A 55,056-nucleotide genomic window follows, 5' to 3' on the forward strand; every position below is an offset into this window, starting at 1 on the left:
CGCAACTTCGGCGCGGCGATACACAAGTTCGGCGCCATCCTCGGCGGCGCGTTCAACTTCGTCGACCAGAACCTGTTTGGCGGCAAGATCCCGCTGACCCTGCACGACAACAAGCCGGACCATGCCTGCCTGAAGCCCGCCGCCCAGTCGACCAAGATCGACTACCCCAAGCCGGACGGCAAGCTGAGCTTCGACAAGCTGTCCTCGGTGTTCCTCTCCAACACCAACCACGAGGAAGACCAGCCCTGCCACCTGAAGCTGGCCGATGCCTCGATCCCGCTGGCGAAGAACCTGCCGCTCTTTGATGAGCCGGCGCAGCGCTACTGCCCGGCCGGGGTGTACGAGATCGTCACCCAGGAAAGCGGCGAGAAGAAGTTCCAGATCAACGCGCAGAACTGCGTGCACTGCAAGACCTGCGACATCAAGGATCCGGCGCAGAACATCACCTGGGTGGCCCCGGAAGGCACCGGCGGGCCGAACTACCCCAACATGTAAGCGCTCACAGAAAAGGCCCTGCGGGGCCTTTTTTGTTGTCCTTATTCGGGCTGCGGCGCGATGGGGAACAGCACGCCGTCGCTCCATACCCCCAGCCAGGCCTCGCCGTTGCGTTCGCAGGGTACCGCCAGCTCCACCAGGCGATAGAACACGTTGCGGTGGATCAGCGCCTCGAGGTTGGCGCGCACGTGCACGTAGGGCGACGGCTCGCCACTTTCCACATCGAGGACGAAGCGCAGCGGATGCTCGGCGCCGGCCGCCACCTCGTCGTCGACGTTGGTGCGAAAGCGCAGGCGCTGCGCCTCACCCTCGCCTTCCACGTCCATCGCCACCGCCACGAAAGGCGCATCGTCGACGCGGATGCCGACCTTCTCCACCGGGGTCACCAAGAAGTAGTCTTCGCCGTCGCGGCGCAGGATGGTGGAGAACAGCCGCACCATCGCCGGCCGGCCGATCGGCGTGCCCAGGTAATGCCAGCTGCCGTCGCGGGCGATGCGCATGTCGATGTCGCCGCAGAACGGCGGATTCCACAGATGCACCGGCGGCAGCCCGCCCTTGCTCGCCGGGATCTGCTGCAGCAGATCCCCCGCCTTGCTTCCCTCCGTCATCGCCATCTCCCCGTGCCTGCTGATGAACCGCCGGGACGACCTGCCGCCCGGACCGCCATGTATCATGCCGCAAACCGCCCATCAGCAGGAGCAGCGACGATGAATCCGTGGCACGACGAATTTCCCCAGGAAGCCGGCCTGCGTTACCTCAACCATGCCGCCGTGGCGCCCTGGCCGCACCGGGCCAGCGCCGCGGTATGCGCCTTCGCCGAGCAGAACCTGCGCGTCGGCGCCCGCGACTACCCGCAGTGGCTGCAACTGGAGCAGCGCCTGCGCCAGCGCCTGGCGCGCCTGCTCAACGCGCCGTCGACGGCGGACGTGGCGCTGGTGAAGAACACCTCGGAGGCGCTGTCGTTCGTCGCCTTCGGCCTCGACTGGCGCCCCGGCGACCAGGTGGTGATCAGCGACCAGGAGTTCCCCTCCAACCGCGTGGTCTGGGAGGCGCTGCGCCCGCAGGGCGTCGAGGTGATCGAGGTGGACATCGCCGGCAGCGACCCGGAAGCCGCCCTGATCGAAGCCTGCACCCCGCGCACCCGCCTGCTGGCGATCAGCGCGGTGCAGTACGCCAGCGGCCTGCGCCTGGACATGCCGCGACTCGGCGCCGGCTGCACCGAGCGCGGCGTACTGCTGTGCATCGACGCCATCCAGCAGCTCGGCGCCCAGCCGTTCGATGTGCAGGCCAGCGGCTGCGCCTTCGCCATGGCCGACGGCCACAAGTGGCTGCTCGGCCCGGAGGGGCTCGGGGTGTTCTACTGCCGCCGCGACCTGCGCGAGCAGCTCAGGCTGCACGAGTACGGCTGGCACATGCTCGAGGACGCCGGCAACTACGACAGGCGCGACTGGCAGCCGGCGAAGACCGCGCGGCGCTTCGAGTGCGGCAGCCCGAACATGCTCGGCGCGGTGGCGCTGGAGGCCAGCCTGGCGCTGCTCGAGGAAGTGGGAATGGCGCAGGTGGCGACGCTGATCGAGCAGCGCATCGCCCGCCTGCACGCGGGGATCGCCGCTCTGCCCGGCGCCCGCCTGCTGAGCCCACAGGAGCCCGGGCGGCGCGCCGGCATCCTCACCTTCGCCCTGGCCGGTCGGGACAATGGCGAGCTGTTCGAGGCACTGAAGAAGGAACAGGTGGTGTGTGCCCAGCGCGGCGGCGGCATCCGTCTGTCGCCGCACTTCTACACGACGGAGACGGTGATCGAGGATACCCTGGCCCTGCTGCATCGGCTGGCCTGAACGGCGCAGCGGCTGCCGCATGGAGCCGCAGGGTCATCATCTGGCCAGCCTGATTCGGCGACGCACTCAGCAAGCGGGGAACTATTTCAAATCCGTTTTAAAACTGGGGGATTCCTGCCGGTAAAGTATCGAAGACTGGTCAATACTCACATTACTGATGTGCGGCACCTCCCCCCAAGTGCCCGTCAGGCGGAACGGCGTGGGAACGCCTGTTCCGGTTTCACTCCTAATGGTCTTGACCCGGATTCCCCCAGAACCCGGGTTTTTTTTGTCCGCCGTTTCAGCAGGACCGCGCCAGCGGGAACAGCCGCTCGAAGTTGGCGGTGGTCTGCGCGGCCAGAACCTCGCAGGAAACCCCGCGCAGGGTGGCGAGGAACTCGGCGACGTCGCGCACGTATTCCGGGAGGTTCGGCTTGCCGCGATGGGGAACCGGCGCCAGGTAGGGTGCGTCGGTTTCCACCAGCAGGCGATCGGCCGGCACCTGGCGGGCCACCTCGCGCAGCGCCTCGGCGTTGCGGAAGGTGACGATGCCGGACAGCGAGATGTAGTAGCCCATGTCCAGCGCTGCCCGGGCCATCGCCCAGTCCTCGGTGAAACAGTGCAGTACGCCGGCCTGCGCCAGGTCGGCCTCGCGCAGCATGGCCAGAGTGTCGGCGCGCGCCTCGCGGGTATGCACAATCACCGGCTTGCCGGTCTGCCGCGCCGCCTCCAGGTGCAGGGCGAAACCCTCGCGCTGCAGCGCCGCAGCCTCCGGCTGGTAGTGGTAGTCGAGGCCGGTCTCGCCGATGGCCACCACTCGCGGATGGGCCAGCTCGTGCAGCAGCCAGTCCAGCGCCGGCTGGCTGCCGGGCTCGAGATCCAGCGGATGCACGCCGATCGAGCAGTACACGTCCGGGTAGGTTTCCGCCAGCTGGCGCACGGCGCTGGCGTTGTCGGCGCTGACGCCGATGCACAGGAAGCTGCCGACGCCACGCGAACGGGCGGCCGCCAGCGCGGCGTCGAGCGAGCCGCCGTGGGCCTTGAGGTCCAGGCGGTCGAGATGACAGTGGGAGTCTACGAGCATGGTCACATGGTCAGGGTCGGGCGCTCGGACTTGAGCGCACCAGCGAGGTAGGTTTCGATCTTGTTGCGGGTGCTGCGGTCGCCGTCGTTGAACTGCACACCGATGCCGGCGGTGCGGTTGCCCTGGGCCCCCTTGGGAGTGATCCAGACCACCTTGCCGGCGACCGGGATCTTCTCCGGCTCGTCCATCAGGGTCAGCAGCACGAACACCTCGTCGCCCAGGCGATAGGTCTTGCTGGTGGAGATGAACAGGCCGCCGTTGCGCACGAAGGGCATGTAGGCCGCGTACAGCTGGGCCTTGTCCTTGAGAGTCAGGGTGAGGATGGCGTTGCGACCGCCGAGGGGTGGCATGCTCATGGGCAGGCTCCGTGGCCGATGCGGACTGCGATTCTAGCCTGCCGACGGCAGGCTTGCCCACCGTACCAGCAGGGCTTCGAGAAGCAGTGCGCGATTGAGATTGGCCTTGCCGAGCACCTTCTGCCGCTCGGCGAGCAGCCAGTCCTGCAGCGCCAGCACGGCGTTCGGCGGCGTGCGCCCGGCCAGCCAGCGCACCACCTTGTCCATCGGCTCCTCGGCCTCGCCCTCGGCGCCGGCCAGCTGGCAGCGCAGCACCTGCAGCAGCCAGGCGCAGAACCAGTCGAGCAGCAGCGCCAGCGGAATGTGCTTCCACGCCTCGGCCAGCTCGGAAGGCGCGGCCTGCTGCTTGAGCAGCTTCCTGATGCCCTCCTCGACCAGCGCACGCTGATCCAGCACCCCATCGCGGTGCAGCTGCAGGGCACGCAGTGGCGAACCGGTCGCCAGCGCGAGCAGGCGCCGATGCAGCGCCGGCTCCAGCTCCGGCAGCTGCGCAGCCAGCCAGGCACCGGCCAGCACCGGCGTCGGCAACGGGCAGGCCTGCTGCAGACAGCGGCTCCGGATGGTCGGCAGCAGGCGACTGGGCTGGTGGCTGACCAGCAGCAGCACGGTGTCGCCGGAGGGCTCCTCCAGGCTTTTCAGCAGGGCGTTGGCGGCGTTGAGGTTCATCGCCTCGGCCGGCTCGAGCAGGACCAGCTTGCGCCCGCCGAGCTGGGCCGTCTGGGCGACGAAATCCACCAGCTCGCGCACCTGGTCGACCTTGATCGGCTTGTCCGGCTCCTCCGGCTGCAGGTCGAAGAAGTCCGGATGGGTGCCGGCGCGCAGCAGCAGGCAGGCCTTGCAGCCACCGCAGGCGCCCTCCGCTGTCGGCGCCGCACACAGCAGCAGCGCCGCCAGGCGCTCGGCCAGGGCGCGCTTGCCGATGCCGGCGGGGCCGTGCAGCAGGTAGGCGTGGGCATGCTGCTGGCGGCGCGCCAGCTGCTGCCACAGCGCCTGCTGCCAGGGATAGGCCTCAGCCACGCGCGCGCTCCAGCAGCTCGGGCAGCAGGGCGTCGAGCTGGGCCTGCACCGCAGCGAGCGGCTGCGCGGCATCCAGCAGGCGGTAGCGCGCCGGCGCCAGGCGCGCACGCGCCAGGTAGGTCTGGCGCACCGCCTCGAAGAAGTCCTGCGCCTCCTGCTCGAAACGATCCAGGCGACCACGGGCGGCGGCGCGGGCCAGGCCGACTTCCACCGGCAGGTCGAACACCAGGGTCAGGTCCGGGCGCAGCTCGCCCTGCACGAAGCTCTCCAGCTGGGCGATGCGCTCCAGCGACAGGCCGCGCCCGCCGCCCTGGTAGGCGTAGGTGGCGTCGGTGAAGCGGTCGCACAGCACGACCTTGCCGGCCGCCAGCGCCGGGCGGATGACCCGGGCCAGGTGCTGGGCGCGCGCGGCGAACACCAGCAGCAGCTCGGTGTCGGCCGCCATCGGCTCGTCGCTGGGCGCCAGCAGCAGCTCGCGGATGCGCTCGGCCAAGGGCGTGCCGCCCGGCTCGCGGGTCAGCAGCACATCGCAGCCTTGGCTGCGCAGGCGCTCGGCCAGGTAGTCGCGATTGGTGCTCTTGCCCGCGCCTTCGGGGCCTTCGAGGGTGATGAACAGACCGCTCACTGACTGTTTCCTTGTGGCGTGGCGGCCGGACTGGAACGGTAGTCCTCGCGCCGCTTGAGCTGGAATTCGCGCACCGCCCGGTTGTGCTCGTCGAGCGAGCGCGAGAAGACATGGGTGCCGTCGCCGCGAGCGACGAAGTACAGACTGTCGCCGCCGGCCGGATTGAGCGCGGCGCGGATCGCCTCGCGGCCGACCATGGCGATCGGTGTCGGCGGCAGCCCGGGATTGGTGTAGGTGTTGTAGGGCGTCGCCTCGCGCAGGTGCGCGCGAGTCAGGTTGCCGGCATAGCGCTCGCCGAGACCGTAGATCACCGTCGGATCGGTCTGCAGCAGCATGCCCTGACGCAGTCGACGGACGAACACCCCGGCGATCTCGGGCCGCTCGTGGGCAGCCCCGGTTTCCTTCTCCACCAGGGACGCCATGATCAGCGCCTGGTAGGCATCCTTGTAGGGCAGGCCCTCGGCGCGCTGGCGCCACTCCTCGTCGAGCACCTGATCCAGCCGCTCGTGAGCCTGGCGCAGCAGATCGATGTCGCGCATGCCGCGCACGTAGCGGTAGGTATCGGGAAAGAAACGCCCCTCGGGATGCTGGCCGGCGAAGCCGAGGCGCTGCATCACGGCGGCATCGTCGAGGCCGGCCAGGCTCTGCTCCAGACGCTCCTGGCTCGCCAGCGCCGCGCGCAACTGGCGGAAGCTCCAGCCCTCGACCAGGGTCAGGCTGTAACTGACTACCTCGCCACGCTGCCACTGGGCCAGCAGGTCGCGCGCGGTCTGCCCGGGGGCGAGGCGATACTCGCCACTGTGCAGGCCCTTGCCGTCGAGATTGAAGCGCCAGTACAGGCGCAGCCACAGCGCGCCGTCCAGCACGCCCTCGTCCTCGAGCCTGGCGAGCAGGCCGCCGGGCGTGGCACCGGCCGGTACCTCGAGCAGGCGCTCCTCGCTCAGCGCCAGCGGCTGCTCGAGGGCCACATGCTGCTGCCAGCCGGCGAAAACCAGCAGCAGGCCTGCCAGCATCAGCCCGCCTTCCAGCAGGTACAGCAGAAAACGTTTCACGATCAGGCATCCACCAGGTCGGACAGCAGACCCTGCAGTTTACGGGTCAGCCCGCCCAGCGGCCAGCCGTGCCCCTCCAGCGCCACCACCGGCCAGATGCCGTACTGGCTGTTGCAGAGGAACACCTCGTCAGCAGCCAGCAGGGCCGGATAGTCGATATCCTCGATGCGCGTGGCGATGCCCGCCTGCGCGGCACGGGAGAGGATCTCCGCACGCATCACGCCGGCCACGCCACAGCGTGTCAGCGCGGGCGTCAGCAGCTCGCCGTCGCGCACCATGAGCAGGTTGCTGAACACCCCCTCGACCACCCGGCCGCTGGCGTCGCGCATCAGCCCCTCGGCACAGGCCGGGTCCTGCCATTCGGCGCGGGCGAGGACCTGCTCGAGGCGATTGAGGTGCTTGAGCCCCGCCAGCAGCGGCTGCTCGGCCAGGCGGGTGGCACAGGGAAACAGGCGGATGCCCTGTTCGCGGTGGCGCGCCGGATAGGCGGGCGGCGGACCGCCGGAGAGGATGCGCCGGCAGCGGGCGTCGGCCGGCGGCGCGTAGCCGCGCAGGCCGTCGCCGCGGGTGACGATCAGCTTGGCCACGCCGCTGCCGAGCTCGCCGGCGAAGGCCAGCAGCTCGGCGCGCACCAGCGCCAGGTCCAGCGGCAGGGCGAGGCGCCGGGCACCCTCGCCGAGGCGCTGCAGATGGCGCTCGAGCAGGAGCAGGCGGCCGCGGCGCACGGCGATGGTCTCGAACAGGCCATCGCCGTAGGCCAGACCGCGGTCGCTCAGCGGCAGGGCGTCCGCCGGGCGACCGTCGATCCAGGTCAGCCCCATCAGCCGGCGAAGCGGCGGAACACCAGGGTGCCGTTGGTGCCGCCGAAGCCGAAGGAGTTGGACACCGCCACGTCGATCGGCATCGCCTGCGCCTGGTGGGCGACGAAGTTGAGGTCGCAGCCCTCGTCCGGCTCGTCGAGGTTGATGGTCGGCGGCGCCACCTGGTCGCGCAGGGCGAGGATGCTGAAGATCGCCTCCACCGCACCGGCGGCGCCCAGCAGGTGGCCGGTCATCGACTTGGTCGAGCTGACCGCCAGGCTGTGGGCGTACTCGCCGAACACGCGCTTGACCGCCGCGCACTCGGCCAGGTCGCCGGCCGGGGTCGAGGTGCCGTGGGCGTTGATGTACTGCACCTGCTCCGGGTTCAGGCCGGCGTCACGCAGGGCATTCTGCATGCAGCGCGCGGCGCCGTCGCCGGTCTCCGGCGGCGCGGTCATGTGGTAGGCGTCACCGCTCATGCCGAAGCCGACCAGCTCGGCATAGATGCGCACGCCGCGGGCCTTGGCGTGCTCCAGCTCTTCCAGCACCAGGGCGCCGGCGCCGTCGGCCAGCACGAAGCCGTCACGGCCGCGGTCCCAGGGGCGGCTGGCACGGGTCGGCTCGTCGTTGCGGGTGGACAGGGCCCGGGCTGCGCCGAAGCCGCCGAGACCCAGGCCGCAGGTGGCCATCTCGGAGCCGCCGGCGATCATCACGTCGGCCTCGCCGTAGGCGATGTTGCGCGCCGCCATGCCGATGCTGTGGGTGCCGGTGGTGCACGCGGTGGTGATCGCGTAGTTGGGACCCTGTGCGCCCAGATGGATCGACAGGAACCCGGAAATCATGTTGATGATCGAGCCCGGCACGAAGAACGGCGAGATGCGCCGCGGCCCCTGCTCGTGCAGCGACCTGGCGTTGTTCTCGATGTTGGTCAGGCCGCCGATGCCCGAGCCCATGGCCACGCCCACGCGCTCGCGGTTGGCGTCGGTGACCTCCAGGCCGGCGTCGCGCACCGCCTGCAGGCTGGCGGCCATGCCGTACTGGATGAAGAGGTCCATCTTGCGAGCTTCCTTGGCCGGCAGGTAGTCCTCGACATTGAAGCCCTTGACCGAACCACCGAAGCGGGTGGCGAAAGCCGAGACATCCATATGCCCGATCGGACCGATGCCACTCTGCCCGGCCAGCACGCCCTGCCAACTGCTGGCCACATCCGGGCCGAGGGGTGACAGCATGCCAAGACCGGTGACCACGACGCGTCTACGCGACACAGCGCTCTCCTCTTGTTGATCCACTACAGCGACGAAGCGTGGCCAGACCAGCGCCACCACTTCCTTTTACCCAAAGAAAAACCGCACGTCTTTTCAGGGACGTGCGGCTTTTTCCGGTCGGAACCGACGATTACTTACTGCTGGCCGTGAGCATTGATGTAATCGATGGCTTCCTGAACGGTGGTGATCTTCTCAGCCTGCTCGTCCGGGATTTCGGTCTCGAATTCTTCCTCGAGAGCCATGACCAGCTCCACGGTGTCCAGGGAATCAGCGCCCAGGTCTTCCACGAAGGAAGCGCTGTTGGTCACTTCTTCTTCTTTAACGCCAAGCTGCTCGGCAACGATTTTCTTGACGCGTTCTTCGATGGTGCTCATATCTCGTTCTCACTCCTATGGAGAGTTCCATGTAGCTGGTGGCGGCTAGTGTATAGAAAGGGTTTTCAGCTTTTCAAGCAAAACCCTTGCCGGCCTGCCGAAGCGCATTTTTTCGCCCGCCAGGAAAACTGCCTTGCAAAACAACCACATGGCGCTTTTTCGGGGATGCCGCCATTGCCGCCGGCACGGGGCCAGCGGCACTTTTTTACATGTACATGCCACCGTTGACCGGGATGGTCGCGCCGGTGACGTAGGCGCCACCCTCGCCGGCGAGGAAGCCTACCACGCTGGCGATCTCCTCCGCCTGCCCCAGACGCCCCAGCGGAATCTGGGTCAGCAGGTTCTGGCGATGCGCTTCCGGCAGGTCGCGGGTCATGTCGGTATCGATGAAGCCCGGCGCAACCGCATTGACGGTGATGTTGCGCGAGCCGACCTCACGAGCCAGGGCGCGGCTGAAGCCTTCCACGCCGGCCTTGGCCGCCGCGTAGTTGGCCTGACCGGCATTGCCCATCGAGCCGACCACCGAACTGATGTTGATGATCCGGCCCCAGCGCGCCTTGGTCATGCCCTTGAGCACGGCCTTGGACAGGCGGTAGATGCTGGTCAGGTTGGTGTTGATGACGTCGCTCCACTCCTCGTCCTTCATGCGCAGCATCAGGTTGTCGCGGGTGATGCCGGCGTTGTTCACCAGGATGGCCGGCTGGCCGAGGTGCTGCTGGATGTGCTCGAGGGTCTGGGCCACCGACTCGTCGCTGGCGACGTCGAGGACCAGGCCGGCACCTTCGATGCCAGCCGCCTTGAGGTACTCGGCGATGCGCTCGGCGCCGGCGGCGCTGGTGGCGGTGCCGATGACGATGGCGCCCTGGCGGCCCAGCTCCAGGGCGATGGCCTGGCCGATGCCGCGGGTAGCGCCGGTGACCAGGGCCACCTTACCTTGCAGACTCATGGGGTGTTTCTCCTGATGTTCAGGCCAGGGCCGCACGGGCGGCGGCGAAGGCCTCGGGGGTATCCAGATTGTGGGTGTTGACGCCCTTGGCGCAGCGCTTGTTGAGGCCGGACAGCACCTTGCCCGGACCGCACTCGACCAGCTCGGTCACACCGCGTTCGGCCAGGGTCACGATGCTCTCCACCCAGCGCACCGGGCTGTACAGCTGCTCGAGCAGGTCGCGCTTGAGCGCGGCGAGATCCGCCGGCACCTGGGCACTGGTGTTCTGCACGATGGCGATCTGCGGCGCCTGCCAGTCGATGGCATCCACTGCTGCCGCGAACTTCTCGGCCGCCGGACGCATCAGCGCGCAGTGCGACGGCACGCTCACCGGCAGGGCCATGGCGCGCTTGGCGCCCCGGGCCTTGCACGCCTCGATGGCGCGCTCGACCGCTGCCGCGGCGCCGGCGATCACCACCTGGCCCGGCGCGTTGAAGTTGACTGCACTGACCACCTCGCCCTGCGCCGCCTCGGCACACGCGGCGCGCACGGCGTCGTCGTCCAGGCCGAGGATCGCCGCCATGCCGCCCTGACCGGCCGGCACCGCCTGCTGCATCAGCTGGCCACGCAGCTCGACCAGCTTGACCGCATCGGCGAAGGGCAGGCAGCCTGCAGCCACCAGCGCCGAGTACTCGCCCAGGCTGTGACCGGCGACGAAGGCCGGCTGCGCGCCGCCCTCGGCCTGCCACAGGCGCCACAGGGCGACGGAGGCGGCGAGAATGGCCGGCTGGGTCTTGTCGGTCTGGTTGAGCTGCTCGGCAGGGCCTTCCTGGATCAGCGCCCAGAGGTCGTAGCCCAGGGCTGCCGAGGCTTCGGCGAAGGTCTCGCCGATCACGGCGTGCTGCGCACCCAGCTCGGCGAGCATGCCGACAGTCTGGGAACCCTGACCGGGGAAAACGAAAGCGAGGGAAGAAGACATGGAGCAAGTCCCTTGTGTACTTGTTCGTCAGGAGGACTGCGCCACCCGAGGCAGCGCAGCGGACTGACAGTTGGATGACAGGCGTTGACCTGCGGTCACACCCGGGCAATTAAAGCAGCAGATGCTCGAGGCGCCCATGCAGGCGCTGCGGCAGGTTCTCGTCGACTTCCGCCAGCGCCCGCCGGATGGCGGCGCGGAAACCTTCCGGCCCGGCGCCGCCGTGGCTTTTTACCACAATGCCCTGCAATCCGAGAAAGCTCGCGCCGTTATGCCGCGCCGGACGCAGCTCGCCCTGCAGCTCGCGCAGCAGCGGCAGCGCCAGCAGGCCGGCCAGGCGGGCGAACGGCCCAGCGCGAAAGCGCGCGGCGATACGCGCAGCGATCATCGCCGCAAGCCCCTCGCTGGCCTTGAGCACGACATTGCCGACGAAGCCATCGCAGACCACCACGTCGGCGTCGCCGCGATACAGGCCGTCGCCCTCGACGAAACCGACATAGTTGAGCGCGCGCGCCTGCTGCAGCAGGCTGGCCGCCAGCTTGACCGTCTGACTGCCCTTGATCTCCTCGGTGCCGACATTGAGCAGCGCCACCCGCGGATTCGCCACACCCTGCGCCTCGGCGGCGACCGCCCCCATGACGGCGAACTGGTAGAGGTTCTCCGCACTGCAGTCGACGTTGGCGCCGAGATCCAGCAGCAGGCAGCTGCCGCGCAGGGTGGGAATGGCGCTGACCATCGCCGGCCGGTCGATACCCGGCAGGGTCTTCAGCACATGCCGCGACAGCGCCATCAGCGCACCGGTATTGCCGGCACTGACGCACGCCTGGGCCGCGCCACTGCGCACCAGTTCGAGGGTCTGACGCATCGAGGAGTCGAGCTTGCCACGCAGCACCTGCGCCGGACGTTCGTCCATCGCAATCACTTGGCTGGCGGGATGCACGAGCAGGCGGGAGCGATCGACAGAGGCGTGCTCTGCAATCAACTGCTCTATGAGGGCGGGTTGGCCGACGAGGATCAACCGCAGGGAGGAGTGCTCGGCCAGGCTGGAAATGCAGGCCGGAACAATGCAGTGGGGACCGAAGTCCCCACCCATTGCATCGATCGCGAGGACCGGAGCGACCAAGATTACTCGGTGGCGCCCTTGTCGATCACCTTGCGACCACGGTAGACACCTTCCGGGCTGACGTGGTGGCGCAGGTGAACTTCACCGGTGCTCTTCTCGACGGACAGTGCATTGGCCTCGAGCGCATCGTGGGAACGACGCATGTCGCGAGCGGAACGAGACTTTTTGTTCTGTTGAACAGCCATTTGAGTTAACTCCTAAACGTTTGGGTCACGTTTCAACTGCGCCAGTACATCGAACGGGTTGGACCGCGAAACCTCGTTGACGCTCGGTTCTGGTGCTGCTGCAAAGCCTGCTGGATGCCGGCATGCATCGGGTTCGTGGGCCGGGACGATGGGGAGCGCGAGCAGCAGCTCGTCCTCGACCAGTTCGATCAGGTCGAGCGGTTCCTCGCCCACTTCCAGCGCGTCGTAGCTTTTCGGCAGGGAGTCCGCCGAAGCACCTTCCCGCAGCACGGCATAGACGAACTCGCTGTGCACCGGAAGGGTCGCCGGCTCCAGACAACGCTGGCACACCATCTGCACCTCGACCTCCAGTTCGCCGCGCATGACGATCAGCCCCTGCTCGTCACGACCGAACTCGAGACGAACATGGACGCTGCCGGCATCGCTGACCAACTGCTCGCACAACCGCGAAAACTGCTTGATCGGCAACTCACCCTCGAGGGTGGCGCCACGATCGGCCAGCTTTCGCGGATCGACGTGAGGTGGAATCGGCCCTTTCAACATAAGCGCGCCATTCTAGGGATACCCCTTTTAACTGTCAAAGAAATTTCCTTGCGTGCAGCAGGCCACCCGGACGCCTAGAATCGCCGGCAAATCCCGTGGAGATCGCCATGCTGCCCCTGGTACTCGCATCCAGCTCGCCCTACCGCCGCACCCTGCTCGAGCGCCTGCACCTGCCGTTCGACTGCCAGTCGCCGGACATCGACGAAAGCGCCCTGCCCGGCGAACATCCCGAGCAGTTGGTCCGCCGCCTGGCCGAATGCAAGGCCCGCGCCCTGACCGACCGATACCCCCGACACCTGATCATCGGCTCCGACCAGGTCGCCGCCCTGCCCGACGGCCGCATCCTCGGCAAGCCGCACGACTTCGCCCGCGCCCGCGAGCAGCTGCACGCCGCCAGCGGTAGCAGCGTGACCTTCCATACCGGCCTGTGCCTGCTCAACTCGCAGAACGGACAGGCCCAGGTCGACTGCATTCCATTCACCGTGCACTTCCGCGAGCTGGACGAGGCGCGCATCGAGCGCTATCTGCACCTCGAGCAGCCCTACGACTGCGCCGGCAGCTTCAAGTCCGAGAGCCTCGGCATCAGCCTGTTCCGCGAAACCTGCGGCAGCGATGCCACCAGCCTGGTCGGACTGCCACTGATCCGCCTGGTCGACATGCTGCTCGCCGAAGGCGTGCAGATCCCCTAGCAGATCGACCCCGGCCGCTCAGTGCAGCGCCGGGGCACGCCAGCCCACCCACAGCGAGACCTGCTCGGCGACGCCTGCGCCGAGCTTCTTGGCGAAGCGGTCGATCGGCGACTCCTTCTCGGTGAAGTCGACCAGATTCTTCTCGCCGACCACCTCGCGCGCCACGTAGCCGGCACTGCCCAGACCGTCGATCAGCCCCAGCTCGAGAGCCTGCTCGCCGGACCAGACCAGGCCGGAGAACAGCTCCGGATGCTCCCGATCCTTCAGACGCTCGCCACGCCCCTGCTTGACGCTGGCGATGAACTGCTTGTGGGTGGTATCCAGCACCGTACCCCAGAAACGGGTTTCCTCCTCCTTCTGCGGCACGAACGGATCGAGGAAGGTCTTGTGCTCCCCAGAGGTATAGGTGCGCCGCTCCACGCCCAGCTTCTGCATCGCCTCGACGAAGCCGAAGCCCGAGGCGGTCACCCCGATGGAGCCGACCAGACTGGCCTTGTCGGCATAGATGGCATCGGCCGCACTGGCGATGTAGTAGGCGCCGGAGGCACCGAGATCGGTGATCACCGCATACAGCTTGATGTCCGGGTGCTCGCCGCGCAGGCGACGGATTTCGTCGTAGATGTAGCCCGACTGCACCGGGCTGCCGCCCGGACTGTTGATGCGCAGGACCACGGCCCGGGTGTTCTTGTCCTTGAAGGCCGCACGCAGGCTGCCGACGATATTGTCGGCACTGGCCCGCTCCTCGTCGGCGATCACCCCACGCACATCGATCAGCCCCGTGTGCGACTTGAGCGCCGCCGCCCTGTCCAGACTCGCCCAGGGCGAGAACAGGAACAGCGCCCCGAACACGTAGAGAAAGCCGAGACTCTTGAAGAAGATGCCCCAGCGCCGCGCCCGGCGCTGCTCGACCACTCCGGCCAGCACCGCCTTCTCCAGCAGCTTCCAGGTCTTTTCGTCACCCGAAGCCGCCACCGCTTTCCATTCATCCGACTGCATGCTCGCCAACCTCCCTTCTCTCGCGATTGCACTCCTGCCCCAGCCACTGCCCGAGGCCGGCAAAGCGCTCGATGGCCAGGTGCGGACGATACTCCTGCAGCACCGTCAACGGCTGCGCACCGTATCCCACCGCCACCGCGGTCATGCCGGCATTGTGCGCCATCAGCAGATCGAAGGGCGAATCGCCGACCATCAGCGCCTGCGCCGGCGCCACCCCGCAGTGCGCGAGGATCTCGTGCAGCATGCGCGGATCGGGCTTGCTCGCCGTCTCGTCGGCGCAGCGGGTGATATCGAAGAAGTCCAGCCAGCCATGCCCGGCCAGCACCCGGTCCAGACCGCGCCGACTCTTGCCGGTGGCCACCGCCAGGCGATAGCCCTGCGCACGGAACGCCAGCAACGACTCCAGCACGCCGTCGAACAGCGGCGACGGCGTGCTTTCCAGGCACAGATAATGGTCGCTGTAGACCTGACGGAATACGGCGATGTCCGCCTCGCTCTCCAGCGCGGGATACAAGGCACGGATCGCCTCCGGCAGACCGAGACCGATGATGCCGCGAATGGCCACCTCGTCCAACTGCGGCAGGCCGCAGGCATCGGCCGCTGCGCGCATCGACTCGACGATCCGCGCCACGGAGTCGACCAGCGTACCGTCCCAGTCGAACACCAGCAGCTGGTAGTCAGGCATCCAGGCGCTCCAGGGTCTGCGCCCACACCTCGTCCACCGGCGCCTCCAGCGCCAGCACCTCGCCGTCGGGCAGGGTCACACGCAGCGCATGGGCATGCAGGAACAGGCGCTTGCCGCCCAGCTCGCGGATCTCGCGGGTGAAGTCGTCGTCGCCGTACTTGCTGTCGCCGGCGATCGAATGACCGGCATGCTTGGCGTGCACGCGGATCTGGTGCGTGCGCCCGGTGATCGGACTGGCCTCGACCAGGGTGGCGAAGTCGCCGAAGCGGCGCACCACGCGGAACTCGGTCAGCGCGTCCTTGCCCTCGGGATTGACCTCGACCATACGCTCGCCCGAGCGCAGGTTGTTCTTCAGCAGCGGCGCGCTGACCTTTTTCTTCGAGGTCGGCCAACTGCCGCGCACCAGCGCCAGATAGCGCTTGTCGACGCCATCGCCGCGCAGCGCCTCGTGCAGGTGGCGCAGCATGCTGCGCTTCTTGGCGATCATCAAAAGCCCCGAGGTGTCGCGATCCAGACGATGCACCAGCTCGATGTCCTTGACCTCCGGGCGCAGCTGGCGGAACGCCTCGATCACCCCGTAGTTCAGCCCGCTGCCGCCGTGCACGGCGATGCCGGCCGGCTTGTTCAGCACGATCAGCGCCTTGTCCTCGTAGACGATGGCCGCCTCGAGGCGCTGCAGCAGCCCCTGGGCCAGCGGCTCGGGCTCGTCGCGCTCGGCCACGCGCAGCGGCGGCACGCGCACCACATCGCCAGCCTGCAGCTTGTACTCGGGCTTGATCCGCCCCTTGTTCACCCGCACCTCGCCCTTGCGCAGGATGCGGTAGATCAGGGTCTTGGGAACACCTTTCAACTGGGCCCGGAGGAAGTTGTCGATGCGTTGTCCGGCGAGTTCCGGCTGCACTTCGAGCAGCTGGACGCCGGTGGAGATTTGCGAGGGAGTTGTCATGCGCGAATCATAGCAATTTTTCCCTGAATTGAAGCATTTAATGATTGCTGCTATATTCCGGCAGCCGTCAAAAGCGGCACTCCGCGCGAACGCAAGGCAGACTGCCTGCCGCCGGACACACAATCACTGGACGCCAGGCCGTCCGACGGGTCGCCCGCGCAAGCATTCATGGCGACTCGGAAAACCAGGCCTTGAGACACATGAGGTGCGAAACGCCCGGCGTTTCGCGCAAATGCTAACCCGCTACGGATTCAGCGAGCGGCACCCCGATTCTCAGGGAATACGTGCAGGGCGGAGATGCACAAACGACGGACTGCGTAGCACTCGACTTTCCAGACGCCTTGATCGTCCGCAGCGTTGTTTGATTCCTCCTCCTGAATGAGTGCTTCTGTACCCACAGTTAGCAGGAGCCGCCAGTCGCGCGCAGGCCCAATCGCCTGCGAGGCTTGACAAGGGCAACGGCCAGACCGTTCCCGGCGCACCTGACACCGACCACGAGAGTCGTGCGTGCCAACCGCCGTTTCCGGCAGCCCGGAAACCATTGGTACTACATGAAAAGAATGCTGATCAACGCAACTCAGCCCGAAGAGTTGCGTGTTGCCCTGGTCGACGGCCAACGCCTGTTCGACCTCGACATCGAGTCGGGCGCTCGCCAGCAGAAGAAGGCCAACATCTACAAGGGCCGCATTACCCGCGTCGAACCCAGCCTCGAGGCCGCCTTCGTCGATTTCGGCGCCGAGCGCCACGGCTTCCTGCCGCTCAAGGAAATCTCCCGCGAATACTTCATCAAGGCCCCCGAGGGTCGCGTCAACATCAAGGACGTGCTCAAGGAAGGCCAGGAAGTCATCGTCCAGGTCGAGAAGGAAGAGCGCGGCAACAAGGGCGCGGCACTGACCACCTTCATCAGCCTGGCCGGCCGCTACCTGGTGCTGATGCCCAACAACCCGCGCGCCGGCGGCATTTCCCGCCGCATCGAGGGCGAGGAGCGCAACGAACTGCGCGAGGCGCTCAACGGCCTCAACGCCCCGGGCGACATGGGCCTGATCGTGCGCACCGCAGGCCTCGGCCGTTCCAGCGAGGAACTGCAGTGGGACCTCGACTACCTGGTGCAGCTGTGGACCGCGATCAAGGAAGCCTCGCAGGGTCGTGCCGCGCCCTTCCTGATCTATCAGGAAAGCAACGTCATCATCCGCGCCATCCGCGACTACCTGCGCCAGGACATCGGCGAAGTGCTGGTCGACAGCATCGAGGCCCAGGAAGAGGCGCTGAACTTCATCCAGCAGGTGATGCCGCAGTACGCCAGCAAGATCAAGCTGTACCAGGACAGCGTGCCGCTGTTCAACCGCTTCCAGATCGAGAGCCAGATCGAGACCGCCTTCCAGCGTGAAGTGAAGCTGCCGTCGGGCGGCTCCATCGTCATCGACCCGACCGAGGCGCTGGTGTCCATCGACATCAACTCGGCGCGCGCCACCAAGGGCAGCGACATCGAGGAAACCGCGCTGCAGACCAACCTGGAAGCGGCCGAGGAAATCGCCCGCCAGCTGCGCCTGCGCGACATCGGCGGCCTGATCGTCATCGACTTCATCGACATGACCCCGGCGAAGAACCAGCGCGCCGTCGAGGACCGCGTGCGCGAATGCCTCGAGGCCGACCGCGCCCGCGTCCAGGTCGGCCGCATCTCGCGCTTCGGCCTGCTGGAGATGTCCCGTCAGCGCCTGCGCCCGTCGCTCGGCGAGACCAGCGGCGTGGTCTGCCCGCGCTGCAACGGCCAGGGCATCATCCGTGACGTCGAGTCGCTGTCGCTGGCCATCCTGCGCCTGATCGAGGAAGAAGCGCTCAAGGACCGCACCGCCGAGGTCCGCGCCCAGGTGCCGATCCCGGTGGCCGCCTTCCTGCTCAACGAGAAGCGCAACGCCATCACCAAGATCGAGCTGCGCACCCGTGCACGCATCGTCATCCTGCCCAACGACCATCTGGAAACCCCGCATTTCGAAGTGCAGCGCCTGCGCGACGACAGCCCGGAAGCGCTGGTCGGCCAGTCCAGCTACGAGATGACCCCGACCGAGGTCGAGGAAGTCCAGCCGGTCGCCGCCACCCGCACCCTGGTGCGCCAGGAGGCAGCGGTGAAGACCGTCACCCACGAGCGTCCGGCACCGCAGGCGGTGGAAGCGCCTGCCGCCCCGGCACCGACCCCGGCACCGCAGGCGGCCCACCCCACTCCCGAGCCGAGCCTGTTCAAGGGCCTGATCCGCTCGCTGGTCGGTCTGTTCGCCGGCAAGGAAGAGCCCAAGCCGGCGGCCGAAGCTCCTGCCCAGCCGAGCGCCGGCGAGCGCCCGGCGCGTAGCGAGGAGCGCCGTGGCGGCCGCCAGCAGAGCCGTCGCCGCGATGGCGAGCGCGCCGAGCGCCAGCCGCGCGAGGAGCGCAAGCCGCGTGAAGAGCGCCAGCCCCGCGAGGAGCGTCAGCCGCGTGAAGAGCGCAAGCCGCGTGAGGAACGCCAGCCCCGCGAGGAACGTCAGCCGCGTGAAGAGCGCCAGCCCCGCGAGGAGCGTCAGCCGCGTGAAGAGCGCCAGCCCCGCGAGGAGCGTCAGCCGCGTGAGGAGCGCCAGCCCCGCGAGGAACGTCAGCCGCGTGAAGAACGCCAGCCCCGCGAGGAGCGTCAGCCGCGCGAAGAACGCCAGCCGCGTGAAGAGCGTCAGCCGCGTGAGGAGCGCAAACCTCGCGAGGAGCGCGAAGAACGCCCGGTAAGCGAGGAGACCGTTGCCCGCGAGGAGACCGGCGCCGTCGAGGCAGAAACCGCGGAAGCCGGTGCTACCCGCCGCGAGGAGCGCAGGGCGCGTGGCGAGCGTCCGCCGCGTCCGGCCCCCGAAGAGGAAAGCGCCGAGCAGGCGGCCGAGGAACTGGAGGGACTCGAGGAGGAGCCGGGCCAGGACGAGCAGGAAGGTGAAGGCGAACGCCCGCGCCGCCGCTCGCGTGGCCAGCGTCGCCGCAGCAACCGCCGCGAACGCCAGCGTGAAGCCGGCATCGAGGAACTGACCGTCGAGGAAGTCAGCCCGGCTGCTGCCGCAGGCGAAGCCGTCGCACCGACCGTCGCTACCGCCATCGCCGCGGCGGTGGCCGTGGAGGCCGCTGCCGAGGAAGCCGTCAGCGCAACACCCGCCGCGATGGAGGACGACCAGGCCGCCGTAGCGGTCAGCGAACCCCTGCCGGTCGTCGAGACTGCACAGGCCATCGAGACCGTCGCAGCCGCCCAGCCGCAAGAGGCCGCCGCCGAGGCGATCGACAGCGAAGCGCCGGCGACCGAAACTCGCGAGGAAGCTGCTGCAGCGGGTGGCCGTGCGCCCAACGATCCGCGCGAGCGTCGTCGCCGCCGCGAGGCCGAGCGTCAGGCCCGCGAGGCCGCCGCCACCCTGGAGGCTGCTGCCCCGGCTCAGGTAGAGCCTGCCCCGCAGGCGGCGATCGAGGCCGAACCGGCCGTGACCGCGCCTGAGGCCGCGACCGAAACTCCGGTCGAGGCTCCGCTGGCCACTGGCAGCGAAGCCGGGAATGCTCCTGTCGAGGCCGAGACCCAGCCGGGCGAAGCGCAGGCCGCCCCGGCAGCCGACGCGGAAGCCGCCCAACCGACAGCCGAAGCGGTGAGCGTCGAGACCGCTCCGGTCAGCCAGCCCGAGGAGGAGCGCAAGCCCCAGGCCTGACGGCCCGGGCAGCGCCCAGCAAAAAGGGGGAATGCCTTGGCATTCCCCCTTTTTGTTTGTCTGGCGACTGGAAGACAAGGCCGGCGACAGGCCCCTCAGCCACGCCTCAGCGGACGACCGGCTCGATCTCCAGCTCGACACCGAAACGGCTGCGGATATCCGCCTGGATGCGCTGCGCCAGCGCCAGCAGCTCGCACCCGCTGGCCCGGCCGTAATTGACCAGCACCAGCGCCTGCAGGGCATGCACCCCGGCATCGCCGTCGCGATGCCCCTTCCAGCCGGCCTGCTCGATCAGCCAGCCGGCCGCCAGCTTCACCAGTCCTTCGCCAGCGGGATAGCTGACCAGCCCCGGCCACTGCGCGCGCAGCTGCGCCGCCTGGCCCTCGCCCACCAGCGGGTTCTTGAAGAAGCTGCCGGCATTGCCCAGCACTTGCGGATCAGGCAGCTTTTCCGCGCGGATGGCGCAGACTGCCCGACTGACGTCCAGCGCCGTCGGCTGGGCAATGCCCTGCACCTGCAGGCGCTGGCGCAGCGGGCCGTAATCCAGATGCAGGGCCGCCGCACGGCTCAGGGCGAAGCGCACGCGCAGGATCAGCCAGCGGCCGCTCTCGCGCTTGAAGCGGCTGTCGCGGTAGGCGAATTCGCACTCCCCGGCCTGGAACTCGCGCAGCTCGCCGCTCAGGCGATCCAGGGCGACCAGGCTGTGCAGCACGTCCTTGAGCTCGACACCGTAGGCGCCAATGTTCTGCATCGGCGCAGCGCCCACGGTGCCGGGAATCAGACTGAGGTTCTCCAGGCCGGCCAGGCCCTGCTCCAGGGTCCAGAGCACGAAGGGATGCCAGGGCTCGCCGGCCTCGGCCTCGACCAGCACCTGACCGCCCGCCTCGCCCAGCAGGCGCCGGCCGCGACTGGCCATGCGCAGCACGAAGGCCTCCAGATCGGCGGTCAGCAGCAGGTTGCTGCCGCCGCCGATCACCAGCAGCTCGGCGCCCTGCGCGGTGGCGGCCGCCAGCGCCTGGCGCACCTCGGCCTCGTCATGCGCCTCGGCGAACCAGCGCGCCGCGACGTCGACGCCGAAGGTGTTGCAGGCCTTCAGCGAGTAATGCTCATGAATGGTCAGGCTCACAGGCGCTCCCGGATCTGTTCGATCAGTCGGTCGCAGGCCAGCTCGACCAGGTCAAGCACCTGCTCGAAGCCGCCGGCACCGCCGTAGTAGGGGTCGGGCACCTCGTGCTCGGCCAGGCCGCCGCGGCGCAGGAACAGGTCCAGCTCGGCATCGCCCTGGGGCGGGCGCAGGCGGCACAGCTCGCGCAGGTTGTCGTGATCCATGGCGAGAACCCAGTCGAAACGGGCGAAGTCCTCGGCCTGCACCTGGCGGGCACGCAGCTCGTGCAGGCGGTAGCCGCGCTGCTCGGCGGCGGCGCAGGTGCGCGGGTCGGGCGCCTTGCCGACGTGCCAGGCGCCGGTGCCGGCGGAATCCACCTGCACCCGGTCGGCGAGGCCGGCCAGCTGCAGCTTGTGGCGCATCACCCCCTCGGCGGTCGGCGAGCGGCAGATGTTGCCAAGACAGACGAACAGCAGGCACACGTCAGGCTCCCAGCAGCTGGCGGACACGCTGCAGGTCTTCCGGGGTGTCGACGCCGGCCGGCGGCGCCTCGAGGGCGTCGGCGACATGGATGCGTACGCCGTGCCAGAGGGCACGCAGCTGCTCCAGGCACTCGGTGTCCTCCAGCCAGCACGGGCCCCAGGCGACGAAGTCGTGGAGGAAGCCGGCGCGGTAGGCGTAGATGCCGATGTGACGACGGAACGGCACGCCCTCAGGCAACTGCCCGCGCTCCGCGGCGAAGGCATCGCGCGCCCAGGGCAGCGGTGCACGGCTGAAGGTCAGCGCCAGGCCGCTGGCGTCGGTGACCAGCTTGACCACGTTGGGATTGAACAGCAGCGCTGCATCATGGATCGGCTCGGCCAGGGTGGCGATGCCGGCCTCGGCATGGGCGGCCAGGTTGGCGGCCACCTGGTCGATGATCGCCGGCGGAATCAGCGGCTCGTCGCCCTGCACGTTGACCACGATGGCCTGGTCGGCCAAACCGAGCTGGCCGGCCACCTCGGCCAGGCGGTCGGTGCCGGAGTTGTGGTCGGCACGCGTCAGCAGCACCTCGGCGCCGAACGCCTGGCAGGCCTCGACGATGCGCGCATCGTCGGTAGCCACCACCACGCGGGTCGCGGCGCTCTTCTTCGCCTGCTCCCAGACGTGCTGGATCATCGGCTTGCCGGCGATGTCCTGCAGCGGCTTGCCAGGCAGGCGGGTGGAGGCGTAGCGGGCAGGAATGACGACGACGAAGTCCACGCTCATTTGTCCAGGCGCTCGTCGACGGTCAGGGTGCGCGCCTCGCTCTCCAGCATCACCGGGATGCCGTCGCGCACCGGGAAGGCCAGGGCGTCGGCCCTGCAGATCAGCTCGGACTTGTCGTCACTGAGCTTGAGGGGGCCCTTGCACAGCGGGCAGGCGAGAATGTCGAGCAGTTTGGGGTCCATGGTCCGCTCCAGGCAGAGGAATCTGGGGGGACCCGCGCGCATCAACGCGGCAACAGGCGCTCGAGCTGACCGTCGAACCAGGCCACGAAGGCCGGCGATGGCTGGCCATCGACCGCCAGATACCACCAGTCTGCGGCGGCGAATCCCCGGCATTTCACCGCATCCTTTTCGGTCATCAGCAGCGGCAGGGCCGGGGCGAAGCGCAGATCCTCGGGGCAGTAGGCCGCGTGGTCGGCGAAGGGATGCGGAACCGGGCGCCAGTGTAGCGCCTCGAGGGTCGCGAAGAAACGCTGCGGGTTGCCGATGCCGGCCACCGCGTGGACCGCCTGCCCTGCCGGCAGATGATCCAGCGGGCGACGCTCGCCGCTGGCCAGGTTGACCAGCGCACTCGGGCGCAGGTTGAAGGCGAAGCCTGCCGCGCCGTCACCGGCAGCACCGTTGACCAGGCAGGCATCCACCGCGGCCAGGCGCTCCAGCGGCTCGCGCAGCGGCCCGGCCGGCAGGCAGCGGCGGTTGCCGAGACCGCGGGCCGCGTCGATCAGCACCAGCTCGAGATCGCGGGCCAGACGGTAGTGCTGCAGGCCGTCGTCGCTGAGGATCAGGTCCAGCGGCTCCTGCTCGAGCAGGGCCCGCACCGCGCGGGGACGGTCGGGGTCGATCACCAGCGGCACGCCGCTGCGCTCGACGATCATCAGCGGCTCGTCACCGGCCTCGGCGGGACTCTGCCCGGCGCGCACCCGCCACGGCAGGCTCGGCGGCGTGGCGCCGTAGCCGCGACTGACCACGCCGACGCGCAGGCCGCGGGCACGGCAGTGCTCGATCAGCCAGAGGATCAGCGGCGTCTTGCCGGTGCCGCCGACGGTGATGTTGCCGACCACGATCACCGGCAGCGGCGCCCGCCAGGCCGGCCTGCGCCCGCTGAGGAAGTCGGCGCGGCGGCGCTCGACCACCCGCCGGTAGAGGACCTCCAGCGGACGCAGCAGGACCAGGGCCGGATGGCCCTGGTACCAGGCGGCAGTGAGGCGCTCGGCCAGGCGCATCAGGGCTTGGCCGGCTGCGCTTCGACGGTGGTGATGCGCAGGTGCGCGAAGCCCAGCTTGCCGGCCGCGTCCATGGCGGTGATCACCGCCTGGTGCGGGGTGCGCGCGTCGGCGCTGATCACCAGCGGCAGGCTGCTGTCGCCGCCGGACTCCTTCTGCAGCGCGCTGCTCAGGGTCGCCAGGTCGCTCTTCACCAGCTGCTGGCCGTTGAGCGCATAGCTGCCGTCGGCGGCGATGGTGATCTCCAGCTGCTTGAGCTGGGTCTCCTGCACCGGCGTGGCGCTGTCGGCCTCGGGCAGGTCGATCTTCAGCTGGGTCTCACGGGTGAAGGTGGTGGTCACCACGAAGAACAGCAGCAGGATGAACACCACGTCGATCAGCGGCGCCAGGCCGATCTCGACGTTCTCCCGCGGTTTGCGTCGGAATTTCACCGCTTGCCGCCCTCGCCCAGATCGACGTCACGGTCGCCCTGCACCACTTCCACCAGACGGATTGCTTCCTGCTCCATGCCGACCACCAGCTCGTCGACGCGACGCTGCAGGTAGCGGTGGAAGAACAGCGCGGGGATGCCGACGAACAGACCGGCGGCGGTGGTGATCAGCGCCTTGGAGATGCCGCCGGCGAGCACCGGCGCGTTGGCCATGCCGCTGCCCATGAAGCCGCTGAAGATCTCGATCATGCCCAGCACGGTGCCGAGCAGGCCGAGCAACGGGGCGATGGCGGCGATGGTGCCGAGCGCGTTGAGGTAGCGCTCCAGGTCATGGATGACCCGCGCAGCGGCTTCCTCGATGCACTCCTTCATGATGTCGCGACCATGCTTGGAGTTGGCGAGACCGGCGGCCAGCACCTCCCCCAGCGGCGAGGAGGCGCGCAGCTCCTTGAGCTTCTGGCTGTCCAGCTGCTTGTCCTGGATCCAGCGCCATACCTGGCCCAGCAGGTTCGGCGGGGTGATCCGCGCCGGACGCAGGGTCCACAGGCGTTCGGCACTGATGCCGATGGCCGCGATCGAACAGAGAATGATCGGCAGCATCATCCAGCCGCCGGCTTTGACCAATTCCCACACAGTAACAACCCCCTGAAAAAAGTGGCGCAACTCTAGCACAGCGCGCTCGCCATGCCGCCCGTCTGGGTTCTCATTTTTCCCGCCAGAAACGCGCCTGCGCGCGCTCGCCGGCGACCGTCCCATGGCGGCCGAGCCACAACTGCAGCGCCCCCTCGGCGGCACTGTCGTGGATGCGCACGCCGGCGGCCCGAAAACGCGCCACCACCTGCGGATGCGGGTGGCCGAAGGCATTGTTCCAGCCCCGCGAGAACAACACGCCGCGCGGCGCCACCGCGGCGATGAACTCCGCCGACGACGAACTGCGACTGCCGTGGTGGGGCGCCAGCAGCCAGTCGGCGCGCAGATCGCGGCCACTGCCCAGCAACGCGCGCTCGCCGCTCGCGGAGATGTCTCCGGTGAGCAGCAGCCGCTCGCCGCGCGCCTCTACCAGCAGCAGGCAGGACGCATCATTGCCGTCGCCGCTCATCTGCCAGGTGGTGAAACGCACGGCGTCCCATTGCCACTGCTCGCCATCGCGACAGGGCTCGACGGCGTATGGCAGACGCTGTCGCGCCGCCTCGCCGGCGAGCAGGCGGGACGCCGGAAGACCGGCCAGCACGCTGCCTGCCCCGCCGGCATGATCCTGGTCGGCATGGCTTAGCAGCAGCGTGTCGAGCCTGCCGACGCCCTGCCTGAGCAGGAGCGGCAGCACCACCTTCTCTCCCGAATCGAACCCGCGCGCGGCCGGGCCGGCGTCGTACAGCAGAGCGTGAGCGCTGGTGCGTACCAGCACCGCCAGCCCCTGCCCGACATCCAGCACGCGCACCTCGGCCTCGCCGCTCGGAATGCCGGCCGCGGCGGGAAACAGCAACGGCAGCGGCATCAGGGCGCCGAACAAGCGCAGCGGCAACCCGGCCGGCAGCAGCGCCAGCAGGACGCCGCCCAGCCCGAGCAGCACCGCCCAGCCAGGCGCAGCGGCGAACTGCCGGGCCGGCGCCAGCTCGGCGAGCCAGGCGAGCAGGTCGAACAGCAGGTCGAGCTGCAGCCCGGCCAGCCACAGCAGGCTGCTGCCCACCCCGGGTAGCGGCAGCAGCAGGGTCCCGAGCAGGGCCAGCGGCACCACGCCGACACCGACCCAGGGCACCGCCAGCAGGTTGGCCAGCGCGCCGGTGAGACTGACCGGCAGGCCGAGCGCCAGCAGCAGCGGCAACAGGCCGAGAGTCATCGCCCACTGCGCGCGCGGCAGCACCCGCCAACCGGCGGCCGGCGCCAGGCGGCCGCTGAAGCACCAGGCCAGCAGCGCCACCGCGCCGAACGACAGCCAGAAACCCGGTTGCAGGCTGGCCAGCGGCTCGACCACCAGCACCAGGGTCAACGCCGCCAGCAGCGGCAGCCAGACGCCCAGGCTGCGGAAGCGCCAGCGCCACAACAGCACCACCGCCAGCATGACGCAGGCCCGCTGCACCGGCACCTCGAAGCCGGCCAGCAGGCCGTAGGCGAGCGCACCGGCCATCGCCAGGCCACAGGCGCAGGGCAGCCAGGGCCAGCCCCGCGGCCACCAGCCGCGGCGGAACAGGCCGAGCACCAGCGCATACAGCAGACCGGCCAGCAGTGCCACGTGCTGACCGGATATCACCAGCAGATGGGTGGTGCCGGTGGCCTGCAGCACCTGCCAGTCCCCTTCGCCGAGCCCCGAACCGTCGCCCAGCACCAGTGCCGCCAGGGCCCCCTCCCGACCATGTGCCGGCGCCGCCAGCAGCGCACTGCGCAGGCGATCGCGCCAGCCTTGCGGCCCGTCCGCGGCGCTCAGCCGCTCGCCGGCCTTGACCGAGCCGGTGGCGCCGACGCGACGTGCCGTCAGCCAGGCCTCGTAGTCGAAACCCTGGGGATTGACCAGACCGCGCGGGCGCTTGAGTTGCACCGCCAGGCGCCAGACCTCGCCGGCCGCCAGCGGTGGCGCTCCGTACCAGGACAGGCGCAGGCGCTGGGGGAGGCTTGCGCGGCGCGAGCGGGCCTGCTCGATATGGAAGCGGGTAACGCCCACCTCCCGCTCCGGCAGACCGACGATCCGCCCCTGCAGCCACAGGGTCCGGCCATCCAGTTCGGCGGCCAGGCGGTCGTCCAGCGCCAGCTGCGCCGAGCCGCAGGCCCAGCCCAGGCCGAGCAGGAACAGCGCCAGTGGATAGCCGCGGGTCGGCAGCAGCGCCACCCCCACGACCGCCAGCGCGACGAGAGCCGCCGCAGGCGGCAAGGCCGGCAGGAAACGCAGGCACAGCAGCCCGCCACAGAGCGCGATCAGTCCCGTGCGCATGGATTCATCCCTGAATCGGCCGGCGCTGCGCGCCGCTGAAATTCTGTTACAGATCCCCGGACAGTCCATCCGGATTTTTGTTCCGCCCGGTCCACCACCGGGAGAATCAGTGCATAATACCGGCGCTTAGTCGCCGTCGAGAGCCCCCATGCCGCGCCGAATCTTCAAGCGATACATGCCCGACCCGGAGCGCATCAGGGGCGACAAATCCCTGCGCTTTCTCGGCAAACTGATTCACGATCCCAACCTCTGGCACCTCAATCGCCACTCGGTGGCTCGTGCCATGGCCGTGGGCCTGTTCGCCGCCTTCATCCCGCTGCCGATGCAGATGCTGCTGGCCGCCTCGCTGGCCATCCCGCTGCGCGGCAACCTGCCGATCTCCATCGGTCTGGTCTGGCTGACCAACCCCATCACCATGCCGCCGGTGTTCTACTGCACCTACAAGATGGGCGCCTGGCTGATGCACGTGCCACCGATCACCCTGCCCGAGCACCTGAGCATGGAGTGGATCACCCACGAGCTGAGCACCCTGTGGCAGCCGTTCCTGCTCGGCTCGGTGATCACCGGCCTGATCTGCTCCATCCTCGGCTACTGCCTGACCATGACCTACTGGCGCTGGTGGGTACGCCGCAGCTGGCACAAGCGCCAGCTCCTGCGCCGCCAGCAGGGTCACTCCTGATCCCGGTCGGTGTCAGCCCCGCCTGCGGCCGACACCGACCCTCCCCTACTCCGCCAGTACCAGCCGCCCGCCCTCCAGGCGCAGCACGCGGTCCATCTGCCGCGCCAGGGCGATGTCGTGGGTCACCACCAGGAAGGCGGTGTGCAGCGACGTGCTCAGCTCCTGCATCAGCTCCTGGATGCCGCGCGCGGTGTGCTGGTCGAGGTTGCCGGTGGGCTCGTCGAGCAGCACCAGCGCCGGCCGGTTGACCAGTGCGCGGGCGATGGCCACGCGCTGGCGCTCGCCGCCGGAAAGCTCGGCCGGCTTGTGGCCCAGACGATGCCCCAGCCCGACCCGCTCCAGCAGCGCCGTGGCCCGCTGGCGCGCCTCGCCGATCGGCATGCGTCCGATCAGCAGCGGCATGCACACGTTCTCCAGCGCATTGAACTCCGGCAGCAGGTGGTGGAACTGGTAGACGAAGCCCATGGCGCGATTGCGCAGCAGGCCGCGGGCCTTCTCGTTGAGCGCCGACAGCTCCTCGCCGGCCAGCCAGACGCTGCCCTCGCTGGGAGTATCGAGGCCGCCGAGCAGGTTGAGCAGGGTGGTCTTGCCCGAGCCGGAGCTGCCGACGATGGCCACCCGCTCGCCGGGCTGCAGCGCCAGCTCGACGCCCTTGAGCACCTCCACCGACTGCGGCCCCTCTTCGTAGCACTTGCCGAGGTTGCGGCACAGCAGCACCGCCTTGTCGTTACTCATAGCGCAGGGCCTCCGCCGGCTGGGTGCGCGCCGCGCGCCAGGCCGGGTACAGGGTGGCAAAGAAACTCATCAGCAGCGCGGCCGAGCAGATCAGCACCACATCCTCCACGCGCAGCTGCGACGGCAGGTAGTTGATGAAATACACGTCCGAACTGAGGAACTTGCGCCCCAGCAGGTTCTCCAGCGCCGCCACCCACTGGGTGACGTTGAGCGCGGCGATCACGCCGAGCACGCCGCCGATCAGGGTGCCGACCACGCCGATCACCGAGCCCTGGACCATGAACACCAGCATGATCTGCCGCGGGGTCATCCCCAGGGTGCGCAGGATGGCGATGTCGGCCTTCTTGTCGGTCACCACCATCACCAGGGTGGAGATGATGTTGAACGCGGCCACCGCGACGATCAGCAGCAGCAGCAGGGCGATCATGGTCTTCTCCATCTGGATCGCCTGGAACAGGCTGCCGTGGCTGCGCGTCCAGTCGCGGGCGACGTAGTCGCCTTCGCTGAAGCCGGTGGCGATCTCCCAGGCCACCTGCGGCGCCTTGAACAGATCCTTGAGCTTCAGGCGCACACCCTCCACCTGGTTTTCCTGCCAGCGCGACAGCCGCGCGGCATCGCCGATGTGGATCAGCGCCAGCGAGCTGTCCAGCTCGGCGCCGACCTTGAACACGCCGACCACGGTGAAGCGCTTGAGCCGCGGGAACACCCCGGCCGGCGTCACCGACGCCTCGGGCAGGATGAAGGTCAGCTTGTCGCCGACATTGACGCGGAAACGCCGCGCGGTGATCTCGCCGATGACGATGCCGAACTCGCCGCTCTTCAGAGCCTCCAGGCTGCCCTGCACCATGTGCTGGTCGATGATCGAGACGTTCTTCTCGGCCTCCGGCAGCACGGCGTTGACCAGTACCGGCTGTGTCCCGCCGCTGTGGGTGAGCATGCCCTGCAACTGGCTGAACGGTGCCACCGCCACCACCTCGGGGTGCTTGGCCACCCTGGCGGCCAGCGCCTGCCAGTCATCGATCGGCTGGTAGCTGCTGATGGTGGCGTGCGGCACCATGCCGAGGATGCGCGTGCGCAGCTCGCGGTCGAAGCCGTTCATCACCGACAGCACCAGGATCATCACCAGCACGCCGAGGGCGAGGCCGACCATCGAGGTCAGGGAAATGAACGAGATGAAGTGGTTGCGGCGCTTGGCACGCGTGTAGCGCATGCCGATGAATACGGGTAAGGGTCTGAACATGCTCGGGTTGCCTTGCGGGCGAAGGGAAGACGTCCGTTTGTCACGCCGGCGGCGGGAACTCGCTACAGACCACACCGGCGGCCGGCAGTTCGCCGGACGGGCGGCAGTCTACCGCAACGCCGGTCGCCACGCACCGACGGCGACCCCGACCTCTCCCCAAAGCGGCGGCGGCATGCTAGAAGGCTGCATCAGCCTGATTGCGCAAGGAGCAGTCGTGACCCTCATCTACGGCCATCGCGGCGCGCGGGGCGAAGCCCCGGAAAACACCCTCGCCAGCTTCCAGCGCTGCCTCGAGCAGGGCGTGACCCGCTGCGAGCTGGACCTGCACCTGTCCGCCGATGGCGAACTGATGGTGATCCATGACCCGACGCTCAGGCGCACCACCGGCCAGCGCGGCAAGGTGGCGGCGCACAGCGCCGCCGAACTGGAGCGCATGGACGCCCGCGTCGGCGGCCCGGCCTGGCCGCAGCCCTGCCCGATCCCGCGCCTGCGCACGCTGTTCACCCATTGCGACTTCGAGCACTGGCAGCTGGAGGTCAAGAGCGCCTCGCGCGAGCGTGCGGCACGCACCGTGGAGGCGATCGCCGCACTGACCCGCGAGCTCGGCCTCGGCCACCGGGTCACCGTGACCAGCAGCTCGCGCACCGTGCTGCGCGCCCTGCAGGAACTGGCCCCGCAGTTGGCCCGCGGCCTGGTCGCCGAGTACGCCTGGCTGGATCCGCTGAAGGTCGCGCAGCGCTACGGCTGCGGCCTGCTGGCGCTGAACTGGACGCTGTGCAGCCCCGAGCGGTTGCGCAAGGCGCAGCAACAGGGGCTGCACGTGTCGGTGTGGACGGTCAACGAGCCGGCGCTGATGCGCCGGCTCGCCGACTTCGGCGTGGACAGCCTGATCACAGACTTTCCCGGTTTGGCCAGCGCCACCCTCGGGAATCGCTGAGCGGCCAGTCTCCGACCGGCTCAGGCCACCGGTCGGAGCCGCTCAAAAAAGCCGGTTGAGGCCGTCGAACGCCGCCACCCGATAGGCTTCGGCCATGGTCGGGTAGTTGAAGGTGGTGTTGATGAAGTACTTGATGGTGTTCGCCTCGCCCTTCTGGTTCATGATCGCCTGACCGATGTGGACGATCTCCGAGGCCTGGTAGCCGAAGCAGTGCACGCCGAGGATCTGCAGGGTCTCGCGATGGAACAGGATCTTCAGCATGCCCACGCGCTCGTTGGATATCTGCGCACGCGCCATCGACTTGAAGAAGGCCTTGCCCACCTCGTAGGGAATCTTCTCCTTGGTCAGCTCCTGCTCGTTCTTGCCGATCGAGCTGATCTCCGGGATGGTGTAGATGCCGGTCGGCACGTCATTGATGAAGTGCCAGCTGTCGTCCTCGACGATGCTGCCGGCCGCCGAACGGCCCTGGTCGTAGGCGGCGCTGGCCAGGCTCGGCCAGCCGATCACGTCGCCGGCGGCGTAGATGTTCGCCACGCTGGTGCGGTAGTGCTGGTCGACGGCGATCTGCCCGCGGCTGTTGGCCTCGATGCCGACGTTTTCCAGGGCCAGCTTGTCGGTATTGCCGGTGCGACCGTTGCACCACAGCAGGGCGTCGGCCTTGATCTTCTTGCCGGACTTCAGATGCAGCACCACGCCGTGGTCGAGGCCCTCGATGCGCTCGTACTCCTCGTTGTGGCGGATCAGCACGTTGTTGTTGCGCAGGTGGTAGCTCAGCGCATCGGAGATCTCGTCGTCGAGGAAGCTGAGCAACTGGTCGCGGTTGTCGATCAGGTCGACCAGCACGCCCAAGCCGCTGAAGATCGACGCGTACTCGCAGCCGATCACTCCGGCTCCGTAGATGATCATCCGCCGCGGAGTGTGGCTGAGGGTGAGGATGGTGTCGCTGTCGTAGATGCGCGGGTGACTGAAGTCGACGTCGGCCGGACGGTAGGGGCGCGAGCCGGTGGCGACCACCACCTGCTTGGTGACCAGCTTCTCCACCACGCCGTTGTGGGTCACCACGTCGATGGTGTTGGCATCGGCGAAGCTGGCGGTGCCGGTGAACACGTCCACGCGGTTGCGCGCGTAGTAGCCGGTGCGCGAGGCGACCTGCTTGTCGATGACCAGCTCGGCGCTCTTCAGCACGTCGGGGAAGGAGAACCAGCGCGGCTCGCCGATCTGGCGGAACATCGGGTTGGTGTTGAACTGCAGGATCTGCCGCACCGAGTGACGCAGGGCCTTGGAGGGAATGGTGCCGAGGTGGGTGCAGTTGCCACCGACCAGCTTGCGGCTATCCACCACCGCCACCTTGCGTCCGTTCTTGGCGGCGCTCATCGCCGCGCCCTCGCCCGCCGGGCCCGAGCCCAGCACCACCACGTCATAGTTGTAGACAGCCATCGACTACTCCTTCAGGGACAAACTGCAGCCCGCCTCGGGCGGGCCTCACATCCGCCGCCGCGCGAGCCCGGTCCTGAGGCCGGCCCGCTGGCGGGCGGGAAATAAAAAAGGGGCAGTGTCGTCACTGCCCCGTCGGGGTCATCTGCTGCGGGTCGCGTCGTAAGCCTGGGCCGCGCCCGGCTTGCCGTCACCCTCGCTGTTGGCTTCCTCGCATTTCTGGGTATCGCCGCCGCAGATCGGGCACTCGTCCTTCTCGATGCCGAGGTTGGCGATGCCGCCGCAGGAGCCGGCGATGGGCTTGCGGCCCATGATCACGCCGATCGCCATGCCGAACACCACCAGCAGCATGAGCGCAAAAACCAGTAACCAGGTCATGGTCGTTCCCCTTGCGCTGCCGTCAGCGCGTCAAAAGCCTTGGTTGCGTGGGTCACGTAGCCTTCGTCCTCGCGGGTCACGAAGAAGGCCGCGATGCCCTGCCGCTCCGCCCAGCGTACGCCCTCTTCCGGACCGAGCACCATCAGCAGGGTGGACAGGCCATCGGCCAGCAGGGCCTTGGGATGCAGCACGGTCACCGCCGCCAGGCGGTGGGTGATCGGCGCGCCGCTGCGCGGGTCGAGGGTGTGCGAGTAGCGCCGGCCATTTTCCTCGAAGTAGTTGCGATAGTCACCCGAGGTCGACACGCCGTAGCCATCCAGGGCCAGCACCTTCTGTGCCACCCGCTGGTCGTCGCGCGGCGCCTCGATGGCGATGCGCCAGGGCGTGCCGTCCGGCTTGCGCCCGCGCGCCTTGAGCTCGCCGGTGGCCTCCACCAGGTAGCTGGCCACGCCCTGCTGCTCCAGCCAGGCGGCGATGCGGTCCACCGCGTGGCCGGCGGCGACGCTGTTGAAGTCCACCTGGACCTTGGCGTCCTTGCACAGCTGCTCGCCGTCGATGCGCAGGTGCTGGTGGCCAATGCGCTGGCGCGCCTCGGCGATCGCCTCGGCACTGGGCACCTGCTCGGCGCGCGACTGGGGCCCGAAGCCCCACAGGTTGAGCAGCGGCTCGATGGTCAGGTCGAAGGCGCCGTCGCTCTGCAGCGACAGGCCCTCGCCCAGGCGCACCAGCTCCAGCACGTCCGCCGGCATGGCCTGGCAGGTACCCGCCGGCGCGCGGTTGAAGCGCTCGATCAGCGAGTCGTCGCGGTAGGTGGACATCTGCTGGTCGACCTCGGCGAGGATCGTCTCGACGCCGGCCTGCAGGGCCTGCGCATCGGCGACGCCGTCGCCGCGCACGTACTTGACCGAATAGGTGCTGCCCATGGTCGGCCCGCCGAAGGACTCCAGCGGGTCGGAAAACTGGCAGCCCGCCAGCGCTGCCGCACAGGCGACAGCGATGACGGGCTGCAGGAGACGCACTAGCGACATCGACACTAGCCGCCGAAGTCGTCGAGCAGGATGTTCTCCCGCTCCACGCCCAGGTCGAGCAGCATCTTGATCACCGCGGCGTTCATCATCGGCGGACCGCACATGTAGAACTCGCAGTCCTCGGGCGCCGGATGGTCCTTCAGGTAGTTCTCGTAGAGCACGTTGTGGATGAAGCCGGTGAGGCCGGTCCAGTTGTCCTCGGGCTGCGGGTCGGACAGCGCCAGGTGCCACTGGAAGTTCGGGTTCTCGGCCTGCAGCTGGTCGTACTCCTCGACGTAGAACGCCTCGCGCATCGAGCGCGCGCCGTACCAGAAGCTCATCTTGCGCGTGGACTTCAGGCGCTTGAGCTGATCGAAGATGTGCGAGCGCATCGGCGCCATGCCCGCGCCGCCGCCGATGAACACCATCTCGTTGTCGGTGTCCTTGGCGAAGAACTCGCCGAAGGGTCCGTACACGGTGATCTTGTCGCCCGGCTTGAGGTTGAACACGTAGGAGGACATCTTGCCCGGCGGGATGTCGTCCTTGCCCGGCGGCGGCGAGGCGATGCGGATGTTGAACTTGACGATGCCCTTCTCTTCCGGGTAGTTCGCCATGGAGTAGGCGCGAATGGTCGGCTCGTCCACCTTCGACACGAAACGCCACATGTTGAACTTGTCCCAGTCGCCGCGGTACTCGGGCTGGATGTCGAAGTCCTTGTAGTTGACCACGTGCGGCGGGCACTCCAGCTGCACGTAGCCGCCGGCGCGGAAGTCCACGCTCTCGCCGTCCGGCAGGCGCAGGGTCAGCTCCTTGATGAAGGTGGCCACGTTGGGATTGGACTCCACCGTGCATTCCCACTTCTTCACGCCGAAGACTTCTTCCGGCACCTCGATGTGCATGTCCTGCTTGACCGGGGTCTGGCAGGACAGGCGCCAGCCGGCCTTGGCCTCGCGCTTGGTGAAGTGCGACTCCTCGGTCGGCAGCATCTCGCCGCCGCCCGACTCGACGATGCACTTGCACTGGGCGCAGGTGCCGCCGCCGCCGCAGGCGGAGGACAGGAAGATGTTGTTGGCGGCCAGGGTCTGCAGCAGCTTGCCGCCGGCCGGTACGGTGATGGTGCGCTCGCCGTTGATGAGAATGTTCACGTCGCCGCTGGACACCAGCTTGGCGCGGGCCATCAGGATGATGACCACCAGCGCCAGCACGATGGCGGTGAACATGCCGATGGCGAGGAAGATTTCATAGTTCATCTGTTCTTCCCTTCCTTAGAGCTGCACGCCGGAGAACGACATGAAGCCCAGCGACATCAGGCCGATGGTGATGAAGGTGATGCCCAGCCCCTGCAGGCCGGCGGGCACGTCACTGTACTTGAGCTTCTCGCGCACACCGGCGAGCACGGCGATCGCCAGCGCCCAGGAGAAGCCCGAGCCCAGGCCGTAGACCACGCTTTCCGAGAGGTTGTAGTCACGTTCGACCATGAACAGCGAGCCGGCCATGATCGCGCAGTTCACCGTGATCAGCGGCAGGAACACGCCCAGCGCGTTGTAGAGCGAGGGCACGTACTTGTCCAGCAGCATCTCGAGGATCTGCACGATGGCGGCGATCACGCCGATGTAGCTGAGCAGGCCGAGGAAGCTGAGATCGACGTCCGGCAGGCCGGCCCAGGCCAGCGCACCTTCCTTGAGCAGGTAGGTGTACAGCAGGTTGTTGGCCGGCACGGTGATGGTCTGTACCACCACCACGGCGATGCCGAGGCCGATCGCCGTCTCCACCTTCTTGGAAATGGCGATGAAGGTGCACATGCCGAGGAAGAAGGCCAGCGCCATGTTCTCCACGAACACGGCCTTCACGAACAGGCTGATGTAGTGTTCCATCAGTAGGCCTCCTTGCTAACGTGCGGAGCCATCTTGTAGCTGGGCTTCTCGACCTGGGCGGTCTTCCAGGTGCGCAGGCCCCAGATGATCAGGCCGATCAGGAAGAACGCCGAGGGCGGCAGCAGCAGCAGGCCGTTGGGCTGATACCAGCCGCCGTCGTTGATCACCGGGATGATCTCGAAGCCGAGCAGCTTGCCGGAGCCGAACAGCTCGCGGACCACGCCGAGGATGATCAGCATGGCGCTGTAGCCCAGGCCGTTGCCGATGCCGTCGAAGAACGACAGCACCGGCGGGTTGGCCATGGCGAAGGCTTCGGCGCGGCCCATCACGATGCAGTTGGTGATGATCAGGCCGACGAACACCGACAGCTGCTTGGCCAGGCTGAAGGCATAGGCCTTGAGCACCTGGTCGACCACGATCACCAGCGAGGCGATGATCACCATCTGCACGATCATGCGGATCGAGCTGGGGATCTGGCTGCGCACCAGCGAGATGAACAGGTTGGAGAAGCCGGTCACCAGGGTCAGGGCGATCGACATCACCAGCGCGGTCTTCAGGTTGGAGGTCACCGCCAGCGCCGAACAGATGCCGAGGATCTGCAGACCGATCGGGTTGTTGTGGACGATGGGGTTGAGCAGGACTTCCTTGATTGTGGGTTTGGACATGATCAGGCCTCCCCGGCACGCAGGTTAGCAATGAAGGGACCGAAGCCGTCCCGGCCCAGCCAGAACTGCAGCAGGTTGTGCACGCCCTTGCTGGTCAGGGTCGCGCCAGCCAGGCCGTCCACCTGATGGGTGGCCTTGGGGCTCTGCGCATCGACCGTGCCCTTGACGATTTCGACAGCCAGCTCGCCCTGCTCGCTGAACAGGGTCTTGCCCAGCCACAGCGCCTTCCACTTCGGGTTGTCCACCTCGCCGCCCAGACCCGGGGTCTCGGCGTGCTGGTAGAAACCGAAGCCGGCCACGGTGTTGAGGTCGCCCTTGACCGCCATGAAGCCGTGCAGGGTCGACCACAGGCCGTAGCCGCGCACCGGCAGGATCAGGGTTTCCAGCTGGCCGTCGGTCTCCACCAGATACACGGTGGTGAAGCGCTCGCGGCGCTTGATCGAGGCGATGTCCTGGGCGCCGGTGAGGGCGTCGGACAGCTTGGGATCCTTGGCTGCCTTGAGCGGATCGAAGGTCGCCGCATCCTGGGCGTCGCTGAACTTGCCGGTCTGCAGATCGACCACGCGGGCGCGGATGCGCTCGGCGAACAGCTGCTTGACCTGCTTGCCGGACATCTCGGCCTCACCCAGGCCGGCGATGGCCAGGATGCTGCGCTGCTTGTCCAGCTGGCGGTTCTCGACCTGGGTCGGTTTCAGTGCCACGGCCGCGCCGGCGACGAACACCGAGCACACCAGGCAGACCACCAGCGCCACCATGAGGGTGCGGACGGTGGATTCCTTTTGACTAGACATTGCGTGCCAGCCTCCGCTTGATATTGGCCTGAACGACGAAGTGGTCGATCAGCGGTGCAAACAGGTTGGCGAACAGGATCGCCAGCATCATGCCTTCCGGGAAGGCCGGGTTGACCACGCGGATCAGCACCACCATCAGGCCGATCAGCGCGCCGAACAGCCACTTGCCGGTGTTGGTCATCGACGCCGAGACCGGGTCGGTGGCCATGAACACCATGGCGAAGGCGAAGCCGCCGACCACCAGGTGCCAGTACCAGGGCATGGCGAACAGCGGGTTGGTGTCCGAGCCGATGACGTTGAACAGGGTGCTGGTGGCGATCATGCCGAGCATCACGCCGGCGACGATGCGCCAGGCGGCGATCTTGGTCAGCAGCAGCACGGCGCCGCCGAGCAGGATGGCCAGGGTGCTGGTCTCGCCGATCGAGCCGTGCTCGAAGCCGAGGAAGGCATCCATCCAGGTGATGCCCTGGCTGGCGATCGCCTCGACGCCGCCGGCGGCGGCCAGGCTCAGGCTGGTGGCGCCGGCGAAGCCGTCCACCGCGGTCCACACGCCGTCGCCGGAGATCTGCGCCGGGTAGGCGAAGAACAGGAAGGCGCGGCCGACCAGGGCCGGGTTGAGGAAGTTCTTGCCGGTGCCGCCGAACACTTCCTTGCCGATCACCACGCCGAAGCTGATGCCCAGCGCGACCTGCCACAGCGGGATGGTCGGCGGCAGGATCAGGGCGAACAGCACCGAGGTGACGAAGAAGCCTTCGTTGACCTCGTGGCGACGGATGGAAGCGAACAGCACTTCCCAGAAGCCGCCGACGATGAAGGTCACCAGGTAGATCGGCAGGAACCAGGCCGCGCCCTGGATGAAGCAGTCCCACAGGCTGCCCGGGTCGAAGCCGGCCAGCGCGCCGATCAGGCTGAAGCGCCAGCCATCCTGCGCCGCCAGCAGCTCGGGGCTCTGGGCGAAGACCAGGTTGGCCTGGTGGCCGACGTTCCACATGCCGAAGAACATCGCCGGGAAGGTGCACAGCCAGACGGTGATCATCATGCGCTTGAGGTCGATGCCGTCGCGCACGTGGGCGGTGGTCTTGGTCACGCTGCCGGGGCGATAGAAGAAGGTGTCCACGGCCTCGTAGAGGGCGTACCACTTCTCGTACTTGCCGCCCTTCTCGAAGTTGTGCTCGATCTTGTCGAGGAAATCACGCATTCCCATGGTCAACCCTCCTTCTCGATGCGATTCAGGTTATCCCGCAGGATCGGGCCGTATTCGTACTTGCCGGCGCAGACGTAGCTGCACAGCGCCAGGTCTTCCTCGTCCAGCTCCAGGCAGCCGAGCTTCTGCGCCATCTCGGTGTCACCGACGATCAGGTAGCGCAGCAGCTGGGTGGCGAGGATGTCCAGCGGCATCACTTCCTCGTAGTTGCCCACCGGCACCATGGCGCGCGGGCTGCCGTTGGTGGTGGTGCTGAACGGGAACTTCCTGTCGCCCATCAGCTTGGAGACGAACACGTTGAGCACCGAGTGCTTGTTCACCCCGGCGCGCAGGTAGTGCAGCATCTCGCGGTCGTTGCCCTCGCGCAGGCAGGACACCTGCAGATGGTAGCGACCGAGGTAGGCGCAGGCGCCGCGCGAAGTGCGGCCACCGAACACCGAGCCGGAAATCACCCGGTTGTGGCCGGACTGCAGCTCGCCGGCAGTCAGCTCCTGCAGGCTGGCGCCCAGGCGGGTGCGCACCAGGCGCGGCTTGTCCACCACCGGACCGGCCAGGGCGACCACGCGCTCGACCCACAGCCGGCCGCTGGTGAACAGCTTGCCGACGGCGATGACGTCCTGGTAGTTGATGGTCCACACGCTCTTGGTCGCGCTGACCGGATCGAGGAAGTGGATGTGGGTGCCGGGCAGGCCGGCCGGATGCGGCCCGGCGAAGCTCTCGGTGGTCACCCCGGCAGTGCCCTCGCCGGCCAGGCTGACGCCTTCGGCCTTGCACAGGAACACCTTGGCCAGGCGCGCCAGCACCTTGAGGCCGCTCTCGAAGTCCGCCGCATGTTCGCCGATGATCACCGCCGGATCGGCGGCCAGCGGATTGGTATCGATGGCGCTGACGAAGATCGAGCTGGGCACGGCGTCGACCGCCGGCACCTTGCTGTACGGGCGGCTGCGCAGGGCGGTCCACAGGCCGGAGGCCTGCAGGTTGTCACGCACTTGGGCCGCGTCGAGGCTGGCCAGTTGGCCGGCCGGGTAGCTGGCGAAAGTAAGCTGCTCGTCGCCATCCACGTCGATGACCACGGACTGCAGCACGCGCTGCTCGCCGCGGTGGATGGCGCTCACCACACCGGCGGCTGGCGCGGTGTAGTTCACCCCGGGGGTCTTCTTGTCGGAGAACAGGACCTGGCCGAGTTTGACTCGATCACCGACCTGCACCTGCATCGTGGGCTTCATCCCGTGATAGTCGAAGCCAACGAGCGCCACGCTGCGCACGGGCCGGGCGGCCTCGATGCGTTGCGCGGGTGCGCCGGTGATGGGCAGGTCCAGACCACGTTTGATTTTTATCATACGTATTGCCCAATCACTGTGTATGAAACGAATAGGGTTACCGGCACGACATGAGCCAGCGACGACTGCCCCCTCTGCCAGCCATCATCGACGTCGAACCGGAAATACCCCGTGCAAAAATCCGAACGATTATAAGGACCCCCTCACCCGCTGGCCACCGAAGCCGCCGTTTAATTGGGGCAAACAGTAACAAGCAGATACAAGAGCCCCTCACAAGTGTCTGTCCGGAAAAGAAAAACGGGAGCCGAGGCTCCCGTTTTTCAGACCGCAGCAGCGCGGATCAGCGCGGGAAGGACGGCGGGTTGACCCCGGCCATGTCCTCCAGCACGCGCACCACCTGGCAGCTGTAGCCGAACTCGTTGTCGTACCACACGTAGAGCACGACGCGGTTGTCGTTGCAGATGGTGGCTTCGGCGTCGACGATGCCGGCATGGCGGGAACCGACGAAGTCGGTGGACACCACTTCCGGCGAGTTGGTGAAGTCGATCTGCTTGTGCAGCTCCGAGTGCAGCGCCATGTGGCGCAGGTACTCGTTGATCTCCTCGCGGCTGGTGGCCTTCTCCAGGGTCAGGTTGAGAATGGCCATGGAGACGTTCGGCGTCGGCACGCGGATGGCGTTGCCGGTCAGCTTGCCCTTGAGCACCGGCAGGGCCTTGGCGGCAGCGGTGGCGGCGCCGGTCTCGGTGATCACCATGTTCAGCGGTGCACTGCGGCCGCGGCGATCGCCCTTGTGGAAGTTGTCGATCAGGTTCTGGTCGTTGGTGTAGGAGTGCACGGTCTCCACGTGACCATGGGCGATGCCGAACTTGTCGTAGACGGCCTTCAGCACCGGCACGATGGCGTTGGTGGTGCAGGAGGCGGCGGACAGTATCTTGTCGTCGGCGCCGATCAGGCCATGGTTGATGCCATGGACGATGTTCTTGATCTCGCCCTTGCCCGGCGCGGTCAGGATCACGCGGGCGGCGCCCGGGCACTTCAGGTGCTGGCCCAGACCCTCGGCGTCACGCCACTTGCCGGTGTTGTCGACGACGATGGCGTTGTTGATGCCGTAGGCGGTGTAGTCGACGGTGGTCGGGTCGTTGGAGTAGATCACCTGGATCAGGTTGCCATTGGCGAGGATGGTGTTGTTCTCCTCGTCGATGGTGATGGTGCCGTTGAACGGACCGTGCACCGAGTCGCGACGCAGCAGGCTGGCACGCTTGACCAGGTCGTTGGCGGCACCCTTGCGCACGACGATGGCACGCAGGCGCAGGCCGTCGCCGCCGCCGGTCTTCTCGATCATGATGCGCGCCAGCAGGCGACCGATGCGACCGAAGCCGTACAGCACCACGTCGGTGCCTTCGCGCTGCTCGCTGCCCTGCTTGCCGACCACTTCGGCCAGCTCCTCGCGCACGAACTGCTCGGCGCTGCGGCCGTTGCCTTCGTGCTTGAACTTGACCGCCAGACGACCCAGGTCGACGGAGGCGGCGCCCAGCTCCAGCTGGCCCAGGGCCTGCAGGATCGGGAAGGTGTCATGGACCGACAGCTCGGCGTCGTCGATCTGGCGGGCGAAGCGGTGCGCCTTGAGGATGCCGATCACCGAACGGTTGATCAGGCCGCGGCCGTAGATCGAAGTCACCACATTGTTGTTGCGGTAGAGCTGGCCGATCAGCGGAATCATGGCCTCTGCGAGGGCCTCGCGATCAATCCACTCACCAAGGCACTGGTCGGTCTTCTGGGTCACGGGCGGTACCTTCCACATGTAGGGGATAACAAAAAAGGGCTACATTATGACGGCGCCAGCGCTTTCGGGCAACGTGCCGCGCGCGGCACTGACAGTCGGCGCGAGGCCCCGCTACAATCCGGACTTTGTCGCCATCCAGAGCCGCCCGTGACCGTACTGCGTCTTCCGAGCCTGCCGGCCGCCGCCGGCAAACAACACTGGGGCAACCTGCCCGGCGCCGCCCAGAGCCTGGCCATCGCCGAGGCCGCCAGCCGCAGCCAGCGCTTCACCCTGCTGCTGACCGAAGGCAGCCAGAGCGCCGAGCGCCTGCAGGAGGAGCTGCGCTTCTTCGCCCCCGACCTGCCGGTGCTGCACTTCCCCGACTGGGAAACCCTGGCCTACGACGTGTTCTCGCCGCACCAGGACATCATCTCCCAGCGCATCGCCACCCTCTACCGCCTGCCGGAACTGAAGCACGGCGTGCTGGTGGTACCGATCGCCACCGCCCTGCACCGCCTGGCGCCGCCGCGCTTCCTGCTCGGCTCCAGCCTGGTGCTGGACGTCGGCCAGCGCCTCGACGTCGACGACATGCGCGCGCGCCTGGAGGCGGCCGGCTACCGCTGCGTGGACACCGTCTACGAGCACGGCGAGTTCGCCGTGCGCGGCGCGCTGATCGACCTCTACCCGATGGGCAGCGAACTGCCCTACCGCATCGACCTGTTCGACGACGAGATCGAGACCCTGCGCACCTTCGACCCCGAGAGCCAGCGCTCGGTGGACAAGGTCGACTCGATCCGCCTGCTGCCGGCGCGCGAGTTCCCGCTGGAGAAGAAGGCGGTGGCCGACTTCCGCGCGCGCTTCCGCGAGCGCTTCGACGTCGACTACCGGCGCTGCCCGCTGTACCAGGACCTGTCCAGCGGCCTGGTGCCGGCCGGCATCGAGTACTACCTGCCGCTGTTCTTCGAGGCGACCGCCACCCTGTTCGACTACCTGCCGGCCGACACCCAGGTGTTCTCGCTGCCCGGCATCGAGCACGCCGCCGAGCAGTTCTGGAGCGAGGTGCGCAGCCGCTACGAGGATCGCCGCGTCGACCCCGAGCGGCCGCTGCTGCCGCCGGCCGAGCTGTTTCTGCCGGTGGAGGACTGCTTCGCCCGTCTCAAGGACTGGCCGCGCATCGTCGCCGACCAGCGCGACCTCGAGCCAGGCGTCGGCCGCGAGCGCTTCAATGCGCGCGCCCTGCCCGACCTGGCGATCCAGGCCAAGGCCGGCGAGCCGCTGGCCGCGCTGCGCCGCTTCATCGAGGAGTACCCGGGACGGGTGCTGTTCTGCGCCGAATCGGCCGGACGCCGCGAGGCGCTGCTGGAGCTGCTCGCCCGCCTCAAGCTCAAGCCCAGGGAAGTCGACGGCTGGGCTGCCTTCGCCGCCGACGGCGAGCGTCTGGCGATCACCATCGCCCCGCTCGACGAGGGCCTGCTGCTCGACGAGCTGGCACTGATCCCGGAAAGCCCGCTGTTCGGTCATCGGGTGATGCAGCGCCGGCGCCGCGACCGAGGCCAGGGCGGCGGCGACAACGTGATCAAGCACCTCACCGAGCTGCGCGAAGGCGCACCGGTGGTGCACATCGACCACGGCGTCGGCCGCTACCGCGGCCTGGTCACCCTCGAGGTGGAGGGCCAGCCGGCCGAGTTCCTCATGCTCGAGTACGCCGAGGAGGCCAAGCTCTACGTGCCGGTGGCCAGCCTCGACCTGATCGCCCGCTACACCGGCAGCGACGACGCCCTGGCGCCGCTGCACCGCCTCGGCTCGGAAACCTGGCAGAGGGCCAAGCGCAAGGCCGCCGAGCAGGTGCGCGACGTCGCCGCCGAGCTGCTCGACGTCTACGCCCGCCGCGCCGCCCGCCAGGGCTTCGCCTTCAGCGACCCGCACGCCGACTACGAGACCTTCAGCGCCGGCTTCCCGTTCGAGGAGACTCCGGACCAGCAGGCCGCCATCGAGGCGGTGCGCACCGACATGCTCAGCGCCAAGCCGATGGACCGCCTGGTGTGCGGCGACGTCGGCTTCGGCAAGACCGAGGTGGCCATGCGCGCCGCCTTCATCGCTGTCCATAGTGGGAAACAGGTGGCGGTGCTGGTGCCCACCACACTGCTCGCCCAGCAGCACTACAACAGCTTCCGCGACCGCTTCGCCGACTGGCCGGTGAAGGTCGAGGTGATGAGCCGCTTCAAGTCGGCCAGGGAAGTGCGCGAGGCCGAGCAGCTGCTCGCCGAGGGCAAGGTCGACATCGTCATCGGCACCCACAAGCTGCTGCAGGACGACGTGAAGTTCAAGGATCTCGGCCTGGTCATCATCGACGAGGAGCACCGCTTCGGCGTGCGCCAGAAGGAGCAGTTCAAGGCCCTGCGCAGCGAGGTGGACGTCCTCACCCTGACCGCCACGCCGATCCCGCGCACGCTGAACATGGCGGTGTCGGGCATGCGCGACCTGTCGATCATCGCCACCCCGCCGGCGCGCCGCCTGTCGGTGCGCACCTTCGTCATGGAGCAGAACAAGCCGACCATCAAGGAGGCGCTGCTGCGCGAACTGCTGCGCGGCGGCCAGGTCTACTACCTGCACAACGAGGTGTCGAGCATCGAGAAGTGCGCCGCCGAGCTGGCCGAGCTGGTGCCCGAGGCGCGCATCGGCATCGGCCACGGCCAGATGCGCGAGCGCGAACTGGAGCAGGTGATGAGCGACTTCTACCACAAGCGCTTCAACGTGCTGGTGGCCTCGACCATCATCGAGACCGGCATCGACGTGCCCAGCGCCAACACCATCATCATCGAGCGCGCCGACAAGTTCGGCCTGGCCCAGCTGCACCAGCTGCGCGGCCGGGTCGGCCGCAGCCACCACCAGGCCTACGCCTACCTGCTCACCCCGTCGCGCCAGCAGATGACCGAGGACGCGCAGAAGCGCCTGGAGGCCATCGCCGGCGCCCAGGACCTCGGCGCCGGCTTCGTGCTCGCCACCCACGACCTGGAGATCCGCGGCGCCGGCGAGCTGCTCGGCGAGGGCCAGAGCGGGCAGATCCAGGCGGTCGGCTTCACCCTGTACATGGAGATGCTCGAGCGCGCGGTCAAGGCGATCCGCAAGGGCGAGCAGCCCAACCTCGAGCAGCCGCTGGGCGGCGGCCCCGAGGTCAACCTGCGCCTGCCGGCGCTGATTCCCGAGGACTACCTGCCCGACGTCAACGCCCGCCTGATCCTCTACAAGCGCATCGCCTCGTGCACCGACGAGAATGCGCTGAACGAACTGCAGGTGGAGATGATCGACCGCTTCGGCCTGCTGCCGGAGCCGACCAAGCACCTGATGCGCCTGACCCTGCTCAAGCTCAGGGCCGAGCAGCTCGGCATCAGGAAGGTCGAGGCCGGCCCGCAGGGCGGGCGCATCGAGTTCGCCGCGCATACCCCTGTCGACCCGCTGACGCTGATCAAGCTGATCCAGGGCCAGCCGACCCGCTACAAGTTCGAGGGCGCCACCCTGTTCAAGTTCGTGGTGCCGATGGAGCGCCCGGAACAACGCTTCAACACCCTGGAGGCGCTGTTCGAGCGCCTGACCCCGTCCGCTGCCTGAAGGAAATGCCCATGCTCCGACTGCTCCGCCCCCTGCTGGTCTCGCTGCTGCTGATCGCCCCCGCGGCCTTCGCCGAAGCGCTGTACCAGGTCGAACTGATCGTCTTCCGCCAGGCGGAAAAGGCGGTGCCGGCCAGCCAGCCGGCGCCGGAAGACTGGGCTGGCAAGGCCGCCGCCCTGCCCGCCACCGCCCAGCGCAGCCCGGCGCTGACCGGCGAGGCCGAGAAGCTCGCCGCCAAGGGCTACCAGGTGCTGCTGCACCAGGCCTGGCAGCAGGGCGTCACCGGCAGCCCGACCGCGGTGCGCTTCAGCACCGGCAAGGAGCGCGACGGCCACTTCCCGGTCGAGGGCGTGCTCGATCTCGCCCAGGGCCGCCAGCTCGAACTGAAGCTGACCACCTGGGTCAACCGGTTCAACGCCGAGGGCTTCCTCGCCGGCAGCGAGCGCCTGCAGATCGCGCGGCGCCTGATCCCCGGCCAGCTGACCTACCTCGACCATCCGAGCCTGGGCGCGCTGATCCGCGTCAGCCCGCTCTGAGCCGGACCCGGACGACAAAAAGGGCGGCAGATCGCGGATCTGCCGCCCTTTTTCATTGCCGCGACGGGACGATCAGCCGGCCAACACGCGCTGCAGCACCGCCTTGACCTTGCCCATGCCGTCGGCCAGCGCCTGCTCGATCTCGGCCATGGTGATGATCCCGGTGGACTTGCCGGCCGCCGGATTGACTACCAGCGCCAGGCAGGCATAGGGCAGCTCCTGCTCGCGAGCCAGCGCCGCCTCGGGCATGCCGGTCATGCCGACGATGTCGCCACCGTCGCGCTCCAGGCGGGCGATCTCCGCCACAGTCTCCAGGCGCGGCCCCTGGGTGCAGGCGTAAACGCCACGGCCGCTGAAGTCGCAACCCTCGGCGCGCAGGGCGGCGATCAGCTGCTGGCGCAGGGCCTCGTCGTAGGGATGGCTGAAGTCGATGTGGGTGACGTGGTCCAGCTCACCCTCGAAGAAGGTCGAGCCGCGGCCCCAGGTGTAGTCGATCAGCTGGTGCGGCACGCAGAAGTGGCCGGTGCCCATGGCCGCGTGGATACCGCCCACCGCGTTGACCGCGAGGATCGCCTCGGCGCCGGCCTCCTTCAGCGCCCACAGGTTGGCGCGGTAGTTGACCTGGTGCGGCGGGATGCGGTGCGGATGGCCGTGACGGGCGAGGAACAGCACCTCGCGGCCGCCGAACTCGCCGCGCAGCACCTCGGCCGACGGCTTGCCCCAGGGCGTGTCCAGGCTGACGGCCTCGCGGATGGTCAGCCCCTCGAGCTGGGTCAGTCCGGTACCGCCGATGATGGCTACAACGCTCATCCAGTTCTCCTCAAGATCAGATCAGTCCGGCGGCGCGCAGCGCGCCCACCGCTTCGAGCCAGCGCGGCTGGCTCCGGTAATCCTGGCCCGGCCAGGCCTGCGCGCGCATCCGCGCCAGGCGCGCGGCCGGCTGCACGCCGCGCCGCTGCAGATGGGTCAGCGCCAGCTCGGCGGCGTCACGGTCGTTGCACACCAGCGCCATGTCGCAGCCGGCATCCAGCGCCGCCGCCACCCGCGCATCGGCGGCGCCGGCGACGTGGGCGCCGGCCATGCTCAGGTCGTCGCTGAAGATCACCCCGCGGTAGCCCAGCTCGCCGCGCAGGATGTCCTGCAGCCAGCGCCGCGAGAAGCCGGCCGGCTGCGCGTCGACCTGCGGGTAGATCACGTGGGCCGGCATGATGCCGTCGAGCTGCCCCGCCAGGGCAACGAAGGGCTTGAGATCGCAGGCGCGGATCTCGTCGAGCGAGCGCTCGTCGCGCGGGATGGCCACGTGCGAATCGGCCTCGGGCCAGCCGTGACCGGGGAAATGCTTGCCGGTGGCGGCCATGCCGGCGGCGCGCATGCCGGCGATGAAGGCCGCGGCCAGCTCGCTGACCCGCGCCGGGTCGCTGCCGAACGAGCGCGAGCCGATCACCGTGCTGCGCCCGTGGTCGAGATCGAGCACCGGGGCGAAGCTGAAGTCCAGCCCCACCGCCAGCACTTCGGTGGCCATCAGCCAGCCGCACAGCCCGGCCAAGCGCGGCGCATCCGGCGCGGCGGCCAGCGCCTGCATCGACGGCAGGCGCACGAAGCCCTGGCGCAGGCGCTGCACCCGGCCACCCTCCTGGTCGACCGCCAGCAGCAGATCGGGACGGATGGCGCGGATGGCCGCGCACAGCTCGCGCACCTGCTGCGGGTGCTCGATATTGCGGGCGAACAGGATCAGGCCGCCCACCTCGGGCTGGCGCAGCAGGTGGCGGTCCTCGGCGCTCAGCCAGGTGCCGGCGATATCCAGCATCAGCGAACCAGACATGGAAACTCCTCAGGCAAGCGCGGCCAGCCGCCACTGCGGCTGCGGTGCCTCGTCGATGATCACGGAACAGTGCGGCGGCACCCGCTCGAACAGCTCGACCAGGTCGGCATTGCGCAGGCGGATGCAGCCGTGCGAACGCGCCTCGCCCATCGGCTCGCTGTCCGGGGTGCCGTGCAGGTAGATGTAGCGGCGGAAGGTGTCGACGCCGTCGAGGCGGTTGCGCCCCGGCTCGCAGCCGCTCAGCCAGAGAATGCGGGTGAGGATCCAGTCGCGCTGCGGAAACTGCGCCGCCAGCGCGGGCGACCAGATCTCGCCGGTCCAGCGCCGGCCGACCAGCACCGCGCCCTCCGGCAGGCCGGCGCCGATCCTGGCGCGCACCTGATGGCGGCCGCGCGGCGTGCAGCCCGAGCCCTGGCGCTCGCCCGGGCCGTTGAGCGCGGTGGAAACCGGCAGGCGCAGGCGCAGGGCGCCGCCGGCGAAGCCGTACAGGCACTGGTCGGCGATGGAAATGTGCAGCAGATCGAGCATGGCGGTGGCGGCAGTCATGGGGCCGCTAGCTTAGCCGATCCACCCGCCGCCGGCACCCACGGGTTAGTTGCCGTGATTGTTCGTCCTGGGACGCGGACGCCGGCGGGCGGCGATCAGCGCCGGATCGGCCAGCACCGTCTCGGAGCGCATGCCGGCGGCCAGGAACGGCACCATCAGCTCCAGCACCTGCTCGGTCGAGGTGTCCGTGCCGAAGTCGGCCTGGGCGATGCCGCGCAGCGCCTGGATGCCCGCCATGCTGAAGATCGCCGCGCCCAGCATGAACTGCGCGCGCCAGAACAGCTCCAGCGGCGGGATGCCCGGCACCGCATCCTGCAGCAGCTGCTGGTAGCGGCGGAACACCTTGCCGTACAGGCCGCCGAGATAGGCGTGCAGCTCGCGCTGGTTCTGCCGTATCGCCATGCCCAGCAGGCGCATGAAGGCGGTGAGCTTGGCACTGCTCCCGGCCACTCCCAGCGCCTGCGCCACCAGCAGCTCGAGCAGCTCCTCGAGGCTGGCGGCCTGCCCCTGGCGACGATCCAGCTCGCGCTCGAGACGCAGGCAGAGCGGGCCGAGAAACCGCACGAACACGGCCTGGATCAGCGCCTCCTTGGAGCCGAAGTGATAGTTCACCGCCGCCAGGTTGACCTCGGCCTTGCTGGTGATCAGCCGCAGCGAGGTTTCCGCGAAGCCCCTTTCCGCAAACAACTGCTCAGCCGCATCGAGAATACGCTCGACCGTCTCCGACTGGACCATGACCACTCCCATTGACCGAACAGCCGTTTGAAACCTTGGTTTCAATCTATCACTCTTTCAAGTATGGCCAGCCGCCCGTTCGTCCGCCAGAGAGGCGCGTCAGACGGGGCAAACAGCTTGCCTGCACCGCCGCCCTGTATATACTTCCAGCCACTGGATATAAAGACAGAGCCCGGCCCATGCAGAAACTGACCCCGCGCCAAGGCGAGATCCTGGCCTTCATCAAGAGCTGGCTGGAAGAGCACGGCTATCCGCCGACCCGCGCCGAGATTGCCCAGCAGCTGGGCTTCCGCTCCCCCAACGCCGCCGAGGAACACCTGCGGGCGCTGGCGCGCAAGGGCGCCATCGAGATGATCCCCGGCGCCTCGCGCGGCATCCGCATCCCCGATGCCGAGCCGGCGCTGCGCGAGGGCGAACTGCCGATCATCGGCCGGGTCGCCGCCGGCGCGCCCATCCTCGCCGAACAGCATATCGAGGACAGTTGCCGGATCAGTGCGGAGTTCTTCCACCCGCGCGCCGACTTCCTGCTGCGCGTGCGCGGCATGAGCATGAAGGACGTGGGCATCCTGGACGGCGACCTGCTCGCCGTGCACGCCTGCCGCGAGGCGACGAACGGGCAGATCGTGGTGGCGCGGATCGGCGACGAGGTGACGGTGAAGCGCTTCCAGCGCCGCGGCAAGCGCGTGCAGCTGCTGGCGGAAAACCCCGAGTTCGCCCCGATCGTGATCGACCTGGACAAGCCGGATCAGGAGTTCGCCATCGAAGGTCTGAGTGTCGGCGTGATCCGCCGCTGAAGCCCGGCCGGAGGAGGCCCCGCAGGATAGCCTGCGGGCTGCGCCGGGAGAGGCAGCTCCTCAGTGCAGCACGCGCGGCTCCTCGCCGTACTCATGCTCGTAGTCGCCGTCAGCCATGCTGCCGGCCATCTGCACCCCGAGGTTGAACATGGCCTTGGCCACCTCGATGTGCTGCCCCTGCAGAAAAGCCTTGGCCTCCTCGGAAAACTCGAGGGTCACCAGCGCCTCCTCATCGTCGCCGCGACGCAGGACGATACGGCCATCGGGCAATTCCACGATTTCCAGGAAGGATGTCGGCATGGGTGGGTGCTCCGCGAAAAAAGGCCGGCATTGTAGCAGTGCCGGGCGTCACACCCTAGCGCCGCGACAGGCGGCGCGGCGCGCTCACCACTCGCTCATGCCCTCGCGAAAACGCATCGCCAGCTGCTTGATGCGCTGCTGCCAGTCGGCCAGCGTGGCCAGATCCAGCTCAGCCTCCTCTTGCGTGCCGACATCGACCGCACTGATCAGCGCCAGGGCCGGATCGACCTTGGCCTTCTTCGCCTCGCGCGGCGGCTCGAACAGGGCGCGCCAGGCTGCCAGCAACTGCCCCAGCCAGCTCTGCCGCTCCTGCGCCAGCTCGACCAGCTCGGCCAGTTCCGGACTCGGCGCCGCCTCCAGCACCTCGCGACTGAGCAGTTGCTCGACCCGGGCGGCCCCGGCCTGCGGCAGGCGGTAGTAGCCGGCGATCTCGTGGCACAGCCCCAGCACCGCACCGTAGAGGTGGAACAGCGCGCTCTCGCGGGCGGCCTGCACCTGAGTGGTGAGGTTCAGCGGCCGGGCCGCCTCGGCGGCGCGCCAGGCGTCCAGCGCCAGGCTGGCGAAGTAGATCTTCTGGTTGGTGCGGGTATACAGCTCGTTGGCCATGGGTGGACTCCTCGACAGAATCCCCAGTATACGCCGCGCCAAACGAAACCGGCCGGGGCGTCTGCACGCACCGGCCGGCTCCGCATCAGCGCGACGGGGTCAGCGCTTGTCTTCCACCTGCCACTTGCCGTCGGCGTAGAAGGCACGCCAGCCGCTGGGCTTGCCGTCCACCTCGCTCTGCACGTACTGCTCCTTGGTCTTGCGGCTGAAGCGGATCACCGCCGGGCGGCCGTCCGGGTCCTGCGGCGGCGCCGAGAGCAGGTAGTGGTACTTGGCATCCAGTTCCTCCCTATGCGGGATCAGCTCGCTGACCAGCGGCGCGCGGGTCTCGCGGTTCTTGGGGAACTGGCTGGCGGCGAGGAACAGCCCCGAGGCGCCGTCGCGCAGCACGTAGACGTCGTCGACCTTGGCGCAACGCAGTTCCGGCATCTTGATCGGGTCGATCTTCGGCGGAGCCGCCTCGCCGCTCTTGAGCAGCTTGCGGGTGTTCTTGCAGCTGGCGTTGGTGCAGCCGAAGAACTTGCCGAAGCGGCCGGTCTTGAGCTGCATCTCGCTGCCGCACTTGTCGCACTCGAGGCTCGGCCCCTCGTAGCCCTTGATGCGGTACTGGCCTTCCTCGATCTCGTAGCCCGAGCAGTCCGGGTTGTTGCCACAGATATGCAGCTTGTGCTTCTCGTCGAGCAGGTAGGCGTCCATCGCGGTGCCGCACTTGGCGCAGCGGTGCTTGCCACGCAGCACGCGGGACTCGGACTCGCCCTCGTCGTCGGCGGCGATCTCGTCGCCCGGCACCAGGTTGACGGTGGCCTTGCAGCGCTCCTTGGGCGGCAGCGCGTAGCCGGAGCAGCCGAGGAACACGCCGGTGGAGGCGGTGCGGATCATCATCGGCCGGCCACACTCCTTGCACGGAATGTCGGTGAGGGTCGGCAGGTTGGCGCGCATGCCGCCCTCGCTGGCCTCGGCGGACTCGAGCTTCTTCCTGAAGTCGCCGTAGAACTCGTCGAGCAGGTGCTTCCACTCGCGCTCGCCCTGGGCGACGTCGTCGAGGTGCTCCTCCATGTCGGCGGTGAAGCCGTAGTCCATCAGGTTGGCGAAGCTCTCCGCCAGGCGCTCGGTGACGATCTCACCCATCTTCTCGGCGTAGAAGCGGCGGTTGTGCAGGGTCACGTAGCCGCGGTCCTGGATGGTGGAGATGATCGCTGCATAGGTCGACGGGCGGCCGATGCCGCGCTTCTCCATCTCCTTGACCAGGCTGGCTTCCGAGTAGCGCGCCGGCGGCTTGGTGAAGTGCTGGGTCGGGTCGAGCTTGAGCAGCTCGAGACTGTCGCCCTGGGCCATCTCTGGCAGCACGTCGTCTTCGCCCGGCTTGCTCTGCGCCGGCAGCACGCGGGTGAAACCGTCGAACTTGAGGATGCGGCCCTTGGCGCGCAGCTCGTAGTCGCCGGCCTTGACGGTGACGCTGGTGGACAGGTATTCGGCCGGCGGCATCTGGCAGGCGACGAACTGGCGCCAGATCAGCTCGTAGAGACGCTCGGCGTCGCGCTCCATGCCGGTCAGCTGGGTCGGCCGCAGGTTGACGTCGGACGGGCGGATCGCCTCGTGCGCTTCCTGGGCGCCTTCCTTGCTGCTGTAGAGGTTCGGCTTGGCCGGCAGGTACTGCTGGCCGAACTCGCCCTCGATGAAGCCGCGCGCCATGTCGATGGCGTCCTGCGACAGGTTGGTCGAGTCGGTACGCATGTAGGTGATGTAGCCGGCCTCGTACAGGCGCTGGGCCATCATCATGGTCCTCTTCACCCCGAAGCCCAGGCGGGTGCTGGCCGCCTGCTGCAGGGTGGAGGTGATGAACGGGGCGCCCGGGCGGGACGAGGTCGGCTTGTCCTCGCGCTTGACCACCTGGTAGGCGGAAGCCTTGAGCGCGGCCACGGCGGCCATGGCCTGGGCCTCGTTGAGCGGCTTGAAGGCCTCACCCTTGTGGCGGGCCACCTCGAAGCGCACCGCGGCCTGCTGCGCAGTGGCCAGGTCGGCATGCAGCTCCCAGTACTCTTCCGGAACGAAGGCGCGGATCTCCTTCTCGCGCTCGACCACCAGCTTGACCGCTACCGACTGCACGCGGCCGGCGGACAGGCCGCGGGCGATCTTGGCCCACAGCAGCGGCGAGACCATGTAGCCGACCACACGGTCGAGGAAGCGCCGGGCCTGCTGGGCGTTGACCCGGTTGATGTCCAGTTCGCCGGGCTGGGAGAAGGCTTCCTGGATCGCCTTCTTGGTGATCTCGTTGAACACCACGCGCTTGTAGCGGCCCTCGTCGCCGCCGATGGACTCGCGCAGGTGCCAGGCGATCGCCTCCCCTTCCCTGTCCAAGTCGGTGGCGAGGTAGATGGTGTCGGCATCCTTGGCCAGGCGGCGCAGCTCCTCGATCACCTTCTCCTTGCCGGGCAGGATCTCGTACTGGGCCTTCCAGCCATGCTCGGGATCGACGCCCATGCGCGCGAACAGCTGGCGCTTGGCCTTTTCCTTGGGTGACAACGCCGGGGCCTCGGCCGCTGCAGCCTTGCCGCGCTTGGCCGGCTCCTTGCTGGCCGAGCCGCTGGTGGGCAGGTCGCGGATATGGCCGATGCTCGACTTCACCACGTACTGGTTGCCCAGATACTTGTTGATCGTCTTGGCCTTGGCCGGCGATTCCACGATGACCAGAGATTTGCCCATGAATCGGAAGGTTCCTGAAAAGAAGTCGAGATGAACGGCGGGGGCCTCAGGCGCAGAATATGCAAATAAATGTAGCCGCGCCCTGATAAGGCCACGCTATATATAGTGGCCCGCACAACGAGGTCAAGCGCGCGGCGGGACCCGGTCGTCCTCAGCGTAGCGAAATTCCACGCTTTCACCGCGCTCCAGGGCAAAACGCGGCCGGCACTCGCCGTCCACCTCCACGCTCTCGACGAACATCGCCAGCGGCCTGACCCACAGGCCGAAATCGCCGTACAGCGCCTGGTAGATCACCAGCTCCTCCTCGGTCTCCGAGTGGCGGGCCACCCCCAGCACACGGTACGGGTTGCCCTTGTAGTGACGGTAAAGTCCGGTTTGCAGCGTCATGTTCGCCTCGTCGATGGCACGGCCGAAAAAACCGAAGGCCGAAGCATGATGGCCCCGGCCTTCCTTCCCATGGGGATCAGACGCGCTCGAAGACGGTCGAGATACCCTGGCCGAGGCCGATGCACATGGTGGCCAGCCCCAGGGTGCCGCCGCGCTGCTTCATCACGTTGAGCAGGGTGCCGCAGATCCGCGCCCCGGAGCAGCCGAACGGGTGGCCGAGGGCGATGGCGCCGCCGTGCAGGTTGACCTTGTCGTCCATCCTGCTCAGCAGCTTGAGATCCTTGAGCACCGGCAGCGCCTGGGCGGCGAAGGCCTCGTTGAGCTCGACGAAGTCGATGTCGTCGATACTCAGACCGGCGCGCTTGAGCGCCTTGCGCGTGGCCGGCACCGGACCGTAGCCCATGATCGACGGATCGACGCCGGCCACCGCCATGGCGCGCACCCGCGCCAGCGGCTGCACCCCCAGCTCGCGGGCGCGCTGACCGCTCATCACGATCATGCACGAGGCGCCGTCGGTGATCTGCGACGAGGTCCCGGCGGTCACCGTGCCGTTCTTCGGGTCGAATACCGGCTTCAGTTCGGCCAGCGCTTCCAGGGTGGTTTCCGGACGGATGGTCTCGTCGTAGTCGAACACCCGGAGGAAGCCCCGCTCGTCGTGGCCTTCCATGGGAATCAGCTCGTCCCTGAAGCGGCCCTCGACGGTGGCCTGGTGCGCCCGCTGCTGCGAGCGGTAGCCGAAGGCATCCTGCGCCTCGCGGGTTATGCCGTGCATCTTGCCGAGCAGCTCGGCGGTCAGTCCCATCATCCCGGCGGCCTTGGCCACGTGCAGGGACAGCTGCGGGTTGACGTCGACGCCGTGGGTCATCGGCAGGTGGCCCATGTGCTCGACGCCACCGACCACGAAGACCTCGCCGTTGCCGCTCTGGATGGCCTGGGCCGCGCTGTGCAGGGCGCTCATCGACGAGCCGCACAGGCGGCTGACGGTCTGCGCGCCGCTGGTGTGCGGGATCGGCGTCATCAGCGCGGCCATCCGCGCGATGTTCCAGCCCTGCTCGAGGGTCTGGTTGACGCAGCCCCAGATCACGTCCTCGACCTCGCCCGGATCGACCTGCGGGTTGCGCGCCAGCAGCCGGGTGATCAGTTGCGCGGAGAGGCTCTCGGCGCGGGTGTGGCGGTGCATGCCGCCCTTGGAGCGGCCCATCGGCGTGCGGCCGAAGTCGACGATCACCACGTCTCTCGGATTCAGACTCATGAATTCACTCTCCAGTGGTGACAGGCTCAGGCGAAGAACCGGCGGCCTTCGCTGGCCATGGCGCGCAATCCGGCGGTCGGCAGGTACAGCGGGCCGAGGTCGGCGTGGCGCTCGGCACGGGCGACGAATTCGGCCGCGCCCAGGCTGTCGATGTAGCGCAGCGCACCGCCGCGGAACGGCGGGAAGCCGATGCCATAGACCAGGCCCATGTCCACCTCGGCAGGGCTGGCGACTATGCCGTCCTCCAGGCAGCGCACCGCCTCCAGGCACAGCGGCAGCATCATGATGTCGACGATGTCCTCGTCGGTCAGCTCGCGCGGCGTGCCTGCCAGCGGCGCCAGCACGGCGGCCACGCTCGGGTCGGCGACCTTCCTCGGCTTGCCGCCCTTGTCGGTCTCGTAGGCGTAGAAGCCGCGACCGCTCTTCTGGCCGAGGCGGCCGGCCTCGAACAGTGCGTCGATGGCGCTGCGCCAGTCGTCCTTCATCCGTTCGGGGAAGCCGGCGGCCATCACCGCGCGGGCGTGGTGGGCGGTGTCGATGCCGACCACATCGAGCAGGTAGGCCGGCCCCATCGGCCAGCCGAACCTTTCCATCACCCTGTCGATGCGCGGGAAGTCGATGCCGGCCGCCAGCAGGCGGACGAAGCCGCCGAAATAGGGGAACAGTACGCGATTGACCAGGAAGCCGGGGCAGTCGTTGACCACGATCGGCGTCTTGCCCATCCGGCGCGCATAGGCCACGGTGGTGGCGATGGCCGCCTCGCTGGTCTTCGCGCCGCGGATCACCTCGACCAGCGGCATCATGTGCACCGGGTTGAAGAAGTGCATGCCGCAGAAGTTCTCCGGACGCTGCAGCGCCTGCGCCAGCAGGTCGACCGAGATGGTCGAGGTGTTGGTGGCGAGGATGGCGTCGGCGCGCACCTGTCCCTCCACCTCGGCCAGCACTGCCTGCTTGACCCTGGGATTCTCCACCACCGCCTCGACCACCAGGTCGACGGCGGCGAAATCGCCGTAGGACAGGGTCGGACGGATGGCGTTGAGCGCCGTGGCCATCTTCTCCGCACTCAGGCGACCCTGCTCGACGCGCTTGCCGAGCAGCTTGGCGGCCTCGCCGAGGCCGAGCTGCAGCGCCTCCTCGCGGATGTCCTTGAGCAGGATAGGCGTGCCCTTGACCGCCGACTGGTAGGCGATGCCGCCGCCCATGATGCCGG

The 55,056-nt window shown here is 68.2% G+C and carries 56 protein-coding genes (1 of these 56 only partly in view); 9 read left to right on the top strand and 47 right to left on the bottom strand.

Features of this window, described 5'->3' with window-relative positions; genetic code table 11:
* Nucleotides 1-495 (top strand): 4Fe-4S dicluster domain-containing protein (locus E5198_RS04580; RefSeq protein WP_178084043.1); only part of this gene is annotated, 495 nt, incomplete at its 5' end.
* A gap of 41 nt (nucleotides 496-536) precedes the next feature.
* Here the strand turns inward: E5198_RS04580 and E5198_RS04585 are convergent.
* Nucleotides 537-1,103, bottom strand: coding sequence for a DUF1285 domain-containing protein (locus tag E5198_RS04585; protein WP_136488837.1), 567 nt, complete (start codon nucleotides 1,101-1,103; stop codon nucleotides 537-539).
* Nucleotides 1,104-1,202: 99 nt separating this feature from the next.
* Here E5198_RS04585 and E5198_RS04590 point away from each other — a divergent pair, with 99 nt between their 5' ends.
* On the top strand, nucleotides 1,203-2,330 hold the full coding sequence (locus E5198_RS04590) for an aminotransferase class V-fold PLP-dependent enzyme (RefSeq protein WP_136488838.1): 1,128 nt from the start codon (nucleotides 1,203-1,205) through the stop codon (nucleotides 2,328-2,330).
* 280 nt (nucleotides 2,331-2,610) lie between these two features.
* On the opposite strand, the gene E5198_RS04595 is transcribed toward E5198_RS04590, so the two are convergent.
* The 13 genes from E5198_RS04595 to E5198_RS04655 form a co-directional block, all read right to left on the bottom strand.
* A complete protein-coding gene (locus E5198_RS04595) occupies nucleotides 2,611-3,393 on the bottom strand; it encodes a TatD family hydrolase (RefSeq protein ID WP_136488839.1) in 783 nt (260 codons plus the stop codon).
* Nucleotides 3,394-3,395: 2 nt separating this feature from the next.
* Nucleotides 3,396-3,749 carry a PilZ domain-containing protein gene (locus E5198_RS04600; RefSeq protein WP_136488840.1) on the bottom strand — a complete coding sequence of 118 codons (354 nt, stop codon included), beginning with the start codon at nucleotides 3,747-3,749 and terminating at the stop codon, nucleotides 3,396-3,398.
* Between the two features lie 33 nt (nucleotides 3,750-3,782).
* Nucleotides 3,783-4,766, bottom strand: coding sequence for a DNA polymerase III subunit delta' (locus tag E5198_RS04605; RefSeq protein ID WP_136488841.1), 984 nt, complete (start codon nucleotides 4,764-4,766; stop codon nucleotides 3,783-3,785).
* Nucleotides 4,759-5,391, bottom strand: coding sequence for a dTMP kinase (gene tmk, locus E5198_RS04610; RefSeq protein WP_136488842.1), 633 nt, complete (start codon nucleotides 5,389-5,391; stop codon nucleotides 4,759-4,761). Before tmk ends, E5198_RS04605 begins: the two co-directional genes overlap by 8 nt.
* Nucleotides 5,388-6,446 (bottom strand): endolytic transglycosylase MltG, encoded by a 1,059-nt coding sequence (gene mltG / locus E5198_RS04615; protein WP_372239865.1) that lies wholly within the window; start codon nucleotides 6,444-6,446, stop codon nucleotides 5,388-5,390. Before mltG ends, tmk begins: the two co-directional genes overlap by 4 nt.
* Entirely contained in the window at nucleotides 6,446-7,264 is an 819-nt protein-coding gene (gene pabC, locus E5198_RS04620) for an aminodeoxychorismate lyase (protein WP_136488844.1), read from the bottom strand. The genes mltG and pabC overlap by 1 nt, the downstream gene beginning before the upstream one ends.
* Nucleotides 7,264-8,508 carry a beta-ketoacyl-ACP synthase II gene (fabF, locus tag E5198_RS04625; RefSeq protein WP_136488845.1) on the bottom strand — a complete coding sequence of 415 codons (1,245 nt, stop codon included), beginning with the start codon at nucleotides 8,506-8,508 and terminating at the stop codon, nucleotides 7,264-7,266. The genes pabC and fabF overlap by 1 nt, the downstream gene beginning before the upstream one ends.
* A gap of 134 nt (nucleotides 8,509-8,642) precedes the next feature.
* A complete protein-coding gene (gene acpP, locus E5198_RS04630) occupies nucleotides 8,643-8,882 on the bottom strand; it encodes an acyl carrier protein (RefSeq protein ID WP_090348699.1) in 240 nt (79 codons plus the stop codon).
* 205 nt (nucleotides 8,883-9,087) lie between these two features.
* Nucleotides 9,088-9,828 (bottom strand): 3-oxoacyl-ACP reductase FabG, encoded by a 741-nt coding sequence (fabG, locus tag E5198_RS04635; protein ID WP_136488846.1) that lies wholly within the window; start codon nucleotides 9,826-9,828, stop codon nucleotides 9,088-9,090.
* A 19-nt stretch (nucleotides 9,829-9,847) separates the two neighbouring features.
* Complete coding sequence (fabD, locus tag E5198_RS04640; RefSeq protein ID WP_136488847.1) at nucleotides 9,848-10,786, bottom strand: ACP S-malonyltransferase; 939 nt, start codon at nucleotides 10,784-10,786, stop codon at nucleotides 9,848-9,850.
* 109 nt (nucleotides 10,787-10,895) lie between these two features.
* Nucleotides 10,896-11,906 (bottom strand): phosphate acyltransferase PlsX, encoded by a 1,011-nt coding sequence (gene plsX, locus E5198_RS04645; RefSeq protein WP_136488848.1) that lies wholly within the window; start codon nucleotides 11,904-11,906, stop codon nucleotides 10,896-10,898.
* Between the two features lie 2 nt (nucleotides 11,907-11,908).
* Nucleotides 11,909-12,091 carry a 50S ribosomal protein L32 gene (gene rpmF, locus E5198_RS04650; RefSeq protein WP_136488849.1) on the bottom strand — a complete coding sequence of 61 codons (183 nt, stop codon included), beginning with the start codon at nucleotides 12,089-12,091 and terminating at the stop codon, nucleotides 11,909-11,911.
* Between the two features lie 12 nt (nucleotides 12,092-12,103).
* The gene (locus E5198_RS04655) at nucleotides 12,104-12,634 is read right to left on the bottom strand and encodes a YceD family protein (RefSeq protein ID WP_136488850.1); all 531 of its coding nucleotides are present in this window, start codon (nucleotides 12,632-12,634) and stop codon (nucleotides 12,104-12,106) included.
* Nucleotides 12,635-12,741: 107 nt separating this feature from the next.
* On the opposite strand from E5198_RS04655, the gene E5198_RS04660 reads away from it, so the two are divergent.
* On the top strand, nucleotides 12,742-13,323 hold the full coding sequence (locus tag E5198_RS04660) for a nucleoside triphosphate pyrophosphatase (RefSeq protein WP_136488851.1): 582 nt from the start codon (nucleotides 12,742-12,744) through the stop codon (nucleotides 13,321-13,323).
* An 18-nt stretch (nucleotides 13,324-13,341) separates the two neighbouring features.
* Here the strand turns inward: E5198_RS04660 and E5198_RS04665 are convergent, their stop codons facing one another.
* From E5198_RS04665 to rluC, 3 genes are read right to left on the bottom strand one after another with little or no spacing between them, the layout of a single operon-like run.
* Nucleotides 13,342-14,319, bottom strand: coding sequence for a S49 family peptidase (locus E5198_RS04665; protein WP_136488852.1), 978 nt, complete (start codon nucleotides 14,317-14,319; stop codon nucleotides 13,342-13,344).
* The gene (locus E5198_RS04670) at nucleotides 14,306-15,004 is read right to left on the bottom strand and encodes an HAD-IA family hydrolase (protein ID WP_136488853.1); all 699 of its coding nucleotides are present in this window, start codon (nucleotides 15,002-15,004) and stop codon (nucleotides 14,306-14,308) included. Before E5198_RS04670 ends, E5198_RS04665 begins: the two co-directional genes overlap by 14 nt.
* The gene (gene rluC / locus E5198_RS04675; RefSeq protein WP_136488854.1) at nucleotides 14,997-15,950 is read right to left on the bottom strand and encodes a 23S rRNA pseudouridine(955/2504/2580) synthase RluC; all 954 of its coding nucleotides are present in this window, start codon (nucleotides 15,948-15,950) and stop codon (nucleotides 14,997-14,999) included. The genes E5198_RS04670 and rluC overlap by 8 nt, the downstream gene beginning before the upstream one ends.
* A gap of 551 nt (nucleotides 15,951-16,501) precedes the next feature.
* On the opposite strand from rluC, the gene rne reads away from it, so the two are divergent.
* A complete protein-coding gene (gene rne, locus E5198_RS04680) occupies nucleotides 16,502-19,642 on the top strand; it encodes a ribonuclease E (protein WP_136488855.1) in 3,141 nt (1,046 codons plus the stop codon).
* 106 nt (nucleotides 19,643-19,748) lie between these two features.
* Here the strand turns inward: rne and murB are convergent, their stop codons facing one another.
* The 8 genes from murB to E5198_RS04720 form a co-directional block, all read right to left on the bottom strand.
* Complete coding sequence (murB, locus tag E5198_RS04685; protein ID WP_136488856.1) at nucleotides 19,749-20,768, bottom strand: UDP-N-acetylmuramate dehydrogenase; 1,020 nt, start codon at nucleotides 20,766-20,768, stop codon at nucleotides 19,749-19,751.
* Nucleotides 20,765-21,229 (bottom strand): low molecular weight protein-tyrosine-phosphatase, encoded by a 465-nt coding sequence (locus tag E5198_RS04690; protein WP_136488899.1) that lies wholly within the window; start codon nucleotides 21,227-21,229, stop codon nucleotides 20,765-20,767. Before E5198_RS04690 ends, murB begins: the two co-directional genes overlap by 4 nt.
* A 1-nt stretch (nucleotide 21,230) precedes the next feature.
* Nucleotides 21,231-21,995 carry a 3-deoxy-manno-octulosonate cytidylyltransferase gene (gene kdsB, locus E5198_RS04695; RefSeq protein WP_136488857.1) on the bottom strand — a complete coding sequence of 255 codons (765 nt, stop codon included), beginning with the start codon at nucleotides 21,993-21,995 and terminating at the stop codon, nucleotides 21,231-21,233.
* Nucleotides 21,992-22,177 (bottom strand): Trm112 family protein, encoded by a 186-nt coding sequence (locus tag E5198_RS04700; RefSeq protein WP_136488858.1) that lies wholly within the window; start codon nucleotides 22,175-22,177, stop codon nucleotides 21,992-21,994. Before E5198_RS04700 ends, kdsB begins: the two co-directional genes overlap by 4 nt.
* Nucleotides 22,178-22,218: 41 nt before the next feature.
* On the bottom strand, nucleotides 22,219-23,217 hold the full coding sequence (gene lpxK / locus E5198_RS04705) for a tetraacyldisaccharide 4'-kinase (protein ID WP_136488859.1): 999 nt from the start codon (nucleotides 23,215-23,217) through the stop codon (nucleotides 22,219-22,221).
* Entirely contained in the window at nucleotides 23,217-23,648 is a 432-nt protein-coding gene (locus E5198_RS04710) for a biopolymer transporter ExbD (protein ID WP_136488860.1), read from the bottom strand. Before E5198_RS04710 ends, lpxK begins: the two co-directional genes overlap by 1 nt.
* Nucleotides 23,645-24,280 carry a MotA/TolQ/ExbB proton channel family protein gene (locus tag E5198_RS04715; RefSeq protein ID WP_136488861.1) on the bottom strand — a complete coding sequence of 212 codons (636 nt, stop codon included), beginning with the start codon at nucleotides 24,278-24,280 and terminating at the stop codon, nucleotides 23,645-23,647. The genes E5198_RS04710 and E5198_RS04715 overlap by 4 nt, the downstream gene beginning before the upstream one ends.
* 70 nt (nucleotides 24,281-24,350) lie before the next feature.
* Nucleotides 24,351-26,570, bottom strand: a complete 2,220-nt coding sequence (locus E5198_RS04720; RefSeq protein WP_136488862.1) for a DNA internalization-related competence protein ComEC/Rec2 — start codon at nucleotides 26,568-26,570, stop codon at nucleotides 24,351-24,353.
* Nucleotides 26,571-26,718: 148 nt separating this feature from the next.
* Here E5198_RS04720 and E5198_RS04725 point away from each other — a divergent pair, with 148 nt between their 5' ends.
* A complete protein-coding gene (locus tag E5198_RS04725) occupies nucleotides 26,719-27,249 on the top strand; it encodes a DUF2062 domain-containing protein (protein WP_136488863.1) in 531 nt (176 codons plus the stop codon).
* Between the two features lie 45 nt (nucleotides 27,250-27,294).
* Here E5198_RS04725 and lolD read toward each other — a convergent pair whose 3' ends face one another.
* Both lolD and E5198_RS04735 read right to left on the bottom strand, forming a co-directional pair.
* A complete protein-coding gene (gene lolD / locus E5198_RS04730; RefSeq protein WP_136488864.1) occupies nucleotides 27,295-27,984 on the bottom strand; it encodes a lipoprotein-releasing ABC transporter ATP-binding protein LolD in 690 nt (229 codons plus the stop codon).
* Nucleotides 27,977-29,224, bottom strand: coding sequence for a lipoprotein-releasing ABC transporter permease subunit (locus tag E5198_RS04735; protein WP_136488865.1), 1,248 nt, complete (start codon nucleotides 29,222-29,224; stop codon nucleotides 27,977-27,979). Before E5198_RS04735 ends, lolD begins: the two co-directional genes overlap by 8 nt.
* 214 nt (nucleotides 29,225-29,438) lie before the next feature.
* Between E5198_RS04735 and E5198_RS04740 the strand changes: the two genes are divergently transcribed.
* On the top strand, nucleotides 29,439-30,161 hold the full coding sequence (locus E5198_RS04740) for a glycerophosphodiester phosphodiesterase (RefSeq protein ID WP_136488866.1): 723 nt from the start codon (nucleotides 29,439-29,441) through the stop codon (nucleotides 30,159-30,161).
* Between the two features lie 42 nt (nucleotides 30,162-30,203).
* On the opposite strand, the gene sthA is transcribed toward E5198_RS04740, so the two are convergent.
* The 10 genes from sthA to E5198_RS04790 form a co-directional block, all read right to left on the bottom strand.
* The gene (gene sthA / locus E5198_RS04745) at nucleotides 30,204-31,598 is read right to left on the bottom strand and encodes a Si-specific NAD(P)(+) transhydrogenase (RefSeq protein ID WP_136488867.1); all 1,395 of its coding nucleotides are present in this window, start codon (nucleotides 31,596-31,598) and stop codon (nucleotides 30,204-30,206) included.
* 138 nt (nucleotides 31,599-31,736) lie between these two features.
* Nucleotides 31,737-31,973, bottom strand: coding sequence for a (Na+)-NQR maturation NqrM (gene nqrM / locus E5198_RS04750; protein ID WP_136488868.1), 237 nt, complete (start codon nucleotides 31,971-31,973; stop codon nucleotides 31,737-31,739).
* Nucleotides 31,970-33,001, bottom strand: coding sequence for an FAD:protein FMN transferase (locus E5198_RS04755; RefSeq protein WP_136488869.1), 1,032 nt, complete (start codon nucleotides 32,999-33,001; stop codon nucleotides 31,970-31,972). The genes nqrM and E5198_RS04755 overlap by 4 nt, the downstream gene beginning before the upstream one ends.
* A 5-nt stretch (nucleotides 33,002-33,006) precedes the next feature.
* Nucleotides 33,007-34,230, bottom strand: a complete 1,224-nt coding sequence (gene nqrF, locus E5198_RS04760; protein ID WP_136488870.1) for an NADH:ubiquinone reductase (Na(+)-transporting) subunit F — start codon at nucleotides 34,228-34,230, stop codon at nucleotides 33,007-33,009.
* A gap of 15 nt (nucleotides 34,231-34,245) precedes the next feature.
* Complete coding sequence (nqrE, locus tag E5198_RS04765) at nucleotides 34,246-34,854, bottom strand: NADH:ubiquinone reductase (Na(+)-transporting) subunit E (protein WP_136488871.1); 609 nt, start codon at nucleotides 34,852-34,854, stop codon at nucleotides 34,246-34,248.
* Entirely contained in the window at nucleotides 34,854-35,519 is a 666-nt protein-coding gene (locus E5198_RS04770; protein WP_136488872.1) for an NADH:ubiquinone reductase (Na(+)-transporting) subunit D, read from the bottom strand. The genes nqrE and E5198_RS04770 overlap by 1 nt, the downstream gene beginning before the upstream one ends.
* 2 nt (nucleotides 35,520-35,521) lie before the next feature.
* On the bottom strand, nucleotides 35,522-36,310 hold the full coding sequence (locus tag E5198_RS04775; protein WP_136488873.1) for a Na(+)-translocating NADH-quinone reductase subunit C: 789 nt from the start codon (nucleotides 36,308-36,310) through the stop codon (nucleotides 35,522-35,524).
* Nucleotides 36,303-37,514, bottom strand: a complete 1,212-nt coding sequence (locus tag E5198_RS04780; protein ID WP_136488874.1) for an NADH:ubiquinone reductase (Na(+)-transporting) subunit B — start codon at nucleotides 37,512-37,514, stop codon at nucleotides 36,303-36,305. The genes E5198_RS04775 and E5198_RS04780 overlap by 8 nt, the downstream gene beginning before the upstream one ends.
* 2 nt (nucleotides 37,515-37,516) lie before the next feature.
* Entirely contained in the window at nucleotides 37,517-38,854 is a 1,338-nt protein-coding gene (locus E5198_RS04785; protein WP_136488875.1) for a Na(+)-translocating NADH-quinone reductase subunit A, read from the bottom strand.
* A 280-nt stretch (nucleotides 38,855-39,134) separates the two neighbouring features.
* Nucleotides 39,135-40,595, bottom strand: a complete 1,461-nt coding sequence (locus E5198_RS04790; protein WP_136488876.1) for a glyceraldehyde-3-phosphate dehydrogenase — start codon at nucleotides 40,593-40,595, stop codon at nucleotides 39,135-39,137.
* A gap of 129 nt (nucleotides 40,596-40,724) precedes the next feature.
* Here E5198_RS04790 and mfd point away from each other — a divergent pair, with 129 nt between their 5' ends.
* Both mfd and E5198_RS04800 read left to right on the top strand, forming a co-directional pair.
* Nucleotides 40,725-44,165 (top strand): transcription-repair coupling factor, encoded by a 3,441-nt coding sequence (gene mfd, locus E5198_RS04795; RefSeq protein ID WP_136488877.1) that lies wholly within the window; start codon nucleotides 40,725-40,727, stop codon nucleotides 44,163-44,165.
* 11 nt (nucleotides 44,166-44,176) lie between these two features.
* Nucleotides 44,177-44,701: a CsiV family protein gene (locus E5198_RS04800; RefSeq protein ID WP_136488878.1), complete on the top strand. Its 525-nt coding sequence runs from the start codon at nucleotides 44,177-44,179 to the stop codon at nucleotides 44,699-44,701.
* 72 nt (nucleotides 44,702-44,773) lie between these two features.
* Here the strand turns inward: E5198_RS04800 and E5198_RS04805 are convergent, their stop codons facing one another.
* The 4 genes from E5198_RS04805 to E5198_RS04820 form a co-directional block, all read right to left on the bottom strand.
* The gene (locus E5198_RS04805; RefSeq protein ID WP_136488879.1) at nucleotides 44,774-45,511 is read right to left on the bottom strand and encodes an S-methyl-5'-thioinosine phosphorylase; all 738 of its coding nucleotides are present in this window, start codon (nucleotides 45,509-45,511) and stop codon (nucleotides 44,774-44,776) included.
* 16 nt (nucleotides 45,512-45,527) lie between these two features.
* Nucleotides 45,528-46,523, bottom strand: coding sequence for a beta-N-acetylhexosaminidase (gene nagZ / locus E5198_RS04810; protein WP_136488880.1), 996 nt, complete (start codon nucleotides 46,521-46,523; stop codon nucleotides 45,528-45,530).
* A 9-nt stretch (nucleotides 46,524-46,532) separates the two neighbouring features.
* Nucleotides 46,533-47,051: a L,D-transpeptidase gene (locus E5198_RS04815; protein ID WP_136488900.1), complete on the bottom strand. Its 519-nt coding sequence runs from the start codon at nucleotides 47,049-47,051 to the stop codon at nucleotides 46,533-46,535.
* Between the two features lie 63 nt (nucleotides 47,052-47,114).
* Complete coding sequence (locus tag E5198_RS04820) at nucleotides 47,115-47,804, bottom strand: TetR/AcrR family transcriptional regulator (RefSeq protein WP_136488881.1); 690 nt, start codon at nucleotides 47,802-47,804, stop codon at nucleotides 47,115-47,117.
* Between the two features lie 179 nt (nucleotides 47,805-47,983).
* On the opposite strand from E5198_RS04820, the gene lexA reads away from it, so the two are divergent.
* Nucleotides 47,984-48,598, top strand: coding sequence for a transcriptional repressor LexA (lexA, locus tag E5198_RS04825; protein WP_136488882.1), 615 nt, complete (start codon nucleotides 47,984-47,986; stop codon nucleotides 48,596-48,598).
* 60 nt (nucleotides 48,599-48,658) lie between these two features.
* Here lexA and E5198_RS04830 read toward each other — a convergent pair whose 3' ends face one another.
* The 6 genes from E5198_RS04830 to fadB form a co-directional block, all read right to left on the bottom strand.
* Nucleotides 48,659-48,898, bottom strand: a complete 240-nt coding sequence (locus E5198_RS04830) for a hypothetical protein (RefSeq protein ID WP_136488883.1) — start codon at nucleotides 48,896-48,898, stop codon at nucleotides 48,659-48,661.
* 84 nt (nucleotides 48,899-48,982) lie between these two features.
* On the bottom strand, nucleotides 48,983-49,504 hold the full coding sequence (locus tag E5198_RS04835) for a DUF6586 family protein (RefSeq protein ID WP_136488884.1): 522 nt from the start codon (nucleotides 49,502-49,504) through the stop codon (nucleotides 48,983-48,985).
* A gap of 99 nt (nucleotides 49,505-49,603) precedes the next feature.
* A complete protein-coding gene (topA, locus tag E5198_RS04840; RefSeq protein ID WP_136488885.1) occupies nucleotides 49,604-52,207 on the bottom strand; it encodes a type I DNA topoisomerase in 2,604 nt (867 codons plus the stop codon).
* Nucleotides 52,208-52,330: 123 nt separating this feature from the next.
* A complete protein-coding gene (locus tag E5198_RS04845; protein WP_136488886.1) occupies nucleotides 52,331-52,594 on the bottom strand; it encodes a DUF1653 domain-containing protein in 264 nt (87 codons plus the stop codon).
* Between the two features lie 76 nt (nucleotides 52,595-52,670).
* The gene (gene fadA / locus E5198_RS04850; protein ID WP_136488887.1) at nucleotides 52,671-53,846 is read right to left on the bottom strand and encodes an acetyl-CoA C-acyltransferase FadA; all 1,176 of its coding nucleotides are present in this window, start codon (nucleotides 53,844-53,846) and stop codon (nucleotides 52,671-52,673) included.
* Between the two features lie 26 nt (nucleotides 53,847-53,872).
* Nucleotides 53,873-55,056 carry the 3' portion of a fatty acid oxidation complex subunit alpha FadB gene (gene fadB / locus E5198_RS04855; RefSeq protein WP_136488888.1) on the bottom strand. It continues 964 nt past the right edge of the window, so the window shows 1,184 of its 2,148 coding nt (coding positions 965-2,148); the start codon falls outside the window, past its right edge; the stop codon is at nucleotides 53,873-53,875.

The organism is Pseudomonas sp. A-1, from assembly GCF_004801855.1.
Classification (GTDB): domain Bacteria; phylum Pseudomonadota; class Gammaproteobacteria; order Pseudomonadales; family Pseudomonadaceae; genus Geopseudomonas.

What these genes read in the sequence shown, in the direction of transcription:
- pabC (WP_136488844.1), bottom strand. Translation starts at nt 7,264, where the DNA reads ATGGGGCTGACCTGGATCGACGGTCGCCCGGCGGACGCCCTGCCGCTG.
- fabG (WP_136488846.1), bottom strand. Translation starts at nt 9,828, where the DNA reads ATGAGTCTGCAAGGTAAGGTGGCCCTGGTCACCGGCGCTACCCGCGGC.
- E5198_RS04600 (WP_136488840.1), bottom strand. Translation starts at nt 3,749, where the DNA reads ATGAGCATGCCACCCCTCGGCGGTCGCAACGCCATCCTCACCCTGACT.
- E5198_RS04780 (WP_136488874.1), bottom strand. Translation starts at nt 37,514, where the DNA reads ATGGGAATGCGTGATTTCCTCGACAAGATCGAGCACAACTTCGAGAAG.
- nqrF (WP_136488870.1), bottom strand. Translation starts at nt 34,230, where the DNA reads ATGAACTATGAAATCTTCCTCGCCATCGGCATGTTCACCGCCATCGTG.
- E5198_RS04720 (WP_136488862.1), bottom strand. Translation starts at nt 26,570, where the DNA reads ATGCGCACGGGACTGATCGCGCTCTGTGGCGGGCTGCTGTGCCTGCGT.
- E5198_RS04775 (WP_136488873.1), bottom strand. Translation starts at nt 36,310, where the DNA reads ATGTCTAGTCAAAAGGAATCCACCGTCCGCACCCTCATGGTGGCGCTG.
- E5198_RS04815 (WP_136488900.1), bottom strand. Translation starts at nt 47,051, where the DNA reads ATGCTCGATCTGCTGCACATTTCCATCGCCGACCAGTGCCTGTACGGC.
- E5198_RS04590 (WP_136488838.1), top strand. Translation starts at nt 1,203, where the DNA reads ATGAATCCGTGGCACGACGAATTTCCCCAGGAAGCCGGCCTGCGTTAC.
- E5198_RS04670 (WP_136488853.1), bottom strand. Translation starts at nt 15,004, where the DNA reads ATGCCTGACTACCAGCTGCTGGTGTTCGACTGGGACGGTACGCTGGTC.
- rpmF (WP_136488849.1), bottom strand. Translation starts at nt 12,091, where the DNA reads ATGGCTGTTCAACAGAACAAAAAGTCTCGTTCCGCTCGCGACATGCGT.
- E5198_RS04595 (WP_136488839.1), bottom strand. Translation starts at nt 3,393, where the DNA reads ATGCTCGTAGACTCCCACTGTCATCTCGACCGCCTGGACCTCAAGGCC.
- nqrM (WP_136488868.1), bottom strand. Translation starts at nt 31,973, where the DNA reads ATGACCTGGTTACTGGTTTTTGCGCTCATGCTGCTGGTGGTGTTCGGC.
- E5198_RS04830 (WP_136488883.1), bottom strand. Translation starts at nt 48,898, where the DNA reads ATGCCGACATCCTTCCTGGAAATCGTGGAATTGCCCGATGGCCGTATC.
- E5198_RS04755 (WP_136488869.1), bottom strand. Translation starts at nt 33,001, where the DNA reads ATGTCGCTAGTGCGTCTCCTGCAGCCCGTCATCGCTGTCGCCTGTGCG.
- rne (WP_136488855.1), top strand. Translation starts at nt 16,502, where the DNA reads ATGAAAAGAATGCTGATCAACGCAACTCAGCCCGAAGAGTTGCGTGTT.
- E5198_RS04665 (WP_136488852.1), bottom strand. Translation starts at nt 14,319, where the DNA reads ATGCAGTCGGATGAATGGAAAGCGGTGGCGGCTTCGGGTGACGAAAAG.
- E5198_RS04655 (WP_136488850.1), bottom strand. Translation starts at nt 12,634, where the DNA reads ATGTTGAAAGGGCCGATTCCACCTCACGTCGATCCGCGAAAGCTGGCC.
- nagZ (WP_136488880.1), bottom strand. Translation starts at nt 46,523, where the DNA reads ATGTCTGGTTCGCTGATGCTGGATATCGCCGGCACCTGGCTGAGCGCC.
- E5198_RS04805 (WP_136488879.1), bottom strand. Translation starts at nt 45,511, where the DNA reads ATGAGCGTTGTAGCCATCATCGGCGGTACCGGACTGACCCAGCTCGAG.
- E5198_RS04585 (WP_136488837.1), bottom strand. Translation starts at nt 1,103, where the DNA reads ATGACGGAGGGAAGCAAGGCGGGGGATCTGCTGCAGCAGATCCCGGCG.
- fadA (WP_136488887.1), bottom strand. Translation starts at nt 53,846, where the DNA reads ATGAGTCTGAATCCGAGAGACGTGGTGATCGTCGACTTCGGCCGCACG.
- lolD (WP_136488864.1), bottom strand. Translation starts at nt 27,984, where the DNA reads ATGAGTAACGACAAGGCGGTGCTGCTGTGCCGCAACCTCGGCAAGTGC.
- E5198_RS04660 (WP_136488851.1), top strand. Translation starts at nt 12,742, where the DNA reads ATGCTGCCCCTGGTACTCGCATCCAGCTCGCCCTACCGCCGCACCCTG.
- E5198_RS04725 (WP_136488863.1), top strand. Translation starts at nt 26,719, where the DNA reads ATGCCGCGCCGAATCTTCAAGCGATACATGCCCGACCCGGAGCGCATC.
- lexA (WP_136488882.1), top strand. Translation starts at nt 47,984, where the DNA reads ATGCAGAAACTGACCCCGCGCCAAGGCGAGATCCTGGCCTTCATCAAG.
- fabD (WP_136488847.1), bottom strand. Translation starts at nt 10,786, where the DNA reads ATGTCTTCTTCCCTCGCTTTCGTTTTCCCCGGTCAGGGTTCCCAGACT.
- E5198_RS04820 (WP_136488881.1), bottom strand. Translation starts at nt 47,804, where the DNA reads ATGGTCCAGTCGGAGACGGTCGAGCGTATTCTCGATGCGGCTGAGCAG.
- E5198_RS04835 (WP_136488884.1), bottom strand. Translation starts at nt 49,504, where the DNA reads ATGGCCAACGAGCTGTATACCCGCACCAACCAGAAGATCTACTTCGCC.
- E5198_RS04790 (WP_136488876.1), bottom strand. Translation starts at nt 40,595, where the DNA reads ATGTGGAAGGTACCGCCCGTGACCCAGAAGACCGACCAGTGCCTTGGT.
- topA (WP_136488885.1), bottom strand. Translation starts at nt 52,207, where the DNA reads ATGGGCAAATCTCTGGTCATCGTGGAATCGCCGGCCAAGGCCAAGACG.
- rluC (WP_136488854.1), bottom strand. Translation starts at nt 15,950, where the DNA reads ATGACAACTCCCTCGCAAATCTCCACCGGCGTCCAGCTGCTCGAAGTG.
- E5198_RS04770 (WP_136488872.1), bottom strand. Translation starts at nt 35,519, where the DNA reads ATGTCCAAACCCACAATCAAGGAAGTCCTGCTCAACCCCATCGTCCAC.
- acpP (WP_090348699.1), bottom strand. Translation starts at nt 8,882, where the DNA reads ATGAGCACCATCGAAGAACGCGTCAAGAAAATCGTTGCCGAGCAGCTT.
- E5198_RS04785 (WP_136488875.1), bottom strand. Translation starts at nt 38,854, where the DNA reads ATGATAAAAATCAAACGTGGTCTGGACCTGCCCATCACCGGCGCACCC.
- E5198_RS04700 (WP_136488858.1), bottom strand. Translation starts at nt 22,177, where the DNA reads ATGGACCCCAAACTGCTCGACATTCTCGCCTGCCCGCTGTGCAAGGGC.
- E5198_RS04845 (WP_136488886.1), bottom strand. Translation starts at nt 52,594, where the DNA reads ATGACGCTGCAAACCGGACTTTACCGTCACTACAAGGGCAACCCGTAC.
- E5198_RS04800 (WP_136488878.1), top strand. Translation starts at nt 44,177, where the DNA reads ATGCTCCGACTGCTCCGCCCCCTGCTGGTCTCGCTGCTGCTGATCGCC.
- lpxK (WP_136488859.1), bottom strand. Translation starts at nt 23,217, where the DNA reads ATGCGCCTGGCCGAGCGCCTCACTGCCGCCTGGTACCAGGGCCATCCG.
- E5198_RS04735 (WP_136488865.1), bottom strand. Translation starts at nt 29,224, where the DNA reads ATGTTCAGACCCTTACCCGTATTCATCGGCATGCGCTACACGCGTGCC.
- kdsB (WP_136488857.1), bottom strand. Translation starts at nt 21,995, where the DNA reads ATGAGCGTGGACTTCGTCGTCGTCATTCCTGCCCGCTACGCCTCCACC.
- sthA (WP_136488867.1), bottom strand. Translation starts at nt 31,598, where the DNA reads ATGGCTGTCTACAACTATGACGTGGTGGTGCTGGGCTCGGGCCCGGCG.
- nqrE (WP_136488871.1), bottom strand. Translation starts at nt 34,854, where the DNA reads ATGGAACACTACATCAGCCTGTTCGTGAAGGCCGTGTTCGTGGAGAAC.